Here is a 57,671-nt window from a genome sequence, read left to right on the forward strand (position 1 = left end):
CCACAAATAACGGGATAAATAGAAGGGGACAAAACAATTTGTGCCCTTTCTAAAAGTTATCCTTATCTTATATAGGATATATGTTCTGAAACTGCTTTAATAATTTTATCCCAGTCATCGGGGTGATTCTCATGTCCTGTACCTTCAAGGGTTAATAGCTTTGAGTTCGGAATTTCGTCAATAAGTGCGATTCCGTGTTCAAGTGGAAGAGCTGTATCGTCCGTACCATGAATTACTAAAGTTGGTACCAGTATTGATTTAAGTATACCCTCATAAGAATCATCACCTGTTAGGAGGGCGTGATTAAACATACTTAATAGATTGTTAGCACGTTCTATTTCTTGTTTTACTTGTTTCAAAGTTCTTGATTCATCAAATATACGCTTTGGTCCACAGAGTAGACGTGATCCTGTAACTAAATATTTCGCTATAACATCTTTATTTGTCCAATCTAAATTTGTACCATTAGCATGATGTGTCAAAATTCTTTCATCCATTGGAGGCAAATCACGAGTATTGTTATCAGATCCAATAACGCTTGTCGCTAGTAATGTTAAGGTCAAAATTCTTTCTGGGTGTTTTACTGCAGCAATTTGAGCAATCATACCTCCTAATGACATGCCCAGAAGGTGTGCCTTGTCAATATGATACGCATCGAGTACCCCGATTGCATCTTCAGCCATGTCTGCTACAGTGTAATTGGAAGTCCCAGGCTCATATGTAATAGAGCGCCCAACATCACGGTTATCATAGCGAATGACAAATCTTCCTGTGCTAGCTAACCTTTCACAAAATTCTTCATCCCAATAAACCATTGAACACGTAGCTCCCATAATTAATAATATTGCTGGGTTATTAGGATTGCCAAAGCTTTCTGTACATATATCAATACCGTTTACTTTGAAAACTTGTTCACTCATAGCACACTCTCCGTTTCATTTAAAGGTCATTAATAAATAAAGAGAAATATAACTTTGGGTGTTTCTTAGGCGTAAATTAGATTGTATTTAAGTGAAATAAATGTTTTTTGCACTCATGATGCTTAATTAGTAGAGTAGCATAAATAGCACCTCCTAACATATTTATTGTCATTCAAGGCGGAAAATTTTGAAAAATAATTGTTTGTTATTACAATAAACAGCAAGGGGGAGAGGAAATGAAAGCAATTGTTATTGATCAATATGGTAGTGTTGAAGAATTACAAGAAAGACAAGTTCCTAAACCAGTTGTTAAATGTAATGAAGTATTAATACGTATTCAAGCAACATCTGTCAATCCTGTTGATTGGAAAATAAGAAAGGGAGACTTACAAGAAAAGTTGCGATTTTCATTTCCAATTACATTAGGATTAGATGTTGCTGGAGTAGTTGAGGAAGTTGGAGAAGATGTAAATCATTTTAAAATAGGGGATAAAGTATTTACGAAACCCGAAAATATAGGGAAAGGATCCTATGCTGAATACATTACAGTGAAATCAGATTTAGTAGCACAAATGCCAAATAATATTAGTTTTGAAGAAGCTGCGTCTATACCTCTTGCAGGACTAACAGCTTGGCAAAGTCTTGTGGATTACGCACAAATAAAAGAAAATGATCGAGTATTAATTCATGCTGGAGCGGGCGGAGTAGGGAGTTTTGCAATTCAAATCGCAAAATCATTTGGGGCCTTTGTCGCAACAACTGCAAGTAGTAAAAATGAAGAGTTTTTAAAGTCTATAGGTGCTGACCTCATTATTGATTATAAAAATGAGAAATTTGAAGAGCTGCTATCAGATTATAATATTGTGTTAGATACAATTGGCGGAGAAGTGCAAGAAAAAAGTTTTCAAATTATTAAATCTGGTGGTGTTCTAGTTTCTATCGTTCATGAACCACTTCATGAAGTAAAGGGTATAAGATCAGGATTTTTATGGTTAAAACCAAGTGGAAAGCAATTAGAAGAATTAACTAGTTTGATCCAGGATGGAAAGATAAAACCGATTATTAGTAAGGTTGTTCCGTTTAGTGAACAAGGAGTTAGAGAATCTCATATTTTGAGTGAAAGTCAGCATACTAGAGGGAAAATTGTAATTACGATGGAATGATGTTTACATAAATACACGAGTGGTGACTATAAAAAATAAGAATTGTCACCACTCATATAAACTATAATTTTTGCATGACAAAAGTAATCGCATTCGTATTTAATTGAATGTGTGTACCGTTTCGTACAATATCATACGCTAATTTTTTTATTTCAACTTTTACTTCTTGCCATTCGGTATAAACGCCTTTTAGTGTACGTATCATTTCTTCCGTAGAAAGGTTAATTTCAATTAAAGCATTTAATTCTTGATTCGTTTTCAAGTCAATTTCTTGAATGTTAGAGTTAACTATTAAACAATTGATACCACCACTCTTTGTCCCATTTTTCATAGAGTGAAGCACTTTTTTTAAATCGTCTATTGATCTGACATGTTCTAAACTTGAAACTGCAACGATGTAGTCATAAGTATTAGGAGCAATATAGTAGTCTTCAATTGCTGCTTGTTCCGTTTTTATGTATTCAAATACACCATATTCTTTGCTATAAACTTGTAACTTCATTAAAGCCGAATCAAGTAGATCAACACAAGTAACAGTGCCGCCACTATTCATGATTTTTTGTGCAATCGGAATACTGTTTCTACCGACACCAGAGCCAAGGTCAAGTATTTGTAGGTCTTTCTGTCCTTCAAAATAGTTCAGCATGCCCATAACCGTTTTAACAGGTTTATACAGCCAAGATCCTGCTTCGAATAATTTGTATTGTTCATAGCAAAGATTGTGATACTTTTTCTCTTCTTGTCTTATGTAATCAATTCTGTTCATAGTATTTCAGCTCCAATAGTTTCATGGCGAAATGAATAGGTTGGACAACCTTTAACATTCATTTGAATTCGAAATATACCACCAGCATGTGGGTACTGCTTTAATTCCGCATCCGACATTCTTGTTCTGGCTGTTGTGATATATAAATCGGTCAAATTAGGTCCTCCAAATGTACACGACGTTACATATAAAGCAGGAATCGGAATACTTAAAATCTGTTTTCCAGTAAAGGGATTCCATCTAGTAATCTTCGAGCCTCCCCAATGTGCAATCCATAAACAACCTTCTACATCAATTGTCATACCATCGGGTATACCTTCATTTTCAGGGAAGATGATAACATCTGTTGGATTGCTAATTACACCAGTATGTATATCATAATGAAAACGGATTACTTTTTTTGTAGGTGTATCAATAAAATAAAGGTATGTATCGTCAGGAGACCATGCTATGCCGTTTGATGTATTTACATGTGATACCTTTTTCTCTACTTGGAGATTATTATTTAAAGAATACAAGGAACCGGCGCCACTTATACCATATAAATCAGTAGTGCCTGCCCAAAAGCGGCCAGCCAGATCGCATTTCCCGTCATTAAAACGATTTTCTATTAAATGTGGTTCCGGATCATAAATATGTGTAAGCTCTTCTGTATTTAGATTAAAAGAATAAAACCCTTTTTCTAGAGCTAAAAGTACTACATCATCTAGATACGGAACGACACAGCCGATTTGCTGATTGAGGGCAATCACTCGGTTTGAATTATTAGCGGGGGTATAAATGCATAGTTTTTTCTCCATAATATCAACCCAGTATAAAAGCTGCTTTTTTTCATTCCAACATGGTCCTTCAGCTAAACTTGCTTTAGCATCTAAAACTAATTCTATATTACTGAACAAGATGTTCACCTCTCTTTATAAGATATTTATATAATTCGATAAGAATAGAGGTAAACCTTTTGTGAGAGATTATTAAGATTTGCAATGTCGAAAACAGACCTTTTCAAGTTATTAAAAAATGTATAAACACTGTGAGGAAAATGCATATGATGTTTTATGAGATTGTTTGCTTTTCGTGTAAAAATATATTCCGAGTATACGAAGGAAGTGAAAAATATAAGCGATTTAAAGAGAAACCGAAAGGGACATATTGTTGTGATGAGTGTAGCCACAGAATTCAATTAGAAGCGATAAAAAATTTTTTTAGGTAGTTTTATATTTTTGTTCAGAAAAAATTGACAATAAACACATAATAAATTATCATATGTAAAAATCAATATTTAAAATGGCATTGAAGAGAAGAGTAGTTAAGAAAGAATACGTACAGAGAGCTCTGGTAGCTGAGAAAGAGCGGTATACATCTTAATGAAAAAAGACTTGGAGCTGCGCAAGGAACTAATTTATTTAGGGATGGTGCGACGGGTTCTCCCGTTATAGAGATAGGGTATAAGCATATTTTGCCGTACCTGAAAAGGTTAATATGGTGACGTATTAACAAACTGAGGTGGTACCACGAAGCTAATAACTCTCGTCCTCAAGATGAATAATCTTGGGGGTGGGAGTTTTTTTGTTGTATAAAACTGAAAATGTGAAAATACAATTGAGGTGAGTGGCATATGCATTGGGCGTATGAAGTAGCACATGAATTAATTAGAAAACATCCAAACAAAGAAACTTTTGTTTGTGCAGCTGGAATTAGTCCATCTGGTTCTGTTCATATTGGGAACTTCCGTGAAATAGTAACGACTTATTTCGTTGTAAGGGCTCTGCAAGATTTAGGGAAAAAGACTCGTTTTATCTTTTCATGGGATGATTATGACAGGTTTAGAAAAGTTCCTAAAAATATTGATCCATCTTTTGAAAAATATATTGGTATGCCATACTGTGATATTCCTGATCCGTATGGGTGTCATAACTCGTACGCAGAGCATTTTGAAAAAGAGTTTGAGAAATCGCTCCAAACATTTGGGATTGAAGTGGAATTCATATATCAACATGCTGAATATAGAAGCGGAAGGTATAACGAAAACATATTAGAGTCTATGTATAAAAGAAAAGAAATATATGATATTTTAATGGGTTTTAAAACAGGAATACACAGAGAAGAAGATAGAGAAAACTTTTATCCCGTTACGTTATATTGTGAGAGCTGCGGGAAAGATGCAACAACTATTACACATTTTGATGAAGTATTAAAAACAGTTCTGTATGACTGTGAATGTGGAAATCAAAATAAATTATCCGTATTAAATACAAATCAAATGAAACTGAATTGGAAAATCGATTGGCCGATGAGATGGATGATAGAGGATGTTATTTTCGAACCGGGCGGAAGAGATCATTCATCGGAAACAGGTAGTTATAATGTATCAAAAGAAATTGCAAGGAAAATATTCAATTGTGAAGCCCCTCAATACGTTGCTTATGATTTCATTGGAATTAAAGGGCATCATGAAAAAATGTCCAGTTCTTCAGGGAATAGTATTACACCTAGCGACTTATTAAAAGTGTATGTACCAGAAGTAATTCTTTTTATGTTTGCAAAATATAAGCCTGATGCAGCATTTCATATTGGACTTGATGAAGATGTGATTCGCAATTATACAGAGTATGAGAGATTGAAGGATAGTTATGAAAATAAAACACTCAAAAATGAAGATTTATTTGATGCAATTAAACTTTCTATACTTGATAGCCGATTTAAAGAATATCCAAAGTTTAATCAAGTAGCAGGAACTTTACCGTTATTAAATTTTGATTCATCTATTTTACAAAATATATTAGAGAAAATAGATAGGAGCTATGCATTACCTGAAATGATAGCGATAAGTAATCGTGCTGAGTATTGGATAAGAAACTTTCAATCTAAAAAATTAATTGCGGTAAATAAAGAGAAAAATACGGAGTTTTATAACACATTGGATGAAAGGCAGAAAAAATGGCTAGTAGAAGTTTGTAAAATACTTCGTTCTAATAACGATCATTCTAAACTAATGGAGCAATTGTATACGATTTGTCATCATGAAAATAAAAAAATAATGAAAGAAAATCAAAAACAATTATTTACCATTATTTATAGGCTCGTTATGAATCAATCAAGTGGTCCACGTATACCGTTATTAATACATGTGGTAGGCACCAGAAGATTCATCACATTATTAGATTTCTAAACTACAGTAAAAACAACGCAAGTACTCAAAAAAATAAGTACTTGCGTTGTTTAAGTTTAGTTATCTTGAATACATTTTCGGACATTCATCACCACGTGGTTCATAAAAACAATGGCTTTTAAATTGTCCTGCAAACGGCTGGTTATACCATTCAGGCGGACAAGCTCCAACTGGACGGAAATACCAAAGAGCCCATCGTGCTGGCCAGCGCCATTCACCTTGTAAAACTTTTCTTGCGATTTCTTTTTCTGATTCACGGGCACGTTGATAAAAGTAACCGTATTGAACTGCTTCGAATCCGCCAGGGCTTTGATATACTGCATCACGCACAGATCGAAGCTCTTTAAAATCTAAACAATCACAAAACACACGATTTACGACAACACAGCCAACAAGTTGTTCACCTTGTCGGCCTTCGCCCTCAGCTTCAGCACGGATTAAACGTGCTAATAAATCAACGTCACTTTCGTTGTATGGAATAAGGGGCATTGTAATACCACCTTTCTTAACCTGTTATAGTAAAGAGTGTATGTTTCAAAATGAGCTAAGTGCATTTTTCTTGAAAATAACTACTAATTTTAAAAAGGAGCTTATACAGATAAAAGCTAACTATTATATAGAAGATAAAAACGAAAAAGGAGAGGTACTATGCATCGTATTCATAAAGAACATATCATTTACGCAATGTCACCAGAAAATAATCCATGTATTGAAGTAGAAATTGGGAGCCGTCTTGTATTTGAAACATATGATTGCTTTGAAAATCAAATTGAATCTGAAGATGTTGTGTTTCAAGAGCTAGATTGGAGTCGAATTAATCCAGCGACTGGACCTGTATATATTAAAGACGCAGAACCTGGCGATATTTTAGTCGTAACGATTGAAAAAATTAAAATTGCAGGGCACGGAGTTTTAACGACAGGTGCGAACCTTGGTGTAATGGGTGATAAGTTAAATGAAAATATAGTGAAAATTGTCCCAATACATAATGGACATATTTCATTTTCAAAAGAACTGCAAATTCCAATTAATCCAATGATTGGTGTGATTGGTACTGCACCGAAAGAAGATAGTATTTCATGTGGCACACCGCATGATCATGGTGGGAATATGGATTGTAAAGAGATAAAAGAAGGAACAACGTTATTATTACCTGTAAATGTTCCTGGTGCTCTTTTAGCATTAGGTGATTTACACGCTGCGATGGGTGATGGTGAAATTGGTGTTAGTGGAGTAGAGGTTGCTGGTGAGGTAACTGTAACTGTTCAAATTATAAAAGAAAAGAAATGGCCACTACCAATGGCTATCCAAAAAGAAAAAATAATGACGATTGCTTCAGAGGAATTGTTAGATGATGCAGCGAATCGCGCTGTACGTAATATGGTGACATTTTTACATGAAGAATTAGAAATGTCTAAAGCTGATGCAACTCTTTTATTATCAGCAGCAGGTAATTTAAAAGTATGCCAAGTTGTGGATCCACTGAAAACAGCGCGGATGGAACTAGGAAGGGAATATGTGGAGAAGTTAGGGTTTTCTCTAAGTCAATTTCATATTAAATAAAAAAAATAGAAAAAGGATACTTTTGTATAAAAGTATTCTTTTTCTATTTTACGGATTTTGTGAAAAGAGGTAGTATTTATATAAGTATATTTGAGATTGTGGATCAAAAAGGAGTTCAGAAATGGTCAAAATTATGATTGTTGAAGATGATATGAAAATTGCGGAGCTATTATCAACATATGTTGCGAAATACGGTTACCAAGGAATTATTGTAACGGATTTTCAAAATGTGTTAGACATATTTTTAGAAGAACAACCGGAGTTAGTGTTATTAGATATTAATTTACCAAGTTTTGATGGTTACTATTGGTGTCGTCAAATTCGCGGGGTTTCCACATGTCCGATTTTATTTATTTCGGCCCGTGAAGGTACGATGGATCAAGTTATGGCGTTAGAAAATGGTGGCGATGATTTTATTCCGAAGCCGTTTCATTATGAAGTTGTAATGGCGAAAATCCGAAGTCATTTAAGACGTGCTTACGGAGACTATGCACCGAAACTAGAAGAACGAATGGTTGAGCAACAAGGTCTTTGTTTATATCCCGAAAGACTTGTATTAAAACTTAGGAACCAAGAGATTGATATAACGAGAAACGAAGCCATTTTATTAGAGACGCTAATGAAAAACTATCCGCGTGTTGTGAGTAGGGAAGTATTATTAAATAAATTATGGGATAGTGAATCCTATGTTGATGATAATACATTAAGTGTAAATACAACACGTGTGCGTAAAAAGTTAAAAACGTTACAAATTGAAGGAGCAATTGAAACAATTCGTAGTGTTGGGTATAGATTACATATTACTTGGGATAATGGTATGGAAAAATGATAAGGTTGTTTATACGTGATCATATACCGCTTATTTGTTTTACTGCGATCCAACTACTAGCCATATTCTTAGTTTATTGGTTTGATGGACATAATCATATTTCAACGGCATTATATGCAATGTTTTTAGGTGCTTTTTTTATGGTGAGTTATTTAGTATTTCGTTATTTTACACATCGATCTTTTTATGAACGTTTAGCAAATCCGTTGCAATCTTTGGATGAATCTGTTCAAAAATCTGATTTTGCAGTTTTATCAACTGCGCTTCAAGACTTGCTTGAGGTACAATATCGCCATTATCAAAATCAGCTCCAGATACAAGAGAGAAAAAATAATGATCATTTAACCTTTATGAATCAGTGGATTCATCAAATGAAAACACCTTTATCTGTAATAGAATTAATTACACAAGATGAAGTGGATTCGCGTTTTGAAAGTATTAATGAGGAAACGGATCGGTTGAAAAAGGGGTTAGAGATGGCACTGTATGTCGCACGTTTAGAGGCATTTACACAAGATTTTTATGTAGAAAGAGTACAACTACATAAAATAGTGAATGATTCTGTACATGAACATAAACGCTTTTTTATCCGGAATTTCGTATATCCAGAGCTTGAAATTGATAAGGGTATTACTGTAGAAAGTGATGCGAAATGGCTACAATTTTTAATTGGACAAATTATATCGAATGCAATTAAATATTCATCAGGTAGTAGAGAAAAGATTAAAGTGAAAGCTTGTAAGGAAGGTAATACAGTTGTGCTTGAAATTATCGATAATGGCGTAGGGATACCGAAGCAAGATTTACCAAGAGTATTCAAACCCTTCTTTACAGGAGAAAACGGTAGAGATTTTAAAGAATCAACTGGAATGGGGCTCTATCTTGTATATGAAATTACGAAACAATTAGGACATAGTGTAGAAATCCATTCAGAAGTTGGTAAAGGTACCGTTGTACGAATAATATTTTTTAATGTGTAACAAGTGATTCAGGCTAAAGAACTTTGGAGATAAGTTTTTTAGCCTTGTTTTGTACCACTTGGGAATAAAGAATTTTTTACCTAAGAGAAGTAAAAGCGAATTGTTTATTATTCGTTTATGGTAGGGGGATTGTAATGGATATTCGTAAAATGAGATATTTCATAACAGTGGCAGAAGAATTAAACTTTAGTCGTGCAGCAGAGCGTCTTATGATGGCACAACCTCCTTTAAGTCAAGAAATTCGTAAATTAGAAGAAGAATTAGGAGTTCAACTTTTTCATCGAACGAAAAGAATGGTTGAACTTACGGATGCTGGAAAAATATTTTTAGAAGGTGCGCGGCAAACATTACTTCAAGTAGATAGAACTATTAAAGAAACACAGCTCGCGGATGAAGGGAAGATAGGACATTTAATAATCGGTTTTGTCGATTCTACAGAAACCGTAATAGAGATATTAAAAAGATTCCGAGAACGTTTTCCTAGAATACAGCTTATATTACGCGAGATGACAACAGACCAGCAAATAAAAGCGCTATATGAAAAACAAATTCATATTGGATTTATTCGTTCCAAGCAGAATAATGAAATATTAGCTTCCGAAGTTTGTTCTGAAGAATGTTTAAAATTAGTTTTGCATCAAGATCATCCTTTAATCTCGTTACCTAACATTTCAATCAAATCATTAGTTGATGAACCATTTATTTTATTTCCTCGTCATTTCGGTACAAACTTTTATGATTTAATTATTAGTTACTTTTGGGAACATGGAGTAAGTTTAAATATTGTTCAAGAGGCGATCCAAATGCAAACGATTGTGAATTTAGTTGCAGCAGGAATGGGGATTTCTGTCGTTCCATCATCGGTGGAAAGTTATAAAAAATCGGGTGTCATGTATAAAGACATTCAAGAAAATACACCGAAAATAAATTTATATGTTGGATGGAGACAAGATGAAAGGTCTGTCGTGTTAGAGAACTTCTTAACAGTTGTTAGAGAGGTTTATGCGACTTCACAATTTGAATTTGAAAAGTAAAAGCCCATCTTGATAGGATGGGCAGTGGGAATTTGGAAAGGGAAACTTCTATTTTTATTTTAAAGTCACTGATGATTCAACCTGTTTTACTTGGATCGTACTCAACGAAACCTTTTAGTACGCTATCAATTTGATCCATAATTTCAGGTTGCAATTTAACACTAGAAGCAATTACGTTTTCTCTTATTTGCTCCGGATTTGATGCGCCAATAATTGCAGATGAAACAGCTGGATTTTGTAGCACCCAAGCAACTGCGAGTTGAGATAAGGTAAGATCATTTTCTTGTGCGATGGGTTTAAGTTCCTGAATAGCAGTGAGTACATCTTCATTCATCCAACGTTGCACGAGTTTTTGGAAAAATGGTTTACCAGCATCAGAGTTAGCACGTGATTGATTCGGTACTGGTTTACCAGGTTGATATTTTCCTGTGAGAATACCTTGTGCAAGGGGAGACCAAACAACTTGACCAAGTCCCTCACGTTGGCATGTTGGTATTACATCAGTTTCAATAACTCGCCACAACATCGAATATTGAGGTTGGCTAGCGATAAGTGGAATTTTCATTTCTCGTGCAAGCGCTGCACCGCGGGTAATTTGTTCCGATGTCCACTCACTTACGCCAATATAAAGGACTTTACCTTGTCGTACAAGATCTGAGAAAGCTAACATTGTTTCCTCAAGAGGGGTTGTTGTATCATATCTATGTGCATAATAGACATCGATGTAGTCTGTCTGCAATCGACGTAAAGATGCATTACAATTTTCTAAAATATGCTTTCGTGATAAGCCTCGATCATTTTTTCCGGGTCCAGTCGGATGGCATACTTTTGTACAGAGTTCTATACTTTCTCGGCGTATACCTTTCAAAGATCGGCCAAGTACTTCTTCGGCTATAGTGTCTGAATAAACATCAGCAGTATCGAATGTTGTAATTCCGACATCTAGTGCGGCTTTCACACAGTCATTTGCAGTATCCTCATCTACTTTTCCACCATGGTTTATCCAGTTACCGTATGCAATCTTACTTACTGTTAATCCACTGTTTCCTAGTTTGCTAAATTCCATTGTAGAAGCCCCCCTTAAAAATGATATCTTTATTATAAGAATTGAAATGTAATATGTATAATATATGATTAATGATAAATTTATATAAAAATTATATAAGAGGGAGTGCTTAGAAGTTTACTATTAGGGAAATCTAAATCCAGTAGTACAACAAATGTTGTTTGTGCTTGATCGATATGAAGTTCAGATATGATAAATAGATCTAAAAGAGAGCAATCTTTATAACAGCACATATAATTACATTTACTCATATAGTACTATCATGGTACAATATGGTTACTAACGACGGAAAGGAATGATGGGTGGACGATGATTAACTAATCTTATTTTTAAATGTTGAAATTAAATAAATTTCAATTTCTAAAAAATAGGATTAGTCTGCCCAATTTCCATACAACGGTATTGCTATTTAAGTTGCGCAATAGCTTATTTGGGTATAAATATTTTTACGACTAATCCTGCCAAATTTATTTGGGAGGATTTTTTTATTCTCCCTTAATGAAAGGGATCGGTATTATGAAAGAACTTTTAAAATTAAATGATGTTTATGTTGAAATAAAGGAAAACACTTTGTTAGAGAAAATGAATGTGACAGTAAGACAAGGGGATGTTATTGGATTAATCGGCAAAAATGGTGCTGGTAAATCAACGTTACTTCAATTAATAAATGGGAAGATTGAACCATCAAAAGGTACTGTTGAATGGATGCAAATGAATATGACAACAGCATATGTTGAACAAGAAAAAGAATCTTTCGTTAGTAAGGATATAATTGCAAAAGAAGCCGAACTTCTTGCGAAATGGAGCGTGCCAACGAACGATTTTCATACTTTAAGTGGTGGTGAAAAGTTGAAAGTTCGACTAGCAAAAGGATTTTCTGAAAATCCTAATGTCTTAATATTAGACGAACCGACAAATCATCTAGATGAGATGAGTACGGAATTTCTCATTAAACAAATCAAAAATATGAAAGGTACAGTTATCGTCGTATCGCATGATCGATACTTTTTAGATGTTGTCGCAACAAGAATATGGTCAATTGAGGATAAGAAATTAATTGACCATAGCGGTAATTATACGAGTTATATGAAAGCACGTGAGCAGAAAAGAATGACGCAGCAGCGTGAATATGAAAAACAACAAAAAAAGATAGAACAAGTAGAAACACATATAAAAGAATTAAGCTCATGGTCACAAAAGGCACACGCGCAATCTACAAAACAAGAAGGAGTGAAAGAGTTTTATCGTGTAAAAGCGAAGCGAATGGATGCGCAAGTGAAGTCAAAACGAAAACGTCTCGAAAAAGAGCTGGAGAAAACGAAAGTGGAACGTGTGAAAGAAGAGTATTCAGTCGAGTTCTCTATTCAGGCGAATAAAAAAGTAGGAAAACGCTTTTTAGAAGTAAAGCAATTAAAAAAAGACTTTCATGGAAAGACATTATTTGAAAACGTTAATTTTACAATCCAACACGGTGAGAAGGTAGCGATTGTTGGACCAAACGGTAGCGGGAAAACAACGTTACTGAGGATGATTATGGGAACAGAAACTGCCGAAGGAGAAGTATGGATTTCACCATCAGCAAACATCGGTTATTTAACACAAGAAGTATTTGATTTACCACTGGATAAATCGCCAGAAGATTTATTTTATAAAGAGACATTTGAAGAAAGAGGAAAAGTCCAAAATTTAATGAAACATTTAGGATTCCAAGCTACTCAATGGACAGAGCCGATTCGATATATGAGTATGGGTGAACGAGTGAAATGTAAGCTAATGGCTTATATTTTAGATGAAAAAGATGTACTTATTTTAGATGAACCGACGAATCATCTTGATCTTCCTTCACGTGAACAACTTGAAAATACATTAGCTGAGTATAATGGAACACTCGTTATCGTTTCTCACGATCGATATTTTCTGGAGAAAACAACTAACACGAAACTCGTGTTTTCAAATAATACGATACAAAAGCAGCTAGAGGCACCTATTAAAACAAGAGATGATATTGAAGAGCTACGTTTAACGTTAGAAACAGAGAGACAAGAAGTATTAGGTAAATTAAGTTTTTTAACTTCTAAAGACAAAGAATATAAAGAACTAGATGAACGGTTTATGGAACTTACGAAGCAGATCAAGGCACTTTAACGTAAGGAGGGGATTCACATGGGAGAAGAGAGTTTAACTAAGTTATTTAGAATAGATTGTGGAGATATATACCTACAAGAGTTTACGGTCAAAGATGCAGAGAGTATTTATAAAATATCAAATCAACCGGAAATAGAAAAGTTTTTACCCGACTGGAAATCAACGAAAGAACAGAGGACTCATTGGATTATCAATGATGAAATACCAGCAAACAAAGCATTTCTTTATGCAGTGACAAAAACGTCTAACATAGATGATCATATATTAAAGCTAGGAATATTTAAGAAAGCCACAAATGAATTTATTGGATGGTGCTGCACAGGTATGAAAGATGAACTCCCTGCACCGAACAGAGAAATTATGTATGCTGTTTCAAGTGAATATCATAATAATGGTTATGCAACGAAAGCGACAAAAGGGTTGATCGATTATTTGTTTGAAAATACAAATGTAGATGCCCTTAACGCAATTGCTTTAATTAAAAATGTACCATCAAATAAAGTTATTGAAAAATGTGGATTTACTTATATGAGCCAACAGACGATAGAAAAGCAACTATATAATCATTATATATTGAGTAAATCGGAGTGGATAAAAAATATTGCTCTTTAAAAGGAGCGATTATACAATGCAAAAAAGCTTAGAGCTAATACTCTAAGCTTTTTTGCATTTATATAATAAAGATTTGATATACAATTGTATTTTCTACCACTATACAATTATTATAAGATAGTTATGCGTTAATTTTAGTTGGAAAACATTTTCATTATCAGTTTTTTTAGAAATCTTACAAGCGTGTAAGATAAATGAAAGATGAATCAATATGAGCATTAAGACAATTCATTTACACTCTATTGTGAGAAGTGCAAATGAAGGGAGAATAGAAATGGAAATTTTACATGCAAAAAGTATTAGTAAAGTATATAAAGGGAAAGTACCTTTTAAAGCATTGGTAGATATTGATTTATCAATTCAAGAAGGTGAATTTATAGGGATTATGGGACCATCAGGTAGCGGGAAAACTACATTATTAAATATGGTATCTACTATCGATTCTCCGTCCTCAGGAGAAATATTAATAAACGGTACAAATCCTTTCCAGTTATCATCAGAAGATTTAGCTTTATTCCGTAGGAAACAATTAGGATTTGTTTTTCAATCATTTAATTTACTTAGCACGCTTACAGTGAAGGAAAATATCGTATTGCCGATGACATTAGATGGCGTTTCTGTGCAAGAAATGAACAAACGCGTACAAGAAATCGCAGAGAAATTAAATATTACAGATATATTGAATAAAAGAACGTTTGAAATATCAGGAGGCCAAGCTCAAAGAACAGCAATTGCTCGTGCAATTGTTCATAAGCCACAATTATTACTTGCAGATGAACCAACAGGGAATTTAGATTCTAAATCTTCAAATGATGTAATGGAGATGTTAGATACTCTAAATAAGGAAGAAAAAGCTACGATGATGTTAGTGACTCATGATCCGTATGCAGCGAGTTTTTGCAGCAGAGTTATATTTATAAAAGATGGTCAATTATATAACGAAATTTATTGTGGTGAAAGTAGGCAAGCATTTTATCAAAAGATTATGGATGTCCTTTCTTTGTTAGGAGGGAAAAGGCATGACTTTTCGTCAGTTCGCATTTAATAATATTTTTCGCAATAAGCGTATATATGCAGCTCACTTTTTAAGCAGTGCATTTTCAATTATGATTTTCTTTACGTACGCTCTTTTATTATTTCATCCTGATTTACAAGGTGAGTTACAGTCGACGAGTGCAACAATAAGTGCATTTGGTACATTAGGATTTAAAGTTTCGCAAGGTTTGATTTTTGTATTTTCATTTTTCTTTATTTTATATTCAGTGAGTTCGTTTTTAAAAACGCGTAAGAAAGAATTTGGCATTTTAATGATGCAAGGTATGTCTATGAGACAGCTTAAAAAGTTATTGTTAATTGAAAATATGTTAATTGGACTTGGCTCAATTTGTATTGGGATTCTTATCGGCCTCGTATTTTCTAAACTAGTTTTATTAATAAGCGCCAGTGTATTAATGATTAGTAACGGTTTACCTTTTTATATACCAGTACAGGCTGTATTATTAACAGTTATCACGTTTCTTTTCTTATTTTTAATCGTTTCATTAATTACATTTAAAACGGTTAAAGTAACAGAACTTGTTGAACTTATGCAAGCAGGTGAAAAGCCAAAGCCTGAACCGAAATCGTCAATTTTATTATCACTTTTTTCTTTATTTAGTATAGGATACGGTTATATTTTAGTATTTCGCTTTATCTCAAATTATAGTTTTATTACGCTCGGAATGGGTGTGCTTTTAGTAATTATAGGCACGTACTTTTTATATACACAGTGTAGCGTATATATATTGCACCTTGCTAAAAGGAGTGAATCTTTCTTTTTAAAAAGAACCAACATATTAACGTTTTCAGAATTAATATACCGTATGAAAGATAATGCAACGATGTTTTTTATTGTATCTATTATTTCAGCGGTTGCTTTTACAGCAATTGGCACGACAGCTGCTCTTGGAAATAAAGATTTGGTAAGGATGACAAACCCATATACATTTCTATATATAGGGCCTGAAAAAGACAAAATGGTGGACGAACATCTTTCTATTATAAAAAAACACCTTTCTGATGCTAATATTCCATATCGAATGGCTTCATCTTTATATATATATACAGAAAGTAACGTATATGTAATGAAGTTAAGTGAATATAACGATCTTGCGAGAGCACTCGGTTATCAACAAGAAACGATTGAAAAAGAAGATGAAATTTTACTAATACCTGGAATGGTATCGCAGAAACAAGAATTTAAAAATGGTGACTATAAAAAGAACATTGAAATCATTCAAGGAGATTGGACAAAGACATTTCGTGTTAAAAAAGCTCTAGAAAATTTAGTTTTACCACATGATTCTAGTAGTATTTATATTGCTGTTCAAGATCATATATATGATGGAATTCCTTTTAATGTTAATCAGAATGATATAGTTGTTAAAGATCGTACTTACGGATTTGTTGTAGATGACTGGTTGAAAACGAAAGAGATTTCAAACCAATTAAATAGTATATTTAGTGAAGATGTTAAAGAAAGAGACTTCCATTTTCAAGCTCTAACATTAGATTTGTTACGTGCAAAACAAACGAATGGGTTATTACTTATGGCAAGTGTTTTAGTTGGAATCGTCTTCTTTACATTTGCTGCCAGTTTTATTTATTTCCGGTTATATACTGATTTGGATCGTGATCAACAGCAATATAAAATGATTTCAAAAATGGGATTAAGTAAACGAGAGTTAAAAAAAGTTGTAACAAGGCAGTTAGTATTAATGTTTTTCTTACCGATTGTTGTTGCAGTGATTCATACTGTAGTTGCTTATACCGCATTACAACAATTAGTCGATTTTTCTATTTTAAATAGCTCTATCGTTATTTTAATTTCATTTATATGTATACAGGTTTTATATTTCTTTATAACACGTTGGCGTTATTTACAAAAGCTTTATAAAACTATGGAGCAATAGAGTATATCAGCTTGTAAGATTACACAAAAGTATATAAAAAAGAAATGAATTATGAAAGGAATTGTGATGAAAAAAACATTAACCATTTTTATGTTAATTATAATACTTTTAATAAGCTTTAGTGCTTGCTCTAAAAATGAAAATAGATTTCCAGCAAACGGTGTATTAATTATTGGGGAGGAAAATTATACTTCACCAATTATTAATCGTTATCAGGAGATTACGAAAGAAAATGAAGTGTTTTCTGTGAAAATAGATACATTCGGAATAGGACAAGTATTAATTTTAAATGAATCCACAGCGCAAGCGTTGATTAAAACAAAGGTTTTTCGTAAAAGAGAGAATGGATCCAAATTTAGACCTATAGATACGTTACCTAATTTACCAAAAGAAGGATCGCTTTTGTTTGCAAATGAAGATGGAAAAAATTTGAAAAGTATTGAATTAGAAGGAACGGAGATTGCTGTTAAATACGGTAGTGATGCTTGGATAGGTAACACTCGTAAGTATCCAAACCAATCGTATGTAATTGTAGCAAAAGATAGTGTGTATAAAGAAATAAAAGCAAATGAAACGAAAATGCACCTTCTCCACTTGAAAAAGTCTTTAGGTGATGAAAAACCTAAAATGTCGACAGATAATACATTGATAAATGAAAAATTAAAAGTAGAAAAGTTAATTAAAGATTATATAGGGGAAGCGTCATTCCAGTTTGTAACGATTGGAGAAAAATCTTAAAAAAGAGTTCGAGGTTGATAGAAACTAAATCAACCTCGAACTCTTTTTAATACCATTTAAATAACTTACATTACTTCATTTAATCGTGTCTCGCTCGTTTCTTCAATACCATTTGAATATTGAACCGAACTATCTCGAGTTTCCTTCTCTTTACGAGCCTTTTGTAGCATTTCAAGTATGATCCATAAAGGTACACCTTTGTCTTTTACCATTTTCCATAAGCCTAATTCGCTAAATTTATGATCTCATTGTTTCATTTCTTGTTCAGATGTACGAATATCAAATTTGATTAGATCATTAGATTTCTTATCTTCAAGCTTAGTAGAAGAGATAGTATTATGCTCAAGATTAGATGGGTTATTTTAGAAGGTTGAGATAATGTATGAATGTTTAATCCGATTTGCATGGTTTTCCCCTCTTTTTCAAGCAATGAAATTAGTTTTCTTATGATTGTTTAAATCCATTTGACATGAGGAAACTATATTTAATTGTAAATTTAAATAATTGGATTTACGAGTTTTATTATAAAAAGTAAATGCTTACTTGATTTAATATTTATCAACATTTGTGTATGTTTTCTATATATACAACGTATATAAAATACTTTACATTATGTTTAAGTTGCAAACTAATTGTGTAGATTTTTTTAATAGGAAAATGTAAACGTTTTATTAGGGGGAGAAAGTATGGGGAAGTTATTTTTAAGAGTATGTTTTTTCGCATTTGTGACTGTTTGTTCATTCGCAGCAAAAACAACATACGCTGAAGAGGGACAACAAAATAATTATCCTATCATTTTAGTGAATGGATTTGCTGGATGGGGTAGAGAGGAAATGCTAGGGGTAAAATATTGGGGTGGTGTTAATGATATACAAGAAGATTTAAAAAGAAATGGTTATACAGTACATACTGCAGCTGTTGGGCCAGTTTCTAGTAACTGGGACCGTGCATGTGAATTATATGCACAAATAAACGGTGGAACAGTAGACTACGGCGCGGCGCATGCTGAGAAACATGGACATAATCGTTTTGGTAGAATTTATAGTGGATTTGCACCGAATTGGAGTGAAACAAATAAAGTTCATTTAGTTGGGCATAGCATGGGTGGACAAACGACAAGAACATTAGTGCAGTTATTAAAAGAAGGAAGTTATGGAGAAAAAGATTATGTGAAAAATCATCCGAACACAAAGATATCACCACTATTTGAAGGTGGTAAATCGTATGTTCATAGTGTTACAACTTTAGCAACTCCTCACAACGGTACAACACTCGCGGACGGAAGTCTTCTGTTGCCGTTCGTTAAAGATTTACTCATTGCAGCTGCAAGTTTAGGTGGAAACAATAATTTATCATTATATGATTTTAAATTGGATCAATGGGGTATAAAAAAGAATACTGGAGAGTCCTTTTTCCAATATACTGATCGTATTTTAAATAGTTCAATTTGGGAAAATACAAAAGATATAAGTCAATGGGATTTAAGTACTGATGGAGCAAAGGTGTTAAATAATTGGGTAAAGACGCAATCGGATGTATATTACTTATCCTATAGTGGACATGCATCGCAAGCAGCACCTATAACAGGTTTGCATCTACCGCATATAACGATGAATAAAGTGCTAATGGGGAATGCATTCTTCTTAGGATCTTATGCAAGATATGAAGAAAACCGGCCATTAATAGATACTTCTTGGTGGCAAAACGATGGTGTAGTAAATACAAATTCTATGATTGCCCCATCTTCTAATGCTACTGTAAATAATAATGAGTTATTACAGGTTGGAAAATGGAATCATATCGAAACGAAAGCAAATTGGGATCATCTTGATATGGTAGGGCTTAGTGTTTCAGACACGTTAGGTTTTTCTAACATTCAAGAGTTTTATAGAACAATTGCTGGAAAATTATCACGTCTACCGAAATAGGTAATATAAAGCGCTCTCGATGGAATTCGAGGGCGCTTTATATTATATTGAAAGAGGGATTTGGTATAAAAATATGGGGGGATATTATGAAAATTCAAATTGTATTATCAGGATACGGGACAGTAGGAAGAGAGTTTATAAAATTATTAAATGAAAAATATTTATATATAAATGAAACATATGGAATAGATTTAGTGGTAAGTGGCGTATTAGGTAGAAATATTGCAATACATAATGAAGAAGGCTTATCTATTCATCATTTATTAACGTATGGTGGCGGTACTGCAGCAATTGAAAAGTATATAGAACATCACCCGAAAGAACGTGCAACAAATAGCATAAGTGGTAATGTATTAGTAGAATCAACAGTTACAAATCTTAAAGATGGAAATCCGGGAAAGAAATATATAAAACAAGCGATTGAGAAACAAATGGATATAGTTGCAATTTCTAAAGGTGCACTCGTTACAAACTGGAGAGAAATAAATGCAGCAGCAAGAATGGGCAATGTACGAATTCGATATAGTGGTGCAACTGCTGCAGCACTACCAACTTTAGATATTGGACAATTTAGTTTAGCTGGTTGCAATATTGAAAAAATAGAGGGAATATTAAACGGAACAACAAATTATATTCTTTCGAAAATGTATGGGGAAGATATTACGTTTGAAGAAGCACTGAAAGAAGCACAACATAAAGGAATTGCTGAGACGAACCCAGCGTTAGATGTAAGTGGTTCAGATAGTGCATGTAAATTGTTACTTTTAACAAACAGTTTAATGGGAGTAGAGTATACACTTACAGATATACATATAAAAGGAATCGAGCACGTTACAAAACAACAAATTCGAAATGCTAAGGAACAACATAAAATTATTAAATTAATAGCATCGGCGCATAAAGATGAGGAAGGCAATGTAAATCTAAATGTTGAACCGTGCGAAATAGATAAAGATCATCCGCTAGCAAAAGTAAATGGGACAGAAAAAGGAATCACGTTCTTTACAGATACAATGGGGCAAGTTACTACAATTGGTGGAGCTTCTAATCCAAGAGGGGCAGCCGCAGCAGCTTTGAAAGATGTAATCAATTTATATCGAAAGGATTTATAGGTTTTATAACCGTACCGCTATTAATAAAAAACACATATGTAGTGGACCTTTTGAAAATGAAATAAATATGCAAAAATGATTGCAGGGGGTAAGGATTTGTTTAAAGATTTTAAAGTTGTGAAAGATCGTCCTGTTTATATTCAACTGAAAGATTATTTAAAAAAGATGATTATGAAGGGACATTTGCTAGGGAACCAAAAAATCCCATCAACAAGGGAACTGAGTGAATTACTATCTGTGAGCAGAAATACAGTACTCGCTGCTTATGCGGATTTAGAGCAAGAAGGACTCATTTATGCAGTTAAAGGAAAAGGAAATTTTGTTGCGAAGGTTGATATTTCTAACACTTCGTCTGTTGAAATAGATTGGAAAAATAAACTCAATACAGTTACCGCATTAGCGGATGAATTAGATTTAATGAAACATGGTGTTCGCTGGGAAAAAGGAATGATTGCTTTTAATAGTATAGCACCGGATGAAAAGCTATTTGATGTTGAAAATTTCAAAAGAGCTTTTCTTACTCGCATGTCCATTGAAGGGGATATCGTACTGAACTACGGATATGCAAAAGGTTATAGACCGTTAATGAATTATTTACTTCATTACATGGAAATGAAAGGCGTAGATATTTCGAACAAAGATATTTTAATTACAAATGGATTTACAGAAGGATTAGATATTGTATTATCTTCGTTATCGAAAAAATCAGGGCGTGTTATTTGTGAAAATCCAACTCATCATGCTGCATTGAAGCTATTTCGCTTACATGGACTTGAAGTTCATGGAATTAATATGAATGATGATGGTATTGATACGAATGAAGTAGAAAAAAGTTTGCGTGAAAAGGATTTTGATTTCGCATATTTAATCCCTTCTTATCATAATCCAACGGGTATTGTTACGAGTTCGGAGAAAAGAACGGAATTGATGAGATTATTTTCAAAATATAAGATTCCTATTATAGAGGATGGATTTAATGAGGAATTACGTTATTCAGGTTCACATTTAGCGCCATTATTAACTTTTGCTGGGGCTGGTAATAATGTGATTTATATTAGTAGCTTTTCAAAGGTACTTTTCCCTGGTTTACGTGTAGGTTGGATCATTGCAGATAAAGAGCTCATTCATTATTTAGAAAGTGTAAAAAGAGCAAGAACCATTCACACATCAACGTTAGATCAAGCTGTTCTGTTTCAATATTTACATGAAGGATATTTTGAAAAGTATTTAAAAAAAGCAAGATCAGTTTATAAGAAAAAATATGAGTTAGCTGTTGAGGCGTGTAATCAGTACATTCCGTTTAAAAGAATGACTGGAGATGGTGGACTTCATTTGTTTATAGAGTTGGAAGAAAAAATTCAAGCCCGCGTACTTTTACAAAAGTGTTATGAGAAAGGAGTTACGTTTTCTCCTGGAGATGTTTTTTACTCTGATGGAGGAGGAACGAACACATTCCGATTAGGATTTTCACGTTTGAAAGAAAAGGAAATTGTTAGCGGGATTCAAATAATTGGTGAAATATTAAAAAATGAAACTTGGAGTTGAGAAAATGAGAATTGGCGTTATTATGGGAGGAGTCTCCTCTGAAAAACAAGTATCAATTATGACTGGGAATGAAATGATTACACATTTAGATAAGAGTAAGTATGAAATAGTTCCAATTACGTTAAATGAAAAAATGGATTTAATTGAAAAAGCGAAAGACATTGATTTTGCATTGCTAGCATTACACGGAAAGTACGGAGAAGATGGTACAGTTCAAGGAACGCTAGAGAGTTTAGGTATTCCTTATAGCGGTAGCAATATGTTATCAAGCGGTATATGTATGGACAAAAATATTTCGAAAAAGATTTTGCGTTATGAAGGAGTAGAAACACCAGATTGGATTGAACTCACAAAAATGGAAGATCTAAAGCTTGAAGAGTTAGATAAGATAGGATTTCCGTTAGTGGTAAAACCTAACTCTGGTGGCTCAAGTGTGGGAGTTAAGATCGTCAATGATAAAAATGAATTAATCTCAATGCTGGAAACAGTATTTGAATGGGATTCTGAGGTAGTAATTGAGAAGTATATAAAAGGTGACGAGATTACATGTTCAATTTTTGATGGTAAACAGTTACCTATCATTTCAATTCGACATGCAGCTGAGTTTTTTGACTACAATGCAAAATACGATGATGTTAGTACAATTGAAGAAGTTATTGAACTTCCAGCTGAAATTAAAGAACGTGTAAACAAAGCGTCAATAGCTTGTTATAAAGCATTAAAATGTAGTGTTTATGCAAGGGTTGATATGATGGTGAAGGATGGAATTCCATATGTAATGGAGGTTAATACATTACCAGGGATGACACAATCAAGTTTACTACCAAAAAGTGCAGATGCGGCTGGAATTAATTATAGTAAACTATTAGATATGATAATTGAAACTTCATTAAAAGTAAGGAAAGAAGAAGGTTTTTAAGATATTTGTAGAATTAAAACTTTTGATAGTTCTACGAAGTATGCTATGATAATTACAATACGACAACTAAATATTTATCCACTAGGGGGGCCTTTATAGGCTGAGATCAAATTTAATTTTGAGACTCTTAGTACCTGATCTGGTTAATGCCAGCGTAGGGAAGTGGGAAAGACGTTGCTATTTATTGAATAAATACTGTCAATTTCACTTTCTTTACGCCTGTAAAGAAAGTTTTTTTATTTTACAGCTTTAATAAATGGGATAAATATTTATATTTTATAAATTATTGGAGGGATTTAAATGACTTTTTCACAATCATTACGTAAAGAAGTAGATTCAATTTGGGAAGCAAGTTTTAATCATCCATTTGTAAAAAAACTAGGAGAAGGAACACTAGATTTAGCTAGTTTCCGTTATTATGTGCTTCAAGATTCATATTATTTAAGTCATTTTGCTAGAGTACAAACGTTAGGTGCTGCAAAGGCTCTTGAATTAGAAACGACAGCACGCATGGCGCATCATGCACAAAATACATATGAAGCTGAGTTATCATTGCATGAGAATTTCGCGAAGAAATTAGGGATTACGAAAGAAGAAAAAGATAATTTTATTCCTGCGCCAACTGCATATGCATATACATCTCATATGTATCGTGCAGCTTATGAAGGGCATTTAGGAGATATTATTGCAGCTATTTTACCTTGTTATTGGTTATATTATGAAATCGGTGAACGATTAAAAGAATGTCAACCAGAAGAGCCGATTTATCAAGAATGGATTTCTGCATATGGATCGGATTGGTTCCGTACGCTAGTAGAAGAGCAAATCACACGATTAGATACGATCGCTGAAAAAGTAACAGAGGCAGACCGTAATCGTATGAGACAACATTTTATTTTTAGTAGTCAATATGAATATTCATTTTGGGAAATGGCATATACATTAGAAAAATGGCCGGTGAATGAAAGAGTTAAAGGTCTTATTAAATAAAGAGTATAGAAAGGGTATCGCTATATAAAGAGGCGATACCTTTTCTTATATTTAATTTATGTAAATTTTTTGTAAATTATAGATATAAAACCGAATAATCTTTTATAATGATTTTATAATATAAGAAGTGACATAAGGGGGTAGTTATATGTTAATGGTAACTTTTTATTAATTTAGTTTTTTGTAATTTATTATTATAATAATTTAATTTAATTATTCCCCGAAATATGCTTCGTTTAAATTTGAATTGTTTATGCTTAAAAATATTGGTGAATTTACTAGTATTATTCATGATCAATATTAATTAAGAGAGGAAGTATTACTAATATGGAAAAATTACAGTTATTAACATTTAAAAATATAGTAGACCCCCTCTATAATGAGAAAGTATCGTATATTTACTTTCCTATTGAATGGCTTGAGATTGTAGAGATACATTATAGAACATTTTTATTAACGAGTAAGTTAAAACTTGTAAATGAAAGATTGTATGATATGTTTTCTGATATATTATTCATTCAGCATAATCCATATATACTAAAGGAAGATACACCTTGGATTGTAGCAAAAGAACCAATGAGCCAAGAGCAGTTAGACTATATTTTCCAAAGTTGGTATGAGGTTATTCATGATTGGAAACCGAATAAATTAATAGATCCACCACATTTAGAATGGCAGTATGATTTAATTAGTAATTTACCAGTATTACATGATAAAAAAACGTTTTCTAAATGGGTACCAGCTCTAATTACACATATCTTTTGCGAACAGCCTTTACTTATGAAAAATAAGAATGATGAAGAAGTATATTTTTCACCACTGCGATCCCAACATGTTTCTGAGGCGATGTCTGAGCCAATTAAAGATGACGAAACACAGGATTATTTCGCTTATGTATATCGGTTTGAATACATAACTCGTGGAGGTGAGAATATTCCACTATTAAAAGTATCAGTAGGGATTAGACGGTTTTATCAGCAATATAACCATAAAGATATTTCTATACTTTTAGGACGAAAGCGAAGCCAAATACTGATTTCAACTCCTGAATTTGAATCAAATAAGAAAAAGCAAAGATTTGTAAAGTTAAAAGTGCAACAAGCTGAAAAAGGAATAAAGTGGATTAAGCGTTTCAGAAATTTAAAAGATGAGTATAGGATAGGGGGAGAAGTTAAATTAGAACACATTCTCCAATGTCCGAAAGAGTATATTAGAGGAACAAATAAAAGAGTGCTTCTTCCATATAACGAAAACATATATAAAGTTCAAGGAACAAAAATAAAGCTTGGTATAAAAGTAAGAGAAAAAAAGAAGCTTTTAAATGAATTCCAACTAACCTTCCCATATTTTACATTAATTCCTGAATGTGAAAATGTATTAACTAATAATGAGAATGAGTTATTACCTTTACTTACCCCAAAGGGATTAGACTCAATTACGTTAGAAGTATGGTCAGATGATATAGTAATAGAGATAGAACAAGCGTTATTAGATAGCAAAATAGTTTTAGCTCAAAATGGAGATTCCTCCTATGTATTAAATGCAGACAATCCGGTGTTGTTAAAAATAGTAAGATATAACATTGAAAAAGTATTACAAAATCCATATAGAATGCAATATAGCCATAAAAATAAAAAGAAACTTGTAGACGATGTTGTAAAAGCGGTACATGCTACAGCAGGAGAGCAAAATGAAATGAAACTAGCATTAATTGCATTAAAAACTTTTAATGGCCGTGAAAAAATTAATCCAAAGCAAATTATTAGGGAAGGATTCGTTCGAACACAACGTATTTCAGCTTTTATTAATTTATTTATTGGACAAAGTGTATCTAAAAAAGAAATTATTACCGCTATTCTTAGTTTGTTAGAGCAAAATGGGTTCTTAAAGCGTAGTTGGAATAAGATAAAATTACCAGGTATAATTGTAAATTTATCAGTTGAAAAAATGTCTAAATTTGATTTCTTACCTATTTTTTCAAAAATAAATGGGAGAGAAATAGTATATAAATTATATGGTCAAGAAGAATGGGATACAATTGATCATACTTTATTAAATATAGGTAATAATAAAGTGTTTTTACCACAACCATCAAAAAGGAATGATATAGGGGCCCACTTTAAACAATTTATATCAGAAACATTAGTTGAAATTTTACAAGATGCACATAAACAAAACAAAGAAGTTTATTTTGTTGTAGATGCAAATATGAGAAAACATTGGATAAAAGAATTGCAGAATGAAAGCGTTAATATAGAGGTTTTACCTGAAATAATCTCAAATTTTAAAGAGGATATAAAAATAATTAGAATTAATACTAACTCAGATGTACCGAACTATATTGTTAGAGATCAAAAATATGTTATGGATGAAACGAGTTTATTTGTAGATCAACTGGGAATTTACTATAGCACGGCTGCTTACGAATTAAATTGTAATGCGATAGCACAGCAGTGTATACTCGAAATTATCCCGTTTGGTGTAAAATTTGAAGAGAGGGAAGAACTCGCCAAAATGATACATTACATGTGCTGTAAATCAACCTTGCTCTCAGAACAAAATATTCATAATACGTACATAATGCATATGGTTAAATTAATAAAAAATTATACTACCGATATTGATTCAAGGGAGTTTAAAGAATTCGATGATGAATTAGATGAAGATGTAATAATTATGGAAAAAGAAGATGGATTGATATTAATATAAATGATAGTATACAAATCCTGTTAGTAATAATAAAACAGGATTTGTCATTTTTTATTGTAAATATAGATATGATTTGTCATGTATATTTTCGTTTTCATATTTACTTTATTTACTTTCAGGATTAAGATGTTTTTTAGAAATATCACAAAGGTTTTTCAAATAGTATGAACTTTATATTTTGCGAAACTGAAAAAAGAATTTGAAAGGAATGGGGAATTGTGAAGAAATTAGATGTGCTATTAATGATACTGAGCGGCCTCTTTCCGGTTGCAGGTGTTATGAAGCAAGTCCCTCTAGAACAATCTTTATTTATTGGAGGATTATTATTTTTCACTAGTTTTGGAAGTTACTTTGCTAAAAAGATGTACTCACGAATATGTAGCTGGATAGCGTATGCGCCATTTATTACATTACTGTTAGTTATTTGGAATCAGGATATTTCAACAAATTCAATAATAGCGAACGCGAAAATCGCCGCTTGTATTGCGTTAATTCCATGTATATTGCGTTTTCGTACATACGGGCTTACTTTGGGCTTATTCTCATTATGGGCCGCTTTACTATGGGATATAAAAGAAGTACAGTCATTAATTATACTTGAGCGTATGATGAGTTTAATGACAGGCCATTACTTATATATTCTCCTTTTAGTTGGAGGACTTATATTAGGTGGATTACTTGCGATGTTATTGCACCGTAAAGAGAAAGGTGCTAATAAAGAAAATACTAATTTATTTAAACAGAAAAAGAAACGCAACAAGCCAACATTTAAAATTCGTATTCCTAGATTACCAAAGTTTAAGTTAAAATTATTAAAGTTTGGTGGGAAATCTTCTAAACGAAAAACACCAGAAACAATTTATGAGCGTAATTATGATGAACCGGCTCAATCAAATCAAATGATAGAGCAAGAACCGCAATATAAAGTAGAAGCTATCCAAGGACAAACAAGGATGGAACGTCGAAGAAATAGGCATAATGCATAGTAAAATTAGTTAACCCCTTAATGATTTATCGTAGAATTGATAAATCATTAAGGGGTTTTATATATTCCTCTGTGTGCTTTTTTATCTCTCACATGTTTATAAGCAATTATCCAGTGAAATATATGTAACTACTAGTAGTTACATATATCATCGAGTAAAAAGATAGACGTTGTTATTACAGTCATTCAGCTAATGAATAAAGCGTGCCCAACTGGTGAAGAGTTACACCAGTTGGATAGATACCTTGATATATAACCGAAAAAAGAGGTGGACAAGAAAAAAATACCGATTTGGGAAGATAAAGAAGAAGTGGACAAGTGAAGGGAAACGGAATGAGAGAAATTAAATAGGATGAAGAAAATGCTTGAAACCGTTGACGTGAAAGTTATGTCGGATGATGAGTTTCTAAAGAAATATAAGGGCACATTTAAAAAGGAAAGACACCAATTCAAAAACTACTGTAAAGATTGCAAGCAGAAACATAACGATTTGTTATAGGAATTTCATTTTGTTCAGATAGATTTTTGTTTGGAGTTTTAAGACTGTTGCATTTTCTTTATTTTTTTTGTTCCCAAAACACAACTAATAATTGCAAGTAATGCACTTGAAGAGATGAAATTTACGGTCCAATAAATTCCTGTTCCAGTAATTAAGTCGATAATTACAAATTTTTTAATTGCCGAACTTTTTATTGTATGAAAAACGAATTGATTGTTATTGTTATCCAATGTTGTCACGTCCCTTATCTTTTTTTAAAACATATGACAAGGTATGCTTGTTCTAGTCATTTAATCTCAAGAGAACCATAAAAAGAACAGCTAGCAAAAGCTAGCTGTTTCATAAATGAAAAACAAAAAATTAGATTGGTTTTGAAAAATGATTGAGACGAATTATTTAAAATGTTGTAGAGAATTTAGTAAGTCATTATGGATACGTAATAAGGTTTGGATATCTTCTTCAGATAGTTGTTCTAGTGCTAGTCCCATTGCTTTATAAGAAGTCGAGTTTTCAATGGATTTCTTAGATATTTCTTGTCCTTGTGTTGTTACTTTTAATTGTATTTCTCTACGATCTTCATGTGATTGTTTTCGCTCAATTAATCCTAAATTAACTAACTCATCTACATTTACACTCATTGTGCTTTTAGGAACTGAAAGGCGTTCTGAGATATCTTTAAGAGTAGTATTAGGAGTTGCATAAATTGAATTTAAGATGCCCATTTGTTGAACTGTTAATCCTAACGTAGAAGCGTTTTGATGAGTAAATTTTATAATTTCTTTGTTTATTTTTACAAATGAATGGACAATTTCACTGGCTTGTTTGATACCTTGTTTATGTAGACTCAAAGTAATAACTTCCTTTCATTTTAAAATAATCCAACTCGATATTGTTCATTGTTGAACTATTTTATTTTGAATCAAATTGTAGGGAAAGTCAATAAACGCTATTGATAAAAAACCTAATAAAAAATTCATTTTGTAGAAATAAAAAAAGGTGATGAACATCGCATCACCTTTTGATAAAACAAAGCACTTTCAAAAATAAAGTATTCAAAATTAAAACAGAAGTTATCATAAATTCCTTTAATCTTTGACTTGAAACTTATCTTTAATATTAATAAATAATAAAAATAATATTATGGCAGATATTAAATTAGACAAGTAGAAATCTTGGTGGAACAGTAGTTCAAAGATAAAATCGAAAGTGTATAATAAAGAAACAGCAGGTAATATGCAAATGAATATAAATCTCCAATTTTTTAAATAATATTTGTAATAAGTATGTACTTTCTCCATAGATCTTGCTCCTTTAATTTTACCTTCTATATAAATATACATTCAAATAAACGGATTTACAAAGCCTTTTAAAAATAAATAAAAAATACTGTGAAAGTGGTGTGTAATAGAAAAAGTGTACTGAAATGTTAACATCTAGACGAAATAATCATAAATTAACGCTAATATATCACTGTACTAATATGAAGTTATAATTAGATTTATCTATAAAAACCTTTAAAACACCATTACTAAAATGATACACTATAATCTACGTTATTTTAGTAATGAATAGAGGGATTTACATGATAGATAAAATCAAAAATGCTGTAGAGGACATGTACGAAGATGAAGCAAAACATTTACTGCAAAGCATTCTTATACAATTAGATTTATTAGAAGAAAACTATAGTGAAGATAAGATTAAACACTTGATAAGTATACCTAAGCAACTAACGAGTAATACATCTTATAAAAAGAATGTAAAAGAAAGTACACATATTCATATCACTTTCGATGAATCAACAGGCGGATGTTTAAAACATATGTTAAGTCAAGAAGAACTATTTGAAGAGAGTGTTGTATCATTCTCGGAATTCTTTTCAATTGGACCGATAAACAAGTTACATATGAATGAGGGACAACTTGCAAGACAGCAATGGTTATTAAACAATCTAACTACTTATGATGGTTATTTTGAAGAGGAATATCTACTGAATTTTATAGAAACTTTAGAAGAGCTACATTCTATTCCAAATGAAACACCAATTACCATCTGGAAGGCGAATAACGCACATGAACATGTAGGCCTTTGTTTTGTAATGGCTCAATTAAAAGATAAGAAAAATATTCGTATAATTAATACCTCTGAAGCGAGTAGAGAAATATTAAAACAAGAATATGATATACGTGGAACTGGTGAATTGCCGCCCGAAAGTTTAGCTACTTTCTTAAAAAATTCTGCAGAGTTATCGTATTTAACTAAAGAGACTAGAGAAAAGTTTAAACATGAGTGGGATAGTTTATCGAATAGCACAGAGTTATTAAGAATTTGGAAAGACAATGAAGTACATTCAGTGGAAGAAGACTATTTTGATCCATTTATGATTGAATGCGCAAAAAGAATAGGTGCTGATAAAGACTTCCTTAAAGCTCCGAGAGTAATTGGGGAAGTGCTTGGTCATGTCGAACAACTTGTAGGGGATACTTTTTTAGAATACCGCTTGAAAGCATTAATTAATCAAGATGTATTTGAATTTGAAGGTTCACTAGAAGAAATGCGTTTTTATAGTGTGAAGTTGAGAAAATAATAAATACATTCCGTTTATGAAAAAGCTTGTAGTTTTAAAACTACAAGCTTTTTTTTAGTTGAATTTGGGCTATACATAAGCTTCCGATAGGTGTCATATCACATATGAATGTTAAAGGTAATGAATGAAAAGAAGGTGATTTATTAATATGTATAACCAACAAAATTATCCATATGATCAAACGGTGTATTATAATCCACAACAATACGGATATGAACCTGATATCGAAGTTAGAGAAGTTGAACTAGAAGATTACCGACCAGATGATGCAGAAGATGCTCCAACGTCACCACCACCGTCACAAGCTCCGTCGCTACCGTCTACATTTGCTTCTCCTGCACAAGCAGGTAATATGAAATCATGGATGTGTAACTGCCTAGGAAGATGGGGATATTTACGTTTGCATCGTCCTGGTCCATTCGGAAGAGACTTATGGTTTTTTCCGACGGAAGTAAGAAGAAATGGGGTATCAGGTTACACTTGGCAAGGTGGTCGCCGTCGTAAAGTAAGTTATCGATATCAACAAATTAGTAATTTTATGTGCTTTGCATAAAGAAAAGTGAGAGAGTAGAATGATTTTACTCTCTCACTTTTTTATTTTTCAATACACGAAGTAAGATTTTAATTAAAAATTTACAATTTTCATGTTTTTATTGGAGTATAATGCAAATGTTGGGTTGGTTTTCAAAATCAAATGAGAGTGAGGGAATACAATGTCAATGAAAAACAAAGTGGGGCTAAGAATAGAGGACGGCATTAATTTAGCTTCTGCTCAATTTAAAGAAGATGCATATGAAATTTATAAAGAATCGCGAAAAATGCAGCCTATATTATTTGTAAATGAAGTTGAAATTGGTAAAGAATGGCTCATTACAAGATATGAAGATGCTCTGCCACTTTTAAAAGATAATCGCTTAAAAAAAGATCAGGCAAATGTGTTTCCTCAAGATACAAAGAACATGTATCTTTCCGTTAACAATAGTGATCATTTAACAACGCACATGTTAAATTCGGACCCACCTAACCACAGTCGTTTACGATCTTTAGTTCAAAAAGCTTTTACACCAAAGATGATTTCACAATTAGACGGAAGAATTCAGAGAGTAGCGGATGATTTAATAAGTGAGATAGAGCGAAAAGGTACATTAAATCTTGTGGATGATTATTCATTCCCACTACCGATTATTGTAATAAGTGAGATGCTTGGAATTCCAAAAGAGGATCAAGCGAAATTTAGAATTTGGTCGCATGCTGTCATTGCATCGCCAGAAACACCTGAAGAAATAAAAGAAACCGAAAAACAACTATCTGAGTTTATTACATATCTTCAATATATAGTTGATGTAAAACGAAAAAATCCAAAAGAAGATTTGGTTAGTGCGTTAATACTTGCAGAAAATGAAGGGCATAAACTTAGTGCCCGAGAGCTATATTCAATGATCATGTTATTAATTGTAGCAGGACATGAGACAACAGTGAATTTAATTACGAATACGGTATTAGCACTTCTTGAAAATCCAAATCAATTACAGTTATTAAAAGATAATCCAAAATTAATTGATTCTGCAATTGAAGAAGGATTGCGTTATTATTCTCCAGTTGAGGTTACAACTGCAAGATGGGCGGCTGAACCTTTTCAAATTCACGACCAAACAATCCAAAAAGGTGACATGGTTATTATTTCATTAGCTTCAGCAAATCGTGATGAAACAGTATTTGAAAAGCCAGAAGTATTCGATATTACACGAGAGAATAACCGTCACATTGCATTTGGTCATGGAAGTCATTTCTGCCTTGGGGCTCCGCTTGCTAGGTTAGAAGCAAAGATAGCTATTACTACGCTGTTAAAACGCATGCCTGAACTACAAATAAAAGGGAATCGTGAAGAAATTAAATGGCAAGGTAATTATTTAATGCGTTCTTTAGAGGAATTACCGTTAACCTTCTAGAATATTTGTTTTGAGACATGCATACATCAAAAATGTTCTACATAGAGTATGTATGTGTTATTTAAATTCGAAACGGAAGGGTGAAAACATCCCAATGATCAACTAATTCTATTTGTAAGAGATCTTCGTTAAAAAACGAAATATTCTTCTGAATAGGATTAGTCTGTACATTTATAGAAAAGGGATGTATTTCGCTCTGCGAATATATAGTCTTTTTATATGATTTGTGCTGCCTCCTGTTCAGAACATGAAATAGGAGGCTTTTTTATGTCGACAAATGTAGTAACGAAACAAAACAATGGGGTATCACAAGTATTAAAAAACCGGTTTGTACAAGGAATTCTTGCATCAGCATTATTTTTACAAATTGGAATATGGGTTCGAAACTTTGCGGTATTACTGTATGTAATGGAAATGACAAAAGGTGATGCTTTTGCTATTTCAATGATTTCGGTTGCTGAATTTGCTCCCATTTTTATTTTCTCATTCATTGGTGGAACTTTTGCTGATAGGTGGAAGCCAAAGAAGACCATGATATGGTGTGAGACGTTAAGTTCTATTTCCGTATTCGCTGTATTAATTACTCTTATGTTTGGAACGTGGAAAATCGTGTTTTTTGTCACGCTTATTTCTGCAATCCTTTCGCAGTTTTCTCAACCATCTGGTATGAAGTTGTTTAAACAGCATTTATCAACGGAACAAATTCAATTAGCGATGTCTATATATCAAACAATATTTGCAATTTTTATGGTGTTAGGACCGATTCTTGGAACATTTATTTTTCATAGTTTTGGAATTTATATTTCAATCATCATAACAGGTATCGCTTTTTTACTTGCAGCAGCTGTGTTGTTATTACTTCCGAAAGATCTTGAGAATGAAAATGAGAAGAAAGAAATCACTCTATTACAGGAAATGCTAGACGGTATTAAATACGTAAAAAAGAAAAAAGCATTAACTTTGCTAGGGCTTTGTTTTATGGCAGCAGGACTTGGTATTGGGTTAATTCAGCCACTAGGTATATTTATTGTAACTGAGCAGTTAGGGCTATCAAAAGAGAGTTTACAATGGTTACTAACAGTAAATGGTGCAGGAATGATTGTTGGCGGAGCTTTAGCGATGGTATTTGCGAAAAATATTGCACCGCAAAAGATGTTAATTGTAGGGATGCTCGGCCAGGCGATTGGCATTGGTATTATAGGTTATTCGGAAAATTTATGGGTAACACTTACAGCACAACTTTTTAGTGGGTTAGCTCTTCCGTGTATCCAAATAGGTATTAATATGCTCATTATTCAAAATAGCGATACTGATTTTATTGGTCGTGTAAATGGCATTTTAAGTCCACTATTCACCGGTTCAATGGTAGTAACAATGAGTGTAGCTGGTTCATTAAAAGAAGTGTTCTCATTAGGTACGATGTATGAAGGCACAGCTTTACTATTTATAATTGGATTATTATTTATTTTACCTATATACAATTTAAAGCCAGTAGTAGCGGTAGAAAGTGAAATGAATAGTAAAGGAAGTGCTGTACAACATGAATCCTAATCCAAATGTTAAATACCCCATTGAGGGAAATCAAAACGTCCATTTTATAAAAAATACAATAACGAAATCTAATATACTTGTTGGTGACTATTCTTATTATGATGCGAAAGATGGAGAAACATTTGAAGATCGAGTATTACATCATTATGAATTTCTTGGAGATCGACTTACCATTGGAAAGTTTTGTTGTATTGCAAATGGAGTTACCTTTATTATGAACGGAGCGAATCATCGAATGGATGGATTTTCGGCATATCCATTTAATATATTTGGAAATGGGTGGGAGAAGTATACACCTAATTTGTCTGATTTACCTTACAAAGGTGATACAGTTATAGGAAATGACGTTTGGATTGGTATGGATACAACGATTATGCCCGGAATAAAAATAGGGGATGGTGCAATCATTGCAGCTAAATCTGTTGTGACTAGAGATATCGCACCATATACAATTGTGGGCGGAAACCCTGCAAATAAAATAAAGGAACGATTCACAAATACAATAATAGAAGAATTATTGCAAATTCAATGGTGGCATTTTGATATTGAAAAAATAACCGAGAATATAGATGCTATTGTACAAGGAGATATTGAACCATTAAGAAAGTTAAAAAGGGAATAAAAAATGCATGACAAAGAGTATCATACCTCCGAATTTTGTTAATGATAATAGAACAAGGAGGTGTGATACTATGGCACAAGACGTTTTATGTGAAGTAAACAACTGTAAATTTTGGGCTAACGGCAATAAATGTAGTGCAGATGCAATTTATGTAGTAAGTAATAAAGGGAAACATGCATCTACAACTGAAGAAACAGATTGCAAAACTTTCGATCCAGAAATATAAAATTTTGAAGGGTAGCCAAATCGTGGTTGCCCTTTTATTAATTATAGTATTGATAATAAATCTCATTTTCATTCATTGTTTTTAACTTTTCTTTTTATTTTTTCATATTTTCTTCATAAGTGATGTAATCCAGAGCAATTCATGTTCAATACGTGATTTACTAAATTCAATGACTTCTGTAATAAAAGATGAGCTAACATGTAAAGATTGAATAGCAGTAAGCTGTTTATGTAGTACGTCTTGGCGTATTGTTAAAATTTCTTTTCTAGCTTCGTAATCAAGTTTCTCAAATAGCGCGATACGCACAAGGAATTCAGCGTTATTTGTCGCAATCTTTTCGGAAAACTCTCTTAACATTTCATAAAAAATTCCTTCTCCTGTTTCAGTTATGTCGTACATATTTCGGTTTGGCTTTCCGACTTGTTTATGTATTTTTTTCGTTATAGCACCCATATTTTCGAAGCGCCGAAGAGCGGGATACAGTGTATTATGGGGTTCAGCCGAGATACGTGTAAAAACGGGTCATAAGCTGTGATATATTTCCATTATTGGTTTTTTAGTTAAAAATATCTACCTCATGATTAACAAAAAGCTGATTACCTATGCGCTATAAATGAACTGCCCCCAATTGTTAAACAAAACCTAGCAATTGGGGGCAGTTCATAGTTATCATTTGACTCTTCTAGTGACTTTCTCAAGTAAAGCACCCTTTGGTTGAATAAGATTTATTTATTCATTCCCATCAATCGCTTAATTGTTCTTATTTGTCCACGATGATTAATTTCGTCTTCCATAACGTGAAACCACAAGTAGTAATTATTATAAGGCACACCATTATCCCACTTGTTTTCCTCGAATAACCAGCTATCTTGTTTTGATTTCAGATATGTTAGTGTATTTTCTCTAACTTGTGATAATTCATTCAAATAATAATCTAAAGATTGCTTTTTTATTCCTTCCCTTGCTTTGTCTCCAAGTTCTAAAGAAATTCGCCACTTTAGATATTCACTTTCAGTTAAATCTCTTTTTTCAAACGAGATAACTTGATGAACAAACTCCATCGCTGCAATATGTGATAAGAGAGAACCAATAGTGTTTGAACTACCGTTTGGTAAGAAATCTAAATCACTTTGGTTTAAATTGGAGATTTCGCTCAATGTAACATCTCTTGTATGTTCAAGCATTGTTACAAGCTCTCCAATCTTATTTGAATAGTTTTCTCTTGAAATTATTCTATAATCTATCATATATATCCCTCCAATTCATGCTAAGCATAAGTTTACCAATAAAACAAAATCTGGAAATTCATGTAAAATAATGATATAATTTAATTGAATATAAAGAAAAAGGAAACCTGTTTTTATCAGTGTTACCTTATCCAAGACTAAATTTTACCCATACATCATTTTTTTGATGTAGCTCTTGAAGATAAAAACTATTTAATTTTCAAGGAACAGTTATTAACTTAAAACTTATTATACGAGGAGGGTGTATCATGAAAAAAATATGCTTTGTATTAATTGTCGACGCTGGTATAAATTATGGTTCAATATTTTCTCTACCATTTTTAAGGAATCAGGATGATTTGAAGAAGTATTTTTCTAAGTATTATGATGTTTCAATTAATTATATTAGGGATAAAAACTCAGTTGACTATTTGGTAGTTCCCAAACCGTGTCCACCTTTTGATAATGAAAATAATCTTCCAATAATTGAAGTACCAGCAATCTTATTTATGGAAAAGAATTTTGAAAAAATAAAGACTTATATAGACAATTATTTTTCTAATAACTCATAAAGAAAATAAAAGTACAGTAAAAAGAAGTCCGATAAAAAACGAGTGGCGTAGAATATTTCTATTAATCATTCGTTTTTTATTATATTTACATATCAGTCTATCGCAAATGAACTTGTACAACATATCGGGAAATATAGTGAGGTTAATATCGTTGAAGAGTTTGCTGCACCTTTACCTGTTACCGTCATATCCGATTTATTAGGAGTGCCAACAACTGACCGTAAAAAAATTAAAGCATGGTCTGATATTTTATTTATGCCGTATAGTAAAGATAAATTTAACGATTTGGATGTGGAAAAAGGAATTGCGTTAAATGAATTTAAAACATACCTTCTTCCAATTGTTCAAGAGAAAAGATATCATTTAACCGACGATATTATTTCAGATTTAATACTAGCTGAATATGAAGGCGAAAGATTAACCGATGAAGAAATTGTAACTTTTTCTTTAGGGTTATTAGCGGCAGGTAATGAAACTACTACAAATTTAATTATTAATAGCTTTTATTGCTTTTTAGTGGATTCCCCTGGAATATATGAAGAGTTAAGAAAAGAACCTACATTAATTTCAAAAGCGATTGAGGAAGTTTTACGCTATCGCTTTCCCGTTACATTAGCTAGGAGGATTACAGAGGACACAAATATATTTGGACTTTTTATGAAAAAGGATCAAATGATTGTTGCATGGGTAAGTGCAGCAAATTTAGATACGAAAAAGTTTTCACAAGCCGCTAAATTTAATTTACACCGAATAGGAAATGAAAAGCATTTAACCTTTGGTAAAGGTCCTCACTTTTGCTTAGGGGCACCACTTGCACGTTTAGAAGCCGAGATTGCATTAACTACCTTTATAAATGCTTTTGAAAAAATAGAGCTATCTTCATCTTTCAATTTAGAAAAATGTATATTGGAAAATGAACAAACTTTGAAATTCTTACCTATTTGCTTAAAAACTCAATAAACTGTTCAGCAAGGTACAAAATTACTGTACCTTGTTTTTTATTTCTCAATTGTAAATTTTTAGCGGGCTATTTAGTATGGAAGTGTGTGAAAAAGAGTGGAGGAGGATGCTTATGTTAACGAGTAATGGAAGTAAAACGTTTCAAACATTTATTAAATCTATAACGGATTTAATTGATAGTAATTTATTAGAAGATCAAATTGTTTGTGCGATTGAAAAATTACTAGAAGAACTTTTAGAAAAGAAAACATGGCTTCCGTTAGATAAACAGAAGGCGAATTCGGCTCAATATGCACGACATTTACTGTATGAAGATCCATTAAAACGTTTTGAAGTATTAGCTCTCGTATGGAAAGGGGGACAATCTACACCATTACATGATCATGATGGCACATGGGGAGTAGAAGGCGTTTTTTCAGGAAGGATAATGGTACAGAACTTTATACAAACTAAGCAGCTTGAAAATTCACTTGTTCATTTAACCCATACAGGAAATCTTTATTTGGGAGAAGGAGAAACAGATAAAGTCATTCCACCAGCTGATTGTCATATTCTTAAAACAGCTAAAAATGAAAGCGTTGTCACAATTCATATTTACGGAAAACGTTTAGAAAAGTTTAAAGTATATGTCCCAACTGCAGAAAAGAATGTGTATATGTGTGAGACAAAATATATTAGTTATAGTTCATAGTTTAAAATCAAAAGCTTTTCTTTAAAGAGAAAAGCTTTTGATTTTATTTTTAATAATTTCTTGACCTGAAACGCTTTTCATAAATTATAAATAAGGAGTACTTCATGAGATCAGTATGAAAACGATACCTTTTGTTTATTATGAACTCGTGCATTTATAGAAAGTGGTGAAGAAATAATGAAATTAATCGCAATTGATTTAGATGGAACTCTTCTTTCCGGGAATAAAATGATTAGTAAAGAGAATGCAGAAGCAATTCGAAAATGTCAGGAAGCGGGTCATGTTGTAGCAATTTGTACAGGACGTTCTATCGTCGATATTGAACGATTGTTGTTAGAAGTTAATTTAGAGTGTCCCATTATTGCGGAAAATGGTGCGCTTATATATAAAGATAAAAAAATGATGAAGAGATATCCAATTCAAAATATGCAGGCACTTGAGATTGTGAACTATCTTGAAGAGAATGGTTTATATTATCAGCTTTATACTGATAAAGGTGTGTACGTACCGGATTATGGAGTAGAGAGTGTACGTAATGAAATCGAGTACGTGAAGAATTCGAATGAAAATTTCGACTTGAAAGAGTTAGAAACGATTGCAGCATTATATCTTGAACATACAGCATTTCATAGTGCAGAAAGTTGTAAACCAATTGTAGAAACTGATATACATGTGCATAAGCTTTTACCATTTTCTTATGACATAGAAAAATTAAAAAAGTTAAAAGAAACGTTTCTGCATAATACTGATTTAGCAATTACATCTTCCTATTGGCATAATTTAGAGATTAATCATCGAGATGCTCAAAAAGGAAATGGATTATATACTTTAGCAGAACACTTGAATATTCCAGTTGAAAATACTGTAGCGATAGGTGATGGTCTAAATGATGTTTCCATGATGGAAAAAGCAAATATATCAATTGCAATGGGGAACGCAGTTGAAGAAATAAAAGTGATGTGTCAATACGAAACTTTATCAAATGAAGAACACGGTGTTGCACATGCTTTATATAAATATGTAATGTAAATATAAAAAGAAAAAAGAATCCAAATGGATTCTTTTTTCTTTTTATTAGGGGTAAGGTATTCTATGAGATTCATAGAAGCCTTATTACATTTTATTATATAGAATATATTGGAATAAATGTTTATATTTTTCATAATAATTGTGAAAATTTTATGAACTTTATATTTTTTGTATTTTTATACTGCTGCTAGCAGCGCGTAACACTCCCATATTATTTTCTGTTTTTAATTGAAAAATAGAATTTGTTCGAATAATTATTCTATAGCTATATACCTAGGAGCACTTTCTTCGTATAATGAAGAAGTATGAATTTTGAATTTGTATAAATTTTACATATAGAGGTGAAAAAGGAATGAATGCGCGGCTAATGGAACTTATTGATGTGAGTACAATAGAAACCATGGCAGAACAATTTTATAACTTAACCAACATATCACATCAACTTCTTGATGCTGAAAACGAATGTATATTTTCATTTGGAATTAATGAAATGAAAGTATGTAAACTTCCCAAAATCGAAATCCCCCTTTTCTTATACAATCAATATTTAGGATCTTTTGTTGTATGGTCCAAACGAAGCGAAATTTTCAATTGCCAAAAATATTTTGAAATGCTTTCTAACCTCATTATAGATGGGGTGAAAAAAGCAGTTCAAAGTAAAAATACATCGTTACTTTCTCGAAAAGAGGAAGAACTACATACGATCTTACAAAACATGCCTGTTATGGTTGATGCGCTTGACTATAATGGAGATTTTGTTTTGTGGAATCGAGAATGCGAGATTGTAACAGGTTATACTGCTGATGAAATAATTGGGAATCCAAACGCTCTTCAATTACTGTATCCTGACCATAATTATCGCCATCAAATACAAAATAAATTTTTGACTCGTGGAAAAAATTTTAGAGATTGGGAAATGAGTTTAACATGTAAAAATGGTGAAATTAAAACGATAATGTGGTCCAATATATCTGAGCAGTTTCCTGTAACAGGATTTAGTTACTGGGCTGTTGGGGTAGATATTACACATTTAAAAGCGATAGAAGGGCAATTAAAACAACAAACGTCTGAATTAGAATTAATTTTTAAAGCTTTACCAGATTTATGTTTTTTAACAGAAGACGATGGGACAATTATAGATTATAAAGCAGGATCTCCTACAAAATTTTACGTACCCGCAGAAGCTTTTATGGGAAAAAAGTTTTACGAAATATTACCGTCTCCAGTAGCACAGCAATTTCAAGAAGCAATTCGCCAATTGAAAGAAGAAGGAAAGAATGTAATTGTAGAATATCCTCTAACAATTAATGGAAGCATCGATTTCTTTGAAGCTAGATGTTTACCATTATTACAAGATAAAATTATGATCATTGTCCGCGATATTACAGAGCGGAAAAAGGCAGAAGAATTGCTAAATAAATCAGATACACTTGCAGCAATTGGACAATTAGCAGCCGGTGTGGCTCACGAAGTGAGGAACCCACTAACGGTAATAAAAGGGTTTATTCAATTATTCCAAATTAACAAAGAAGATCAAGAAAGATATTTTGACCTTATGCTTTCTGAAATCGAGAGAATTGAAGTGATCCTTCAAGAGTTTTTATCGATTGCTAAAACAGATGAAATCTCAACTGAAGAGAAAAATATTTATCAAGTATTTAAAAATGTTGTTTCTTTAATGAACACAAAAGCAATTATGACGAATATTCAAGTTGAGTTATTTGCAGATTCCGACGAACTAGCTATTGAATGCTCCGAAAATCAATTGAAACAAGTATTTATTAATATTTTGCAAAATTCAATCGAAGCAATGCCTGATGGTGGTAAGATTTCTATTCATATGAAAGAAATAAATGAAGATGGCGTAATTATAGCTGTAGTCGACGAAGGCATAGGAATACCAGAGGAAAGAATAAAAAGATTGGGTGAACCTTTTTATAGTACGAAAGAAAAGGGGACAGGAATTGGATTGATGTTAAGTTACAAAATTGTTGAAAGTCATCAAGGAACCATAAGTATTATGAGTGATGTTGGTGTTGGGACAACTGTAACTATTTTTTTACCAAAAATTCAAAGTGCAAATATAAATCCAAGAGTAAGGGTAGATGTATAACGCTTCGTTCTATTTCTAACTCTTAATAAATTTAATATGCGATAAGAAAGGGCTTAGTGAATACTAAGCCCTTTCTTATCGCATATTTTTATATTAAATTTAGTAAACTTTACCTTTTCTTAACTATTTTTTAAATTACTATTAAGTTTTTAATATTATATTGATATTTATATATTTTAATGAAAGTGTGGTTGGAAGGAGATTATTACGTGGTGAAAAAGAAAAAAGAGAAAAGTGGTAGAGCACTACCTATACGGTTAAATATTTTATTCTTTTGCGTATTTTTATTATTTTCTGGAATTATAATCCAGTTAGGTAAAGTGCAAATTTTCGATGGAGAAACATATAAGAATGAAGTAGAAAAAAGAGAGAATGCAACTGTTAGTCTGACAGTACCACGCGGCAAAATTTATGATCGTGAAGGGAATCCAGTAGTGGACAATAAGTCTTTACGTACGATTACATATACAAAGGTGAAAGGTGTAAAATCGGAAGAAATGCTAAAAACTGCAAGACAACTTGCAGAAATAATTGAAATGCCGCAAGAAGATATAGATAAGTTAACCGAGACGGATAAGAAAGATTTTTGGATGCAATTAAATCCAAAACTTGCTGAAAATCTAGTATCTAAAAAAGAAATAGATACATTTAGAGAGAAGGATATTAGCGGTAAGAAGCTAGATAAAAAAATAGAAGAGTTAAAAAGAAAACGAGTTACAGATAAAGATCTTCAGGAATTAACAGCAAAAGACATAGAAGTGTTAGCTATTAAAAGTAAAATGACTTCAGGTTATCAAATGGCGCCACAAATTATAAAAAAAGATGTTAGTGAAAAGGAATTTACAATAATTAGTGAAGGTTTAGCGAATCTCCCAGGTGTAGACGTATCGGTTGATTGGGAGAGAGTTTATGTAAATGATGGACTATTCCGATCCGTTCTTGGAAATGTTTCTAATGCCGATGAAGGATTACCAATTGAACGATTAGATTACTACTTGGTACGTGATTATAGCCGAAATGATAGGGTTGGAAAAAGTTATATCGAGCAGCAATACGAAGATGTACTTCATGGTACAAAAAAAGAAGTAAGAAGCGTTGCTGATAAACAAGGTAATACAATTAGAACAGAAACAGTTTCTGCAGGGAAAAGCGGCAAGAATTTAACGTTAACAATTGATATGGAATTACAGAAAAAAGTAGAAGAGAGCATAGAAAAAATATTAAAGGCCTATAAAGGTTCAGAATCGATGTTGGACCGTGCTTTCGTTGTAATGATGAATCCGAAAAATGGTCAAGTATTATCAATGGCAGGGAAAAAGTTAGTAGAAAAAGACGGGAAAACAGAGATTGAAGATTATGCTTTAGGTACAATGACAAGTTCATATGAGCTTGGATCAACTGTTAAAGGTGCAACAATATTGACTGGTTTCGAAACGAAAGCTATAACACCAGGTACTTATTTTTATGATGCACCTATGAAGTTTAAAGGTACTAAGGAGAAGAAGTCTTGGAAAGAGTTTGGAAATATAGATGATTTAAGAGCGTTACAAGTTTCTTCAAACGTGTATATGTTTAATACAGCATTAAAAATTGCAGGTGTGGATTATGTGAAAAATAGTTCATTAAATATTAAACAGGAATACTTTGATGAAATGAGGTATTATTTCAGGCAATTTGGATTAGGTGTTCCAACAGGCATCGATTTACCGAATGAAACGGCTGGACAAATTGGTAAAAAAGATAACCAGCCAGGTTTTTTATTAGACTACTCAATTGGCCAGTATGACACGTATACACCGCTTCAGCTTGTACAGTATATTTCAACAATCGCAAACGGTGGATATCGAATGAAGCCACAAATTGTTCAAGAGGTTAGAGAGCAAACCGCTCAAAAGGATGAAATCGGTAAAGTGGTGCATGCAATAGAGCCCGTTGTTTTAAATAGAATTGATATGAAAGAAGAATATATCAATCAAGTAAAAGAAGGATTTAGAAGAGTATTCCAAGAAGGGGATGGAACGGGAGTAAGGGCGTTCCAAAAAGCACCATATAAACCAGCTGGCAAAACAGGAACTGCACAGACTGTATACGGTGGAGAAAGTGATATTGGGAGAAATGAGAAAGGCGATCGTAGAGAATGCTATAATTTAACATTAGCAGGATATGCGCCATATGATGATCCAGAAGTAGCATTTTCCGTTGTAGTACCATGGGTTATAGATGATAAGTCTGGTATTAACTCTGATATTGGAAAAGAAGTTTTAGATGCTTATTTTGATTTAAAAAATAAGCGATTAGCTGGCGAAGTACCAAAAATAGATGACTCTAAAGAGAATTAAAATATACGAAACGTCTCTAGCAATTATATGAACTAGAGGCGTTTTTTACATACGAATAGATTAGAAATGAGGTATATATAAAGCAATTGATTCTAAAAGATTGGAGAAAAATATGTAGCTATATTTTAATTATAATAGGAATTATTTTTATTAATAAGTCATTTTTATTTTGTATGGTAGAAGGAATTTCGATTTTTCAAACTGTAGAGAAATGAAAGTTCCCACGCATAAATTATTTGTGTTAGTTGAAAATCGAAATCATAGTAAAGATAGTAGGAATACGCTTGGACTAATTGATGAGTCACATATAATAGGTAAAGTAAAAATGGTATATTATCCATTTGATCAAATAAAATGGTTAAAATAATTCTATTAACTATTCACGTTTTATAAAATAATTCATATATTGATAGCATAGGACAAGCAGAAAAGCTTATCCTAACCTCACAGAACACTCCTTATCACAGTTAGGCATCTACTTATGTAGATGCCTTTTCCGATGTCTGATAATTATTTATCAACCTAAAGTAGTAAGTATATTGGGACTATTAAGGGAAGATTGCTTGTAATAATAACAGTACGATTAATAAGAGAACATTGACTTGTAAGGAGTGAGAAATAAGTGATGAATATTTTAATAGTTAATTTTCCTGCAGAGGGACATGTAAATCCTACATTAAGTTTAGTAAAGGCCTATACTGAAAGAGGTGATAACGTACACTATATTACAACGGAAAGCTTTAAGGAAAGGCTTGAAGTTTTGGGAGCTATTGTACATACTCATCCGGATTTATTAAAGGAGATTTCTATTGATAATGAAACTTCATATGGATTAAAATCTTTCTTTCATGTACATGTTCAAACTTCTTTATACATATTAGAAATTACGAAACGATTATGTAAAAGCATTAATTTTGATTTCGTAGTTTATGATATATTTGGTGCTGGAGAGTTAGTAAAGGAATATTTACAAGTTCCAGGCATAGTTTCCTCTCCTATATTTTTAATTCCACCAGTATTATTGGAAACCTTGCCTTTTCATCCAAATGCAGAAATACAATTCCAACCCGATGAACTCTCTGAAAAGTTACTGTATCAAATGGAACATGAATTTGGAGTAAAGCCCAAAAATAATCTTCAATTTATGCATAATAAGGGAGATATTAGTCTCGTGTATACAAGTCGTTATTTTCAACCTAATAGCGATTCGTTCGGAGAAAACAATATTTTTATTGGACCGAGTATTATAAAGCGCAAAACAAATGTAAAGTTTCCACTTGAATTGCTTTCAAAAAAGAAAGTTATTTATATTTCAATGGGAACACTTCTCGAAGGGCTCGAACCATTTTTTAATACTTGTATTGATGCTTTTTCAAATTTCGAAGGGATTGTAGTAATGGCGATCGGTGATAGAAATGATATTTCAAAAATTAAGCAATCGCCAGACAACTTTATTATAACCCCTTACGTACCTCAATCAGAAATATTAAGTGAAGCAGATGTTTTTATTACACATGGTGGAATGAATAGTGTGCACGATGCAATCCATTATAATGTCCCATTTGTGATAATACCGCATGATAAAGATCAACCTATGATAGCGCAAAGATTAACTGAGCTTGAGGCAGCACATAGATTATTGAAAGAGCATGTTAATGTGCAAACTTTAAAAAAGGCAGTAACAGATGTTCTTTCAAATGAAAAGTATAGACATGGCATTCGAAAATTGAATGAAAGTTTTTTAGAGTGTGGTGGTTCCAAAAGAGCCATTGCAGTTATTGATGCTCTTTTAAATAAATAGTTCGGACAATATAAAAGCATAGAGGCTCTACCTGTATGCTTTTATATTATTATCCAGCAAATTGTACAGCAGTATTTGCATGTAAAAAAGCAGTATCAAAAACAGGAACAGTAAGGTCATTTTTGGAAATAAGCAATGGTATTTCAGTACAGCCTAGTAATATTCCTTCCGCACCATTTTGAATTAATGAATTGGTAATTTGTATTAGTTTTTCTTTTGATGTTTCTGAAATAATTCCTCTACTTAATTCATTTAATATGACGTGATGGATAAAAGTTCTTTCTTCGTCATTTGGGATAATTGTCTCAATGTTATATTTTGCTAGTCGTGATGTATAAAAATCTTGTTCCATCGTTTGTTTCGTTCCTAATAATCCGATCCGTTTTATATTCTGTTCTACCATTTCTTTAGCACTTACATCACCGATATGAAGAAGTGGGATTGATATTGCTTGTTCTACTTCCTCAGCAAATAGATGTACAGTATTAGAACACATTAGTAAACATTCAGCTCCTGAGTTTTCTACCTTTTTTGCTACCGTGACTAATTCATTTTTCACTTCTTCATATTGATGGTTTTGCAATAATGTAGTTACCTCCCCAAAGTCCATGCTATATAAAACAAGCTTCGCATTTTGATTATATTTAGAGAGAGTAAGTGTATTAATATGTTTATAGTACAATGATGTTGATTCCCAACTTAGTCCGCCAATTAAGCCAATTACTTTCATCATGCATTCCTCCCGTAACAATTTCGAATTCATTATTTCACAATTCCGATAAGAATACAATGATTTAAATGAACTATTTATCGAAAAATAAAAATAGTAAGAAAAGTATTGAAATTATTTGTTGTTAGTGCCATAATACAGATTACAAATACATACTTATCCAGAGAGGTAGAGGGAACGGCCCTATGAAACCTCAGCAACCCCTATGTTATTACATAGGAAGGTGCTAATTCCGCAGAGGACACTATGTGTTTTTTGAAAGATAAGGGGATTCTTGTACGTGAAAGAAAATGACCTCTTATTTAAGAGGTCATTTTTTGTTGTATAGAAAGGAAGTGTCGATGCATAATTCATTTTCAAAATAAATATAGAGTATTAAAAGTTGAATAATACGAGAGGGGAATTGTAATGAACAAATTAACGACAAAGCTAGTAGTAGCTATTGGAATTGGAGCAGCTTTATACGGGGTATTAGGGCTTTGGGGATTTTCTATCGCACCGAATACATTTATTAAACCCGCATTGGCTATTTTAACCGTTTTTGGAGCATTATTTGGCCCAGTAGCAGGACTTTTAATAGGACTCATCGGTCATTCCGTTACAGATACGATCGCTGGTTGGGGTATTTGGTGGGGATGGGTTATTAGTTCAGGTATTATTGGTTTTGCAATGGGACTCATACAAAAAAGAGTTGGTTTTAGTGTAAAACATGGAACGTATAATAACCGTGATATTTCTTATTTTGCAATTACAGGGTTAATCGGTATTGTCATTGCTATTATATTTGCTGGGGCATTCGATATTATTGTGATGGGAGAACCGTTTGACAAAATAGTTATACAAGTACTAGGCGCAACAATTGCAGACGTTATCGTATTTTTAGTTCTTGGCTTACCAATCACGATCGGCTTAGCGAAATCAAATAAGAAACATACACATTTAAAAATTGAAAAGTAGGGATGAATACATGCAACCAATTATTTCTTTTGAACAATTTACCTTTCAATATAGGCATGCCACGCAGCCTACTTTAAAAAATATTACATTTCAAATATATCCTGGGGAAAAGGTACTTATCGCTGGACGAAGTGGTTCAGGTAAGTCAACATTAGCTCATTGTATAAATGGACTAATCCCATTTTCTTACGAAGGGATAAGTACCGGTAACATTTTAATAGCTGGAAAGGATCCGAGAAAAGGTAGTGTTTTTGAACAGAGTAAACACGTAGGGACAATATTACAAGATCAAGATTCACAATTTATAGGCCTTACTGTCGAAGAGGATGTAGCATTTGCATTAGAAAACGATTGTGTAAATCAAATAGAAATGAGAAAGATTGTTACGGATTCTTTAAAAAAGGTAAGCATGCAGGACTTTCATACACAAAGTCCGCATGAATTATCAGGAGGTCAAAAACAGACAGTCTCTCTTGCAGGTCTGCTAACGACAAATGCAGATATATTATTATTTGATGAACCGTTAGCTAATTTGGATCCTGCATGTAGTTTGAATACAATAGAACTCATTAAAAATATAAATGAGAAATATAATAAAACAATTGTAATTATTGAACATCGAATAGAAGAAATTTTAAACCTTGATTTAGATAAAATTATTTTAATAGATGAGGGAGAAGTTATTGCCATTGGTTCACCAGATAGTATTTTAAATTCTAATATATTACCAAATATCGGAATAAGAGAACCTATTTATATAGAAGCGCTAAAGAAATTAAATTTTGACAGTAACAATGTTAGGGCATTTCCAATTAAAAATCTTCGTAATGAAGACGTTCATAGCCTATTAAAGAACTGGATGCAGAAGCAAGATTCATCAAAAAACAAATATATTAAAAAAGCCTTATGCAAGATAGAAAATTTATCTTATACGTACAATAACAAACATACAGCCTTAGAAGATATCAACCTTTCAATAGGAGAGGGAGAAATAATAGCGTTATTGGGTCATAATGGAGCAGGGAAATCGACATTAGCTCATACTCTTATAGGAATAAATAAAACAAAGAATGGGAGAATAACATTTGATGGAGAAAATATAAATTCTTGGTCTATTCGTAAACGCGGGGAAATTATTTCTTACGTTATGCAAAACCCAAATCAAATGATTACACAGCCTACTGTTTTAGAAGAGGTTTCATACTCATTAAAATTAAAAAAGGTTTCTAAAGATGAGATTGAGACAAGAGTCGAAAAAGCTTTAAGAATTTGTGGATTATATCCATTTCGTAACTGGCCAATTCAGGCATTAAGCTATGGACAAAAAAAGAGGCTTACTATTGCATCTGTACTTATAACAAACCCAAAACTTATTGTATTAGATGAGCCGACGGCTGGACAAGATTATTACCATTACAAACAGTTTATGTCGTTTATTAGAAAACTGGCTGAAAGGGGCATATCCTTTATTATTATCACACACGATATGAATCTTGCTTTAGAATATGCAGATCGAGCGGTAGTTCTGCATGAAGGGAAAATTATTGCGGACAATACTGTATCTGCTGTTTTAGGGGATCAACGAGTGTTACAAAGAGCTAATCTACGGGAGATTTCATTAATAAAACTAGCTAAATTAAGTGGAATTTCAACTCCAGAAACATTTGTAAAACTTTACATTGAGGCTAATAGGAGGGAGGAATATGCATAATACGTATTTTTATCGTATGGATGGTGCAATTAAATTATCTTTATTTATATTTTGTATGACACTTACTTTTTTATTTTTTGATTTTCGTATATTGCTAATTTTATTTATTGTTGGATGTAGCGGCCTCTTAATTGCAAAAATTCAATTGCGTAAAATTATAGTTATTTTCAGCGTTATATTTACATTTAGTTTATTAAATTCCGTTATGATTCTTTTCATTACGCCCACCCATGGATCGGAATTAACGGGATCGTATACCTCTTTTTTTTATATAGGTTATGCAACAATTACATATGAAACTTTATTTTATGCAGCTACACTTTCATTGAAATATTTTACGTTATTACCATTTACACTTCTTTTTATTTATACAACTCATCCAAGTGAATTTGTGAGCAGCTTAAATAAATTTGCTGTTCCTTATAAAATTACATATGCAATAAATATTGCACTACGTTATATACCAAGCATTCAATCTGAATATATAATCATTAGACACGCACAGGAAGCAAGAGGCGTACCTTTTGAAAAAGGAGAAGCGAGCTTGTGGATTCGTATGAAAAACCGTGTTTTAATTTTTTGGCCACTTATTATTCATTCATTAGAAAGGATTGATACTGTTTCAAATGCAATGGATTTAAGAGGTTTTGGAAAAAAGGATAAACGAACGTGGTACTATGCAAAGGACGCACAAAAGGAGGATTACATCACACTTTTTGTTGGTATTATCATTTTGGTTATTGCAGTTTACTTAAAGCTGAATGTATTCCAAAGTTTCTGGTACCCATTTTAAAGCGCTCTCAATAGAGTGCTTTTACTAATTTTTATGAAGACATGCTCAAAAAAAGGAGATACACATACTGTATAATACGAACCAGTTAAAATGATCAACTACCTATTAGTTTTCAAACCAAAAGGAGGAGAAAATATGAGTTTCGGTGGTTCTTGTGGTTTTGGTGGAGGTTTCGCTTTATTAGTTGTGTTATTTATTTTATTAATTATTGTTGGATGTAGCTGTTGGAGCTAAGGGTACTAATTTCTAATTAGTCTCTTCTAAATGTAAACTAAAAAAACATAGTAGATACGTTTTGTATCGAAATAAATGAAAAAGGAGCTTAATAGCTCCTTTTTCATTTATTATACGAAATCTCCTCATTATTGCATTTAGGTAAAGTGATAGTTAAGGTAGTTCCTTTATTGATAACACTTTGGATTTTCAATGTGCCTCGCATCGTTTCGATAATTTTTACAGCAACCATTGTTCCTAAACCAGTACCTTTCGTTTTTGTACTAAAATATGGTTCGCCAAATCGATTAATTTGCTCTTGCGACATTCCAATTCCACTATCTTCAATCCGTATTATGACCTTATTATTACTAACAGTTGCAGAAATAATTAGGTTACCGCCACTTGGCATTGCTTCTATACTGTTTTTTATTAAATTTAAAAAACATTGATGGAAGTGCTGTGTATTACCAATAATTATTCCTTCAGAGAACTCTTGTGTAATATTAATATTATTCATATTACATAAAGGCAATATCATTTTTATAACTCGATGTAACTCGTGCTCCACTGAAATACAGTCTAGTTTTTCTGAAGCGGGTTTGGCAAAAGTTAAGTAATCATCAATAATTGCCTGTGCACGATTTAATTCTTCAAGTATATGTTCAATATACTCATCTCTGGATTGTTGGGTTATATTGGGTGTTTTTAAAAGTTGTGTAAATCCTTTTACAACCGTCAAGGGGTTCCGTACTTCATGTGAAATACTTGCAGCGAGTTGACTGACAATCTCCATTTTTTCAACTTTTATTAATTTTGATCGCATGCATATTGCATCTTTTAAAACTTCATTAAAATAGATCATAAATAATATTAAAATAGTTGGTAATAGAATGAAATAAATAATGTACAAATTATTCACTTCAAAATCCGATAGAGTTAACACAATTACTGTTGTAAACACTGCAAGGAAAAAAGTTAAAAACATGGATGAAGCTACTTTCATTTTTCTATTGTATGTATTAAATTTTGATGATGCGAATGCTGTAATTATTAACATCGTTCCATACACAAGGATTGTTAACAAGCTAAAACCATAAAACATAAAACGTGTTATTAACAAAATCATGAGTAATGCAATACCGACAGGAAATCCACCATAAAGTGTACCAATTAAAAAGGGGATTTGTCTTAAATCGTGAATACAATTTTCATCCATATAGATGGGGTATCGCATACATAAAATTAGTGGGATGCTCGTACAAAGAATGATAAGCAGTTTCTTATATTTCTTCCTAAAGTATCCACTATCATAAATAAAATAAAAAACAAATATACTACTTAAAATATATAGAAGATTATTTAAAACATTTTGATTAATGTAAACAAAGTTCATAATACATGCCCCGTTATCCTGAATTTCAATCCCATATGTATTATACATTAAAAAAGTACAAGTTTTATATACACATTTTATAATGTATGTAGTTTTTATAGCTTTTCAGCGTTATATACTTTTAACCATACATTATTAAACTCTTCCATTGACGCATAGCGCTCACTACGATTTTCATTTATAGCACGGTATGCGACTTCATATAGGCCTTCACTAGCTTCCCATTTCATAAAGGAACGATCTTGCCCGCCACCTAATAGTGCGAAAGCCATAGCCCCCATATTAAATACATTCGTTTTCCCGTCTATTATAGCATTAAGTTGAAACTCTTCAGGTGACATAAAACGAGATGATCCCCACATTCGCCCCATCTTATTTACATACGGTTTGTTACTGTATAAATCAATATCACAAATTTTTGTTTCATTAGTTTTAAAGTTGTACAAAATACTCCCGTCATAAAAATCAATAGCTACATAGTTTTTTTGTTCAACGTAAGCATGGAAATTAAAAATAGAATTTAATGAAATTAGCCTATTTTTAACGGATAATTTCTTATATTTATAAAATGGTGAGTTAGGATCATTATATTTTGCTGGGGGTGGGAAACTCCAGTGCGGGTGAAGACATTCACCGTCAAACCAATCAAAAATTAAAACATATCCATGTTGTACAGGGTAGTGATCGATTAAATTTATAAGAGAAACATGTTTTAATTCATTGTATATAGTAACTGAGCTTTTTAATCTTTTTATAGCTTCATTTGTAGAAGCATTATATGCGAGTGTTTGTGCTCCTGCATATTTAATAAAGTTCTTTTTCCCATTCTTTTCAACACCAAAACTTATATTACCGGAATCTTGTTGGTCAAAAACCGCAAATACTGTACCTAGTTTTGTAAGCCAATCAAAATTATGATGTTTTTTTAGTTGGAATGTTATAGTATCTAACTGAATTTCAACTGGAATATCTTTCATAATTCACCTCAAATTTAATATAATTAAGTTGTCCATTACAGTATTCGACATATTTTGTGAAATCCCTATGTTTATAAACTTAAATTTTATAGATATAATAATGTGCAGTTATAAGGAGGAAAGAATATGGATGGAAAAATCATAATTAAACCGTACCAACAATATTGGCATACAGAGTTTTTAAATGAAAAAAATAAAATTGTGCCGTTACTCCATGAAGAAATTATTGCTATTGAACATATAGGAAGCACAGCCGTAGAAGGGTTAGGGGCTAAACCTCTTATTGATATGATGATCGGCGTAACAAATTTACAAATTACCGAAAATTGGAGGGAAGACCTAGAAGAAATTGGCTATGAATATGTTCCTAAAAAAACACCTAATTGGCGTTTTTTTAGAAAAGGGAAATGGAGAGCTGGTACCCACCATTTACATGTCTATATTTATAATAGTGAAGAATGGAAGAACAACCTTTTATTTCGAGACTTTCTAAAAAATCATGATTGGGCACGTGAAGAATATAGAGTGTTAAAAGAGATGCTTGCTGCTTCATATCCTTTTGATCGTGTTTCATATACAAATGCAAAAGCACCGTTTATTTGCAACATATTAGAATTGGCCAAAAAGGATATAAACAAAATATAAGTAATTTGCAGATTCTCATTTTATTTTAATCTTTCTCTCATGTTATTCTCTCTTTTACTTGATACACTGCTGATTATAGAGCTTTTGAGTCAAAAGGGGATTAAATAAAATGGAGAAGATACTAAGAAATAAATATTTTCATATGTACGTTAAAATAATAGGAATCACTATCATTATTTGCAGTGTGGAATTACTATTTATTAATGTTTTGTACGGGAACTTATTAAATGTTCAATGGTTAAATAAGAAATTAGGATCTATTGGTGAATATGGTGCAATTATAGCTGCATCATTATGGTTCTTACGTCAAATATGGTTGTTTTTAAAGAAGAGAAATATGCACGGATTTAAAATAATTAAAGAGCTGTATCTTTTTATAAAACAGTTTCACGTATTAATTGGATGCGCTGTAATAGCTGTTGCGACAACTCACGGTGTTTACTTTTTAATAAAAGGAAGTCGGCATATTTTACTAATATACAGTGGTATATTTTCTCTTTTTACATTAATAGCATTAGGGATTGCAGGATTTGTTTTACAGAAATCTAATCAGAAAACAAAATTGAAGATGTATCGAAAAGTACATCAATTCATTGCGGTTATATTCGCAATAGGATTAATTATTCATTTAATCGTATAGGAGGAAGTATCGTTGCAACAAATACTAATTATTGAAGATGAAGAAAGTTTAGCGGACTTTTTAGAATTGGAATTAAAGTATGAAGGATATAAAGTAGATATACAATTTGATGGACGAAAAGGATTAGACGCAGCACTTGAAAAGAATTACGATCTCATATTACTTGATTTAATGCTACCAGGATTAAATGGGCTGGAAGTATGTCGGCGATTAAGAGCAACTAAAAATACACCTATTATCATGTTGACTGCTCGTGATAGTATTATGGATCGTGTGACAGGGTTAGATAGTGGGGCTGATGATTATCTTCCAAAACCGTTTGCGATAGAAGAACTTTTAGCACGTATGAGAGTTATTTTTAGGCGCGAAGAAAATACAGAGCAGAAACACCCATCATTTCTTACGTTTAAAGATCTACAGCTTCAGATTGAATCTCGAACTATAACTAAAGGAAATGAAGAAATTGAACTTACAAATAAAGAATTTGAGCTATTATTTATGTTTATGAAAAATATTAATCGAGTTCTTACCCGTGATATTTTACTGGATCAAGTATGGGGATATGATGCAATGGTCGAGACAAATATAGTCGATGTATACGTTCGTTACTTACGTAATAAGTTACATAGTGTAGATAAGGAGGAGTATATCCAAACAGTACGCGGTGCTGGATATATAATGAAATGATAAAGAATATTATGTACCGGATTCGAAATCTACCTATAAAGTGGAAATTAACACTTTGGTCCACTGCACTCGTATTCATTTTATTTATTCTGTATAGCACGTTACAATTCATTGTTATTAATAAGTGGACTATAGATTATGAACAGAAACAAATAAACAGACAAGTGACAGAAATAGCGGCATATTTTCAAGATAAAAATGATACGCTCTCGAGCAAAACATTTGAAAATAGTAAAGAATTTCTAAACAACATGATCGATAAGCATCAAATGATTCGTATTATAGGAAATGACGGAAAACCTATTGTCACCGTTTCGAGAGATTTTAATGAAATGTGGATAGAACCCAAAATGGTTACGCAAGATGAATCATTTATAAAAAGACATATAGAAGATCGAATATTAGTTGAGCGTATACCCATTCAAACAAAGAAATTTACTGGAACTATTGAGCTTGCGAAAAACTTAGAGACATTTGATCATTTGTTAAAAATAATTTTAGTAGTAATGGCTATTGCAGGAATATGTGGATTAGTGTTTAGTTTTTTAGGCGGAATACTTATAACGAAAAAGCTTTTATCGAGTGTTCAGAACATAACAGAAACGATGAAGCGTATTAAGAAAAATGGACTAAATGAAAGGGTTCCAGTACGAGAAAATAATGACGAACTTGCAAAATTATCGATTCTTTTTAACGAAATGATGAATGAAGTAGAAACTTCTTTTACACAGCAAAAACAGTTTGTAGAGGACGCATCACATGAATTAAGAACACCATTAACAATTATTCAAGGGCACTTATCGATGCTAAATCGATGGGGGAAAAATGATCCAGCAGTATTGGATAAATCCCTTCAATCCAGTTTAAAAGAAGTAGATCGATTAAATAAATTAGTTTCAGAACTGCTAGAGCTATCAAGAGCGGAATCAGAACAGATGCATCCTATAGCATCTGAACAAGTCCATGTTAATAGCGTATTAAAACAAGTTACACAAAACTTTGCAATGCTGCAAACTGACTTTCAATTTGATATGAAATTGGATGCAGATGAAGCGTATGTTTCAATACCATCATCTTACTTAGAACAAATAATCATTATTGTAATGGATAATGCAGTGAAATATACAAAAGAAGCTAATAAGTATATTTGCATTGAATCAAGTATGCGGTCAGGAAAAATTAAAATCCGAATAATAGATCATGGGACAGGAATACCTGAAGCAGATTTACCATTTGTTCTTAACCGTTTTTATAGAGTCGATAAAGCGAGAAGCCGAAAACAAGGTGGAAATGGGCTAGGTTTATCAATTGCAAAAAGGCTTGTAGAAAAATATAACGGAGCTATTCAATTAGAGAGTAAAGAAAACGAAGGAACAATTGTTACAATTACATTTCCTGATACTACACATGAATAGTTAAAGGTAAAAAATTCTTTTTGAAAATACTTTTTAAAAGGAGGAATACATTTTGTATTTCCTCCTTTTTTGATGCTTAGTAATCAAATTATTTTATTTATTTCGATATTTAAAGTACATTGAAAGGATTAAGGGGGAATAATTAATGAAAGCTATTGTACATCAACATAAAAATGGAATAGAAGGTTTAAAATATAAATTTTCACCTGAGATAACACCTAATGTTGGGGAAGTTAAAGTGAGATTAAAAGCAGCAGGTTTAAATCATCGTGATTTATTTATAATGAATAATAGAAAAAATATGGAATTACCTTTAATTTTAGGATCAGATGGTGCAGGTATTGTTACGGAATTAGGAGAGGATGTTTCAAATATCGCACTACATACAGAGGTTATAATAAATCCTAGTATTGGCTGGAATAATACTCATGAAATACCAGAGTTACCTGAAGTACTAGGCGGACCAGCCGATGGAACGTTTGCCGAATATGTTATTGTGCCGGCTGAAAATGTAGTAAAAAAGCCATCTTATCTTACGTGGGAAGAATCTGGTGTATTATCTTTATCGGCATTAACTGCATATAGAGCGCTTTTTACAAAAGGTAGATTAAAACCTGAAGAACATGTCCTAATTCCGGGAATTGGCGGTGGTGTAGCTACTTATGCTATGTTATTTGCTAAAGCAATTGGAGCAAAGGTAAGTGTTACTTCAAGGATAGAGGACAAAAGAAAGGCTGCAGAAAACTATGGTGCAGACTTTTCATTTAATAGCTCTGGTATTTGGGAAGAGTGCCTACATGGAGAAAAAGTAGATTTAATTATAGATAGTATAGGTCCGGCGACTTTCTTGAAATATTTTGATGTATTAAAACCAAACGGAAGAATTGTTAATTTTGGTGCAAGTTCAGGGGATAAAATTGAATTACCGTTACGAGCATTATTTTATAATCAAATCGATATTATGGGAACATCAATGGGGAGCTGTGAAGAATTTAATGAGATGGTTCATTTTATAGAGAAACATAATATTAAACCAATTATTGATAAAGTATATCCAATTGAAGAAGCAATCCAAGCTTTAAATCGAATGCAGCAAGGAGAACAATTCGGTAATATTGCCCTTCGTATGGAATGAAAATATGATTTCGTTTACAGTATATTTAAATGAACATGTTAAGTATTATATTCATGCATAGAGTGTTTATCATACTATTTAAA

The 57,671-nt window shown here is 32.4% G+C and carries 52 protein-coding genes, 4 pseudogenes, 2 riboswitches and 1 other annotated feature; of the genes and pseudogenes, 42 read left to right on the forward strand and 14 right to left on the reverse strand.

What is annotated here, in order from left to right:
* Positions 1–62: 62 nt before the first annotated feature.
* Complete coding sequence (mleBCA, locus tag BAU23_RS11205) at positions 63–920, reverse strand: BCA family alpha/beta fold macrolide esterase (RefSeq protein ID WP_071734467.1); 858 nt, start codon at positions 918–920, stop codon at positions 63–65.
* 236 nt (positions 921–1,156) lie between these two features.
* Here mleBCA and BAU23_RS11210 point away from each other — a divergent pair, with 236 nt between their 5' ends.
* Positions 1,157–2,083: an NADP-dependent oxidoreductase gene (locus tag BAU23_RS11210; protein WP_071734468.1), complete on the forward strand. Its 927-nt coding sequence runs from the start codon at positions 1,157–1,159 to the stop codon at positions 2,081–2,083.
* A 61-nt stretch (positions 2,084–2,144) separates the two neighbouring features.
* Here the strand turns inward: BAU23_RS11210 and BAU23_RS11215 are convergent, their stop codons facing one another.
* A complete protein-coding gene (locus BAU23_RS11215) occupies positions 2,145–2,849 on the reverse strand; it encodes a class I SAM-dependent methyltransferase (RefSeq protein WP_001079478.1) in 705 nt (234 codons plus the stop codon).
* Positions 2,846–3,748 (reverse strand): SMP-30/gluconolactonase/LRE family protein, encoded by a 903-nt coding sequence (locus BAU23_RS11220; protein ID WP_071734469.1) that lies wholly within the window; start codon positions 3,746–3,748, stop codon positions 2,846–2,848. Before BAU23_RS11220 ends, BAU23_RS11215 begins: the two co-directional genes overlap by 4 nt.
* A gap of 140 nt (positions 3,749–3,888) precedes the next feature.
* Here BAU23_RS11220 and BAU23_RS11225 point away from each other — a divergent pair, with 140 nt between their 5' ends.
* A complete protein-coding gene (locus tag BAU23_RS11225; protein ID WP_071734470.1) occupies positions 3,889–4,059 on the forward strand; it encodes a DUF2197 domain-containing protein in 171 nt (56 codons plus the stop codon).
* 71 nt (positions 4,060–4,130) lie between these two features.
* Positions 4,131–4,387: a binding site (T-box leader), on the forward strand.
* A gap of 77 nt (positions 4,388–4,464) precedes the next feature.
* Complete coding sequence (lysS, locus tag BAU23_RS11230; protein ID WP_071734471.1) at positions 4,465–6,018, forward strand: lysine--tRNA ligase; 1,554 nt, start codon at positions 4,465–4,467, stop codon at positions 6,016–6,018.
* Between the two features lie 60 nt (positions 6,019–6,078).
* On the opposite strand, the gene BAU23_RS11235 is transcribed toward lysS, so the two are convergent.
* Positions 6,079–6,507, reverse strand: coding sequence for a cell wall hydrolase (locus BAU23_RS11235; RefSeq protein ID WP_001128405.1), 429 nt, complete (start codon positions 6,505–6,507; stop codon positions 6,079–6,081).
* Between the two features lie 159 nt (positions 6,508–6,666).
* On the opposite strand from BAU23_RS11235, the gene BAU23_RS11240 reads away from it, so the two are divergent.
* From BAU23_RS11240 to BAU23_RS11255, 4 genes are all read left to right on the forward strand, one after another.
* Positions 6,667–7,581, forward strand: a complete 915-nt coding sequence (locus BAU23_RS11240) for an acetamidase/formamidase family protein (protein WP_071734472.1) — start codon at positions 6,667–6,669, stop codon at positions 7,579–7,581.
* Between the two features lie 121 nt (positions 7,582–7,702).
* Positions 7,703–8,410 (forward strand): response regulator transcription factor, encoded by a 708-nt coding sequence (locus tag BAU23_RS11245; protein WP_000239002.1) that lies wholly within the window; start codon positions 7,703–7,705, stop codon positions 8,408–8,410.
* A complete protein-coding gene (locus BAU23_RS11250; protein ID WP_033656954.1) occupies positions 8,407–9,390 on the forward strand; it encodes a sensor histidine kinase in 984 nt (327 codons plus the stop codon). The genes BAU23_RS11245 and BAU23_RS11250 overlap by 4 nt, the downstream gene beginning before the upstream one ends.
* A 134-nt stretch (positions 9,391–9,524) precedes the next feature.
* Positions 9,525–10,424 carry a LysR substrate-binding domain-containing protein gene (locus tag BAU23_RS11255; protein ID WP_000354659.1) on the forward strand — a complete coding sequence of 300 codons (900 nt, stop codon included), beginning with the start codon at positions 9,525–9,527 and terminating at the stop codon, positions 10,422–10,424.
* Between the two features lie 76 nt (positions 10,425–10,500).
* On the opposite strand, the gene BAU23_RS11260 is transcribed toward BAU23_RS11255, so the two are convergent.
* Positions 10,501–11,490, reverse strand: coding sequence for an aldo/keto reductase family protein (locus tag BAU23_RS11260; RefSeq protein ID WP_000395972.1), 990 nt, complete (start codon positions 11,488–11,490; stop codon positions 10,501–10,503).
* 516 nt (positions 11,491–12,006) lie between these two features.
* Here BAU23_RS11260 and abc-f point away from each other — a divergent pair.
* From abc-f to BAU23_RS11285, 5 genes are all read left to right on the forward strand, one after another.
* Positions 12,007–13,635, forward strand: a complete 1,629-nt coding sequence (abc-f, locus tag BAU23_RS11265; protein ID WP_071734556.1) for a ribosomal protection-like ABC-F family protein — start codon at positions 12,007–12,009, stop codon at positions 13,633–13,635.
* An 18-nt stretch (positions 13,636–13,653) separates the two neighbouring features.
* A complete protein-coding gene (locus BAU23_RS11270; protein WP_000503543.1) occupies positions 13,654–14,247 on the forward strand; it encodes a GNAT family N-acetyltransferase in 594 nt (197 codons plus the stop codon).
* 274 nt (positions 14,248–14,521) lie between these two features.
* Positions 14,522–15,292 (forward strand): ABC transporter ATP-binding protein, encoded by a 771-nt coding sequence (locus tag BAU23_RS11275; protein ID WP_000404268.1) that lies wholly within the window; start codon positions 14,522–14,524, stop codon positions 15,290–15,292.
* On the forward strand, positions 15,267–17,198 hold the full coding sequence (locus BAU23_RS11280; protein WP_000144130.1) for an ABC transporter permease: 1,932 nt from the start codon (positions 15,267–15,269) through the stop codon (positions 17,196–17,198). The genes BAU23_RS11275 and BAU23_RS11280 overlap by 26 nt, the downstream gene beginning before the upstream one ends.
* Before the next feature lie 66 nt (positions 17,199–17,264).
* Complete coding sequence (locus tag BAU23_RS11285) at positions 17,265–17,936, forward strand: lipoprotein BA_5634 family protein (RefSeq protein WP_071734557.1); 672 nt, start codon at positions 17,265–17,267, stop codon at positions 17,934–17,936.
* A 65-nt stretch (positions 17,937–18,001) separates the two neighbouring features.
* Here BAU23_RS11285 and BAU23_RS11290 read toward each other — a convergent pair.
* Positions 18,002–18,342, reverse strand: a pseudogene (locus tag BAU23_RS11290) (DUF3914 domain-containing protein).
* A 280-nt stretch (positions 18,343–18,622) separates the two neighbouring features.
* On the opposite strand from BAU23_RS11290, the gene BAU23_RS11295 reads away from it, so the two are divergent.
* The 7 genes from BAU23_RS11295 (at position 18,623) to BAU23_RS11325 (ending at position 28,125) form a co-directional block, all read left to right on the forward strand.
* The gene (locus BAU23_RS11295; protein ID WP_071734473.1) at positions 18,623–19,864 is read left to right on the forward strand and encodes an esterase/lipase family protein; all 1,242 of its coding nucleotides are present in this window, start codon (positions 18,623–18,625) and stop codon (positions 19,862–19,864) included.
* An 86-nt stretch (positions 19,865–19,950) separates the two neighbouring features.
* Entirely contained in the window at positions 19,951–20,976 is a 1,026-nt protein-coding gene (locus tag BAU23_RS11300) for a homoserine dehydrogenase (protein ID WP_000701584.1), read from the forward strand.
* A 96-nt stretch (positions 20,977–21,072) separates the two neighbouring features.
* Positions 21,073–22,521, forward strand: a complete 1,449-nt coding sequence (pdxR, locus tag BAU23_RS11305; RefSeq protein WP_000471635.1) for a MocR-like pyridoxine biosynthesis transcription factor PdxR — start codon at positions 21,073–21,075, stop codon at positions 22,519–22,521.
* Positions 22,522–22,525: 4 nt separating this feature from the next.
* On the forward strand, positions 22,526–23,440 hold the full coding sequence (ddlB, locus tag BAU23_RS11310) for a D-alanine--D-alanine ligase (protein ID WP_002076083.1): 915 nt from the start codon (positions 22,526–22,528) through the stop codon (positions 23,438–23,440).
* Positions 23,441–23,513: 73 nt separating this feature from the next.
* Positions 23,514–23,618: riboswitch (TPP riboswitch) on the forward strand.
* A gap of 122 nt (positions 23,619–23,740) precedes the next feature.
* Positions 23,741–24,430 (forward strand): thiaminase II, encoded by a 690-nt coding sequence (gene tenA / locus BAU23_RS11315; RefSeq protein WP_000144511.1) that lies wholly within the window; start codon positions 23,741–23,743, stop codon positions 24,428–24,430.
* Between the two features lie 327 nt (positions 24,431–24,757).
* On the forward strand, positions 24,758–27,139 hold the full coding sequence (locus tag BAU23_RS11320; RefSeq protein ID WP_071734474.1) for an RNaseH domain-containing protein: 2,382 nt from the start codon (positions 24,758–24,760) through the stop codon (positions 27,137–27,139).
* A gap of 218 nt (positions 27,140–27,357) precedes the next feature.
* On the forward strand, positions 27,358–28,125 hold the full coding sequence (locus BAU23_RS11325; RefSeq protein WP_000732169.1) for a DUF3959 family protein: 768 nt from the start codon (positions 27,358–27,360) through the stop codon (positions 28,123–28,125).
* 536 nt (positions 28,126–28,661) lie between these two features.
* Here BAU23_RS11325 and BAU23_RS11330 read toward each other — a convergent pair.
* From BAU23_RS11330 to BAU23_RS11340, 3 genes are all read right to left on the reverse strand, one after another.
* Complete coding sequence (locus BAU23_RS11330; protein ID WP_000369808.1) at positions 28,662–28,853, reverse strand: hypothetical protein; 192 nt, start codon at positions 28,851–28,853, stop codon at positions 28,662–28,664.
* Between the two features lie 162 nt (positions 28,854–29,015).
* The gene (locus tag BAU23_RS11335; RefSeq protein WP_000052127.1) at positions 29,016–29,471 is read right to left on the reverse strand and encodes a MarR family winged helix-turn-helix transcriptional regulator; all 456 of its coding nucleotides are present in this window, start codon (positions 29,469–29,471) and stop codon (positions 29,016–29,018) included.
* A 237-nt stretch (positions 29,472–29,708) separates the two neighbouring features.
* Positions 29,709–29,921: a hypothetical protein gene (locus BAU23_RS11340; protein ID WP_000416582.1), complete on the reverse strand. Its 213-nt coding sequence runs from the start codon at positions 29,919–29,921 to the stop codon at positions 29,709–29,711.
* A 284-nt stretch (positions 29,922–30,205) separates the two neighbouring features.
* On the opposite strand from BAU23_RS11340, the gene BAU23_RS11345 reads away from it, so the two are divergent.
* The 6 genes from BAU23_RS11345 (at position 30,206) to BAU23_RS11375 (ending at position 35,558) form a co-directional block, all read left to right on the forward strand.
* Positions 30,206–31,210 carry a DUF1835 domain-containing protein gene (locus BAU23_RS11345; protein WP_071734475.1) on the forward strand — a complete coding sequence of 335 codons (1,005 nt, stop codon included), beginning with the start codon at positions 30,206–30,208 and terminating at the stop codon, positions 31,208–31,210.
* Positions 31,211–31,358: 148 nt separating this feature from the next.
* Complete coding sequence (locus tag BAU23_RS11350; RefSeq protein ID WP_000282707.1) at positions 31,359–31,763, forward strand: hypothetical protein; 405 nt, start codon at positions 31,359–31,361, stop codon at positions 31,761–31,763.
* 160 nt (positions 31,764–31,923) lie between these two features.
* Positions 31,924–33,159, forward strand: a complete 1,236-nt coding sequence (locus BAU23_RS11355; RefSeq protein ID WP_071734476.1) for a cytochrome P450 family protein — start codon at positions 31,924–31,926, stop codon at positions 33,157–33,159.
* Positions 33,160–33,426: 267 nt separating this feature from the next.
* Positions 33,427–34,710, forward strand: coding sequence for an MFS transporter (locus tag BAU23_RS11365; protein ID WP_071734477.1), 1,284 nt, complete (start codon positions 33,427–33,429; stop codon positions 34,708–34,710).
* Positions 34,700–35,332 (forward strand): Vat family streptogramin A O-acetyltransferase, encoded by a 633-nt coding sequence (locus tag BAU23_RS11370; protein ID WP_016129578.1) that lies wholly within the window; start codon positions 34,700–34,702, stop codon positions 35,330–35,332. The genes BAU23_RS11365 and BAU23_RS11370 overlap by 11 nt, the downstream gene beginning before the upstream one ends.
* Before the next feature lie 70 nt (positions 35,333–35,402).
* Positions 35,403–35,558 carry a DUF1540 domain-containing protein gene (locus BAU23_RS11375; protein WP_000046092.1) on the forward strand — a complete coding sequence of 52 codons (156 nt, stop codon included), beginning with the start codon at positions 35,403–35,405 and terminating at the stop codon, positions 35,556–35,558.
* Positions 35,559–35,660: 102 nt separating this feature from the next.
* Here BAU23_RS11375 and BAU23_RS11380 read toward each other — a convergent pair whose 3' ends face one another.
* Positions 35,661–36,065, reverse strand: coding sequence for a PadR family transcriptional regulator (locus tag BAU23_RS11380; RefSeq protein ID WP_050427109.1), 405 nt, complete (start codon positions 36,063–36,065; stop codon positions 35,661–35,663).
* A gap of 218 nt (positions 36,066–36,283) precedes the next feature.
* On the reverse strand, positions 36,284–36,805 hold the full coding sequence (locus BAU23_RS11385) for a DinB family protein (protein ID WP_000568385.1): 522 nt from the start codon (positions 36,803–36,805) through the stop codon (positions 36,284–36,286).
* Positions 36,806–37,053: 248 nt separating this feature from the next.
* Here BAU23_RS11385 and BAU23_RS11390 point away from each other — a divergent pair, with 248 nt between their 5' ends.
* From BAU23_RS11390 to BAU23_RS11425, 8 genes and pseudogenes are all read left to right on the forward strand, one after another.
* Positions 37,054–37,356 carry a hypothetical protein gene (locus BAU23_RS11390; protein WP_071734478.1) on the forward strand — a complete coding sequence of 101 codons (303 nt, stop codon included), beginning with the start codon at positions 37,054–37,056 and terminating at the stop codon, positions 37,354–37,356.
* 93 nt (positions 37,357–37,449) lie between these two features.
* A pseudogene (locus BAU23_RS11395) lies at positions 37,450–38,316 on the forward strand (cytochrome P450); the annotation flags it as partial.
* A 112-nt stretch (positions 38,317–38,428) separates the two neighbouring features.
* Entirely contained in the window at positions 38,429–39,007 is a 579-nt protein-coding gene (locus tag BAU23_RS11400) for a cysteine dioxygenase family protein (RefSeq protein ID WP_016129573.1), read from the forward strand.
* A gap of 177 nt (positions 39,008–39,184) precedes the next feature.
* Positions 39,185–40,036: a Cof-type HAD-IIB family hydrolase gene (locus BAU23_RS11405; protein WP_000766369.1), complete on the forward strand. Its 852-nt coding sequence runs from the start codon at positions 39,185–39,187 to the stop codon at positions 40,034–40,036.
* 352 nt (positions 40,037–40,388) lie between these two features.
* Positions 40,389–42,175 (forward strand): annotated as a pseudogene (locus BAU23_RS11410) (ATP-binding protein).
* A gap of 186 nt (positions 42,176–42,361) precedes the next feature.
* Positions 42,362–44,488 (forward strand): peptidoglycan D,D-transpeptidase FtsI family protein, encoded by a 2,127-nt coding sequence (locus tag BAU23_RS11415; protein ID WP_033670436.1) that lies wholly within the window; start codon positions 42,362–42,364, stop codon positions 44,486–44,488.
* A 77-nt stretch (positions 44,489–44,565) separates the two neighbouring features.
* Positions 44,566–44,855 (forward strand): annotated as a pseudogene (gene lepB / locus BAU23_RS11420) (signal peptidase I).
* 255 nt (positions 44,856–45,110) lie between these two features.
* A complete protein-coding gene (locus BAU23_RS11425) occupies positions 45,111–46,289 on the forward strand; it encodes a macrolide family glycosyltransferase (RefSeq protein ID WP_000981095.1) in 1,179 nt (392 codons plus the stop codon).
* 49 nt (positions 46,290–46,338) lie between these two features.
* On the opposite strand, the gene BAU23_RS11430 is transcribed toward BAU23_RS11425, so the two are convergent.
* Entirely contained in the window at positions 46,339–47,022 is a 684-nt protein-coding gene (locus BAU23_RS11430) for an aspartate/glutamate racemase family protein (protein ID WP_002076097.1), read from the reverse strand.
* A 150-nt stretch (positions 47,023–47,172) separates the two neighbouring features.
* Positions 47,173–47,288: riboswitch (SAM riboswitch) on the forward strand.
* Positions 47,289–47,427: 139 nt separating this feature from the next.
* Between BAU23_RS11430 and BAU23_RS11435 the strand changes: the two genes are divergently transcribed.
* From BAU23_RS11435 to BAU23_RS11450, 4 genes are all read left to right on the forward strand, one after another.
* Positions 47,428–47,976 carry an ECF-type riboflavin transporter substrate-binding protein gene (locus BAU23_RS11435; protein WP_001038270.1) on the forward strand — a complete coding sequence of 183 codons (549 nt, stop codon included), beginning with the start codon at positions 47,428–47,430 and terminating at the stop codon, positions 47,974–47,976.
* Between the two features lie 10 nt (positions 47,977–47,986).
* Positions 47,987–49,687: an ABC transporter ATP-binding protein gene (locus BAU23_RS11440; RefSeq protein WP_016129569.1), complete on the forward strand. Its 1,701-nt coding sequence runs from the start codon at positions 47,987–47,989 to the stop codon at positions 49,685–49,687.
* A complete protein-coding gene (locus tag BAU23_RS11445; RefSeq protein ID WP_016129568.1) occupies positions 49,680–50,480 on the forward strand; it encodes an energy-coupling factor transporter transmembrane component T family protein in 801 nt (266 codons plus the stop codon). Before BAU23_RS11440 ends, BAU23_RS11445 begins: the two co-directional genes overlap by 8 nt.
* Positions 50,481–50,615: 135 nt before the next feature.
* Positions 50,616–50,714, forward strand: a complete 99-nt coding sequence (locus BAU23_RS11450) for a YjcZ family sporulation protein (RefSeq protein WP_000007808.1) — start codon at positions 50,616–50,618, stop codon at positions 50,712–50,714.
* A 103-nt stretch (positions 50,715–50,817) separates the two neighbouring features.
* Here the strand turns inward: BAU23_RS11450 and BAU23_RS11455 are convergent, their stop codons facing one another.
* Positions 50,818–52,137, reverse strand: coding sequence for a sensor histidine kinase (locus tag BAU23_RS11455; protein WP_002076130.1), 1,320 nt, complete (start codon positions 52,135–52,137; stop codon positions 50,818–50,820).
* Positions 52,138–52,184: 47 nt separating this feature from the next.
* The gene (locus BAU23_RS11460; protein ID WP_000651938.1) at positions 52,185–53,066 is read right to left on the reverse strand and encodes a protein kinase; all 882 of its coding nucleotides are present in this window, start codon (positions 53,064–53,066) and stop codon (positions 52,185–52,187) included.
* A gap of 126 nt (positions 53,067–53,192) precedes the next feature.
* Between BAU23_RS11460 and BAU23_RS11465 the strand changes: the two genes are divergently transcribed.
* The 5 genes from BAU23_RS11465 (at position 53,193) to BAU23_RS11485 (ending at position 57,588) form a co-directional block, all read left to right on the forward strand.
* The gene (locus tag BAU23_RS11465; RefSeq protein ID WP_000348750.1) at positions 53,193–53,711 is read left to right on the forward strand and encodes a GrpB family protein; all 519 of its coding nucleotides are present in this window, start codon (positions 53,193–53,195) and stop codon (positions 53,709–53,711) included.
* A 109-nt stretch (positions 53,712–53,820) separates the two neighbouring features.
* On the forward strand, positions 53,821–54,351 hold the full coding sequence (locus BAU23_RS11470; RefSeq protein ID WP_000411450.1) for a hypothetical protein: 531 nt from the start codon (positions 53,821–53,823) through the stop codon (positions 54,349–54,351).
* Between the two features lie 12 nt (positions 54,352–54,363).
* Positions 54,364–55,038, forward strand: coding sequence for a response regulator transcription factor (locus BAU23_RS11475; RefSeq protein ID WP_001186132.1), 675 nt, complete (start codon positions 54,364–54,366; stop codon positions 55,036–55,038).
* Positions 55,035–56,453, forward strand: a complete 1,419-nt coding sequence (locus tag BAU23_RS11480; RefSeq protein ID WP_000594479.1) for a HAMP domain-containing sensor histidine kinase — start codon at positions 55,035–55,037, stop codon at positions 56,451–56,453. Before BAU23_RS11475 ends, BAU23_RS11480 begins: the two co-directional genes overlap by 4 nt.
* Before the next feature lie 145 nt (positions 56,454–56,598).
* The gene (locus tag BAU23_RS11485; RefSeq protein WP_000644504.1) at positions 56,599–57,588 is read left to right on the forward strand and encodes a zinc-binding dehydrogenase; all 990 of its coding nucleotides are present in this window, start codon (positions 56,599–56,601) and stop codon (positions 57,586–57,588) included.
* Positions 57,589–57,671: the final 83 nt, after the last annotated feature.

Origin of the sequence: Bacillus nitratireducens, from assembly GCF_001884135.1 — a bacterium.
In the GTDB taxonomy this organism is placed as follows: Bacteria; Bacillota; Bacilli; order Bacillales; family Bacillaceae_G; genus Bacillus_A; species Bacillus_A nitratireducens.

What these genes read in the sequence shown, in the direction of transcription:
- BAU23_RS11455 (WP_002076130.1), bottom strand. Translation starts at nt 52,137, where the DNA reads ATGTATAATACATATGGGATTGAAATTCAGGATAACGGGGCATGTATT.
- BAU23_RS11460 (WP_000651938.1), bottom strand. Translation starts at nt 53,066, where the DNA reads ATGAAAGATATTCCAGTTGAAATTCAGTTAGATACTATAACATTCCAA.
- BAU23_RS11445 (WP_016129568.1), top strand. Translation starts at nt 49,680, where the DNA reads ATGCATAATACGTATTTTTATCGTATGGATGGTGCAATTAAATTATCT.
- BAU23_RS11235 (WP_001128405.1), bottom strand. Translation starts at nt 6,507, where the DNA reads ATGCCCCTTATTCCATACAACGAAAGTGACGTTGATTTATTAGCACGT.
- BAU23_RS11430 (WP_002076097.1), bottom strand. Translation starts at nt 47,022, where the DNA reads ATGATGAAAGTAATTGGCTTAATTGGCGGACTAAGTTGGGAATCAACA.
- BAU23_RS11320 (WP_071734474.1), top strand. Translation starts at nt 24,758, where the DNA reads ATGGAAAAATTACAGTTATTAACATTTAAAAATATAGTAGACCCCCTC.
- BAU23_RS11440 (WP_016129569.1), top strand. Translation starts at nt 47,987, where the DNA reads ATGCAACCAATTATTTCTTTTGAACAATTTACCTTTCAATATAGGCAT.
- BAU23_RS11355 (WP_071734476.1), top strand. Translation starts at nt 31,924, where the DNA reads ATGTCAATGAAAAACAAAGTGGGGCTAAGAATAGAGGACGGCATTAAT.
- abc-f (WP_071734556.1), top strand. Translation starts at nt 12,007, where the DNA reads ATGAAAGAACTTTTAAAATTAAATGATGTTTATGTTGAAATAAAGGAA.
- BAU23_RS11365 (WP_071734477.1), top strand. Translation starts at nt 33,427, where the DNA reads ATGTCGACAAATGTAGTAACGAAACAAAACAATGGGGTATCACAAGTA.
- BAU23_RS11255 (WP_000354659.1), top strand. Translation starts at nt 9,525, where the DNA reads ATGGATATTCGTAAAATGAGATATTTCATAACAGTGGCAGAAGAATTA.
- BAU23_RS11485 (WP_000644504.1), top strand. Translation starts at nt 56,599, where the DNA reads ATGAAAGCTATTGTACATCAACATAAAAATGGAATAGAAGGTTTAAAA.
- BAU23_RS11375 (WP_000046092.1), top strand. Translation starts at nt 35,403, where the DNA reads ATGGCACAAGACGTTTTATGTGAAGTAAACAACTGTAAATTTTGGGCT.
- BAU23_RS11275 (WP_000404268.1), top strand. Translation starts at nt 14,522, where the DNA reads ATGGAAATTTTACATGCAAAAAGTATTAGTAAAGTATATAAAGGGAAA.
- BAU23_RS11480 (WP_000594479.1), top strand. Translation starts at nt 55,035, where the DNA reads ATGATAAAGAATATTATGTACCGGATTCGAAATCTACCTATAAAGTGG.
- BAU23_RS11435 (WP_001038270.1), top strand. Translation starts at nt 47,428, where the DNA reads ATGAACAAATTAACGACAAAGCTAGTAGTAGCTATTGGAATTGGAGCA.
- BAU23_RS11350 (WP_000282707.1), top strand. Translation starts at nt 31,359, where the DNA reads ATGTATAACCAACAAAATTATCCATATGATCAAACGGTGTATTATAAT.
- BAU23_RS11225 (WP_071734470.1), top strand. Translation starts at nt 3,889, where the DNA reads ATGCATATGATGTTTTATGAGATTGTTTGCTTTTCGTGTAAAAATATA.
- BAU23_RS11345 (WP_071734475.1), top strand. Translation starts at nt 30,206, where the DNA reads ATGATAGATAAAATCAAAAATGCTGTAGAGGACATGTACGAAGATGAA.
- BAU23_RS11385 (WP_000568385.1), bottom strand. Translation starts at nt 36,805, where the DNA reads ATGATAGATTATAGAATAATTTCAAGAGAAAACTATTCAAATAAGATT.
- lysS (WP_071734471.1), top strand. Translation starts at nt 4,465, where the DNA reads ATGCATTGGGCGTATGAAGTAGCACATGAATTAATTAGAAAACATCCA.
- BAU23_RS11340 (WP_000416582.1), bottom strand. Translation starts at nt 29,921, where the DNA reads ATGGAGAAAGTACATACTTATTACAAATATTATTTAAAAAATTGGAGA.
- BAU23_RS11470 (WP_000411450.1), top strand. Translation starts at nt 53,821, where the DNA reads ATGGAGAAGATACTAAGAAATAAATATTTTCATATGTACGTTAAAATA.
- BAU23_RS11270 (WP_000503543.1), top strand. Translation starts at nt 13,654, where the DNA reads ATGGGAGAAGAGAGTTTAACTAAGTTATTTAGAATAGATTGTGGAGAT.
- BAU23_RS11240 (WP_071734472.1), top strand. Translation starts at nt 6,667, where the DNA reads ATGCATCGTATTCATAAAGAACATATCATTTACGCAATGTCACCAGAA.
- BAU23_RS11400 (WP_016129573.1), top strand. Translation starts at nt 38,429, where the DNA reads ATGTTAACGAGTAATGGAAGTAAAACGTTTCAAACATTTATTAAATCT.
- BAU23_RS11245 (WP_000239002.1), top strand. Translation starts at nt 7,703, where the DNA reads ATGGTCAAAATTATGATTGTTGAAGATGATATGAAAATTGCGGAGCTA.
- mleBCA (WP_071734467.1), bottom strand. Translation starts at nt 920, where the DNA reads ATGAGTGAACAAGTTTTCAAAGTAAACGGTATTGATATATGTACAGAA.
- BAU23_RS11210 (WP_071734468.1), top strand. Translation starts at nt 1,157, where the DNA reads ATGAAAGCAATTGTTATTGATCAATATGGTAGTGTTGAAGAATTACAA.
- tenA (WP_000144511.1), top strand. Translation starts at nt 23,741, where the DNA reads ATGACTTTTTCACAATCATTACGTAAAGAAGTAGATTCAATTTGGGAA.
- BAU23_RS11405 (WP_000766369.1), top strand. Translation starts at nt 39,185, where the DNA reads ATGAAATTAATCGCAATTGATTTAGATGGAACTCTTCTTTCCGGGAAT.
- BAU23_RS11450 (WP_000007808.1), top strand. Translation starts at nt 50,616, where the DNA reads ATGAGTTTCGGTGGTTCTTGTGGTTTTGGTGGAGGTTTCGCTTTATTA.
- BAU23_RS11295 (WP_071734473.1), top strand. Translation starts at nt 18,623, where the DNA reads ATGGGGAAGTTATTTTTAAGAGTATGTTTTTTCGCATTTGTGACTGTT.
- BAU23_RS11260 (WP_000395972.1), bottom strand. Translation starts at nt 11,490, where the DNA reads ATGGAATTTAGCAAACTAGGAAACAGTGGATTAACAGTAAGTAAGATT.
- BAU23_RS11280 (WP_000144130.1), top strand. Translation starts at nt 15,267, where the DNA reads ATGACTTTTCGTCAGTTCGCATTTAATAATATTTTTCGCAATAAGCGT.
- BAU23_RS11390 (WP_071734478.1), top strand. Translation starts at nt 37,054, where the DNA reads ATGAAAAAAATATGCTTTGTATTAATTGTCGACGCTGGTATAAATTAT.
- BAU23_RS11215 (WP_001079478.1), bottom strand. Translation starts at nt 2,849, where the DNA reads ATGAACAGAATTGATTACATAAGACAAGAAGAGAAAAAGTATCACAAT.
- BAU23_RS11285 (WP_071734557.1), top strand. Translation starts at nt 17,265, where the DNA reads ATGAAAAAAACATTAACCATTTTTATGTTAATTATAATACTTTTAATA.
- BAU23_RS11465 (WP_000348750.1), top strand. Translation starts at nt 53,193, where the DNA reads ATGGATGGAAAAATCATAATTAAACCGTACCAACAATATTGGCATACA.
- BAU23_RS11370 (WP_016129578.1), top strand. Translation starts at nt 34,700, where the DNA reads ATGAATCCTAATCCAAATGTTAAATACCCCATTGAGGGAAATCAAAAC.
- ddlB (WP_002076083.1), top strand. Translation starts at nt 22,526, where the DNA reads ATGAGAATTGGCGTTATTATGGGAGGAGTCTCCTCTGAAAAACAAGTA.
- BAU23_RS11250 (WP_033656954.1), top strand. Translation starts at nt 8,407, where the DNA reads ATGATAAGGTTGTTTATACGTGATCATATACCGCTTATTTGTTTTACT.
- BAU23_RS11300 (WP_000701584.1), top strand. Translation starts at nt 19,951, where the DNA reads ATGAAAATTCAAATTGTATTATCAGGATACGGGACAGTAGGAAGAGAG.